Annotated in this window: 49 protein-coding genes, 2 tRNA genes and 1 other RNA gene (1 of these 52 running past the window's edge); 38 read left to right on the top strand and 14 right to left on the bottom strand. The window is 65.2% G+C overall.

What is annotated here, in order from left to right; translation table 11 throughout:
* Positions 1-557: hypothetical protein (locus tag KYC_RS29805; protein WP_238531868.1), on the top strand; the 557-nt coding region annotated here is incomplete at its 5' end.
* A gap of 137 nt (positions 558-694) precedes the next feature.
* Here KYC_RS29805 and KYC_RS01495 read toward each other — a convergent pair.
* Positions 695-769: transfer RNA gene (locus KYC_RS01495), tRNA-Arg, on the bottom strand.
* Between the two features lie 332 nt (positions 770-1,101).
* On the opposite strand from KYC_RS01495, the gene KYC_RS01490 reads away from it, so the two are divergent.
* The 14 genes from KYC_RS01490 to KYC_RS01435 all read left to right on the top strand — a co-directional run bounded on the left by KYC_RS01490 (position 1,102) and on the right by KYC_RS01435 (position 17,883).
* Positions 1,102-2,301 (top strand): MFS transporter, encoded by a 1,200-nt coding sequence (locus tag KYC_RS01490; RefSeq protein ID WP_008158113.1) that lies wholly within the window; start codon positions 1,102-1,104, stop codon positions 2,299-2,301.
* An 18-nt stretch (positions 2,302-2,319) separates the two neighbouring features.
* Positions 2,320-2,478 (top strand): hypothetical protein, encoded by a 159-nt coding sequence (locus KYC_RS29575; RefSeq protein WP_008158111.1) that lies wholly within the window; start codon positions 2,320-2,322, stop codon positions 2,476-2,478.
* A 107-nt stretch (positions 2,479-2,585) separates the two neighbouring features.
* Positions 2,586-3,455: a hypothetical protein gene (locus tag KYC_RS01485; protein ID WP_008158109.1), complete on the top strand. Its 870-nt coding sequence runs from the start codon at positions 2,586-2,588 to the stop codon at positions 3,453-3,455.
* A 12-nt stretch (positions 3,456-3,467) separates the two neighbouring features.
* Positions 3,468-3,953 (top strand): hypothetical protein, encoded by a 486-nt coding sequence (locus KYC_RS01480; protein WP_008158108.1) that lies wholly within the window; start codon positions 3,468-3,470, stop codon positions 3,951-3,953.
* A 77-nt stretch (positions 3,954-4,030) separates the two neighbouring features.
* Complete coding sequence (locus tag KYC_RS01475) at positions 4,031-6,694, top strand: PD-(D/E)XK nuclease family protein (RefSeq protein ID WP_008158105.1); 2,664 nt, start codon at positions 4,031-4,033, stop codon at positions 6,692-6,694.
* Positions 6,695-6,697: 3 nt separating this feature from the next.
* Entirely contained in the window at positions 6,698-10,153 is a 3,456-nt protein-coding gene (locus KYC_RS01470; RefSeq protein WP_043517247.1) for a UvrD-helicase domain-containing protein, read from the top strand.
* Positions 10,154-10,489: 336 nt separating this feature from the next.
* Positions 10,490-10,587: signal recognition particle sRNA small type (gene ffs / locus KYC_RS28530), an RNA gene on the top strand.
* 175 nt (positions 10,588-10,762) lie between these two features.
* Positions 10,763-12,901 carry a DNA polymerase III subunit gamma/tau gene (locus tag KYC_RS01465; RefSeq protein ID WP_008158101.1) on the top strand — a complete coding sequence of 713 codons (2,139 nt, stop codon included), beginning with the start codon at positions 10,763-10,765 and terminating at the stop codon, positions 12,899-12,901.
* A 44-nt stretch (positions 12,902-12,945) separates the two neighbouring features.
* Positions 12,946-13,272, top strand: coding sequence for a YbaB/EbfC family nucleoid-associated protein (locus KYC_RS01460; protein ID WP_008158099.1), 327 nt, complete (start codon positions 12,946-12,948; stop codon positions 13,270-13,272).
* Between the two features lie 22 nt (positions 13,273-13,294).
* On the top strand, positions 13,295-13,903 hold the full coding sequence (recR, locus tag KYC_RS01455) for a recombination mediator RecR (protein ID WP_008158097.1): 609 nt from the start codon (positions 13,295-13,297) through the stop codon (positions 13,901-13,903).
* 68 nt (positions 13,904-13,971) lie between these two features.
* Positions 13,972-15,231: a CaiB/BaiF CoA transferase family protein gene (locus KYC_RS01450; RefSeq protein WP_008158095.1), complete on the top strand. Its 1,260-nt coding sequence runs from the start codon at positions 13,972-13,974 to the stop codon at positions 15,229-15,231.
* 11 nt (positions 15,232-15,242) lie between these two features.
* Positions 15,243-16,283: an ABC transporter substrate-binding protein gene (locus KYC_RS01445; RefSeq protein ID WP_008158093.1), complete on the top strand. Its 1,041-nt coding sequence runs from the start codon at positions 15,243-15,245 to the stop codon at positions 16,281-16,283.
* A complete protein-coding gene (locus KYC_RS01440; protein ID WP_008158092.1) occupies positions 16,276-17,085 on the top strand; it encodes an ABC transporter ATP-binding protein in 810 nt (269 codons plus the stop codon). Before KYC_RS01445 ends, KYC_RS01440 begins: the two co-directional genes overlap by 8 nt.
* Positions 17,086-17,088: 3 nt before the next feature.
* Positions 17,089-17,883, top strand: a complete 795-nt coding sequence (locus KYC_RS01435) for an ABC transporter permease (protein ID WP_008158090.1) — start codon at positions 17,089-17,091, stop codon at positions 17,881-17,883.
* Positions 17,884-17,908: 25 nt separating this feature from the next.
* On the opposite strand, the gene KYC_RS01430 is transcribed toward KYC_RS01435, so the two are convergent.
* The 4 genes from KYC_RS01430 to KYC_RS01415 are packed head-to-tail and all read right to left on the bottom strand — an operon-like array spanning position 17,909 to position 21,726.
* Entirely contained in the window at positions 17,909-18,484 is a 576-nt protein-coding gene (locus tag KYC_RS01430) for a biliverdin-producing heme oxygenase (RefSeq protein ID WP_008158088.1), read from the bottom strand.
* Complete coding sequence (locus tag KYC_RS01425) at positions 18,481-19,143, bottom strand: hypothetical protein (protein WP_008158086.1); 663 nt, start codon at positions 19,141-19,143, stop codon at positions 18,481-18,483. Before KYC_RS01425 ends, KYC_RS01430 begins: the two co-directional genes overlap by 4 nt.
* Positions 19,144-19,154: 11 nt before the next feature.
* Positions 19,155-19,511 (bottom strand): response regulator, encoded by a 357-nt coding sequence (locus KYC_RS01420; protein ID WP_238531871.1) that lies wholly within the window; start codon positions 19,509-19,511, stop codon positions 19,155-19,157.
* 25 nt (positions 19,512-19,536) lie between these two features.
* Positions 19,537-21,726, bottom strand: a complete 2,190-nt coding sequence (locus KYC_RS01415; protein ID WP_043517245.1) for an ATP-binding protein — start codon at positions 21,724-21,726, stop codon at positions 19,537-19,539.
* 100 nt (positions 21,727-21,826) lie between these two features.
* On the opposite strand from KYC_RS01415, the gene KYC_RS01410 reads away from it, so the two are divergent.
* The gene (locus tag KYC_RS01410; protein WP_008158080.1) at positions 21,827-22,354 is read left to right on the top strand and encodes a carboxymuconolactone decarboxylase family protein; all 528 of its coding nucleotides are present in this window, start codon (positions 21,827-21,829) and stop codon (positions 22,352-22,354) included.
* A gap of 43 nt (positions 22,355-22,397) precedes the next feature.
* Here KYC_RS01410 and tal read toward each other — a convergent pair whose 3' ends face one another.
* Positions 22,398-23,351, bottom strand: a complete 954-nt coding sequence (gene tal / locus KYC_RS01405; RefSeq protein ID WP_008158079.1) for a transaldolase — start codon at positions 23,349-23,351, stop codon at positions 22,398-22,400.
* Between the two features lie 237 nt (positions 23,352-23,588).
* Here tal and carA point away from each other — a divergent pair, with 237 nt between their 5' ends.
* The 3 genes from carA (at position 23,589) to KYC_RS01390 (ending at position 28,834) form a co-directional block, all read left to right on the top strand.
* Entirely contained in the window at positions 23,589-24,743 is a 1,155-nt protein-coding gene (gene carA / locus KYC_RS01400) for a glutamine-hydrolyzing carbamoyl-phosphate synthase small subunit (RefSeq protein ID WP_008158076.1), read from the top strand.
* Positions 24,744-24,753: 10 nt separating this feature from the next.
* The gene (gene carB / locus KYC_RS01395; RefSeq protein WP_008158074.1) at positions 24,754-27,993 is read left to right on the top strand and encodes a carbamoyl-phosphate synthase large subunit; all 3,240 of its coding nucleotides are present in this window, start codon (positions 24,754-24,756) and stop codon (positions 27,991-27,993) included.
* A 76-nt stretch (positions 27,994-28,069) separates the two neighbouring features.
* Positions 28,070-28,834 carry an SDR family oxidoreductase gene (locus KYC_RS01390; protein ID WP_008158072.1) on the top strand — a complete coding sequence of 255 codons (765 nt, stop codon included), beginning with the start codon at positions 28,070-28,072 and terminating at the stop codon, positions 28,832-28,834.
* Positions 28,835-28,853: 19 nt separating this feature from the next.
* Here KYC_RS01390 and KYC_RS01385 read toward each other — a convergent pair whose 3' ends face one another.
* The 6 genes from KYC_RS01385 to KYC_RS01360 all read right to left on the bottom strand — a co-directional run bounded on the left by KYC_RS01385 (position 28,854) and on the right by KYC_RS01360 (position 35,205).
* Positions 28,854-29,498 (bottom strand): histidine phosphatase family protein, encoded by a 645-nt coding sequence (locus tag KYC_RS01385; protein WP_008158069.1) that lies wholly within the window; start codon positions 29,496-29,498, stop codon positions 28,854-28,856.
* A 26-nt stretch (positions 29,499-29,524) separates the two neighbouring features.
* The gene (locus KYC_RS01380; protein ID WP_008158067.1) at positions 29,525-30,433 is read right to left on the bottom strand and encodes a LysR family transcriptional regulator; all 909 of its coding nucleotides are present in this window, start codon (positions 30,431-30,433) and stop codon (positions 29,525-29,527) included.
* A 15-nt stretch (positions 30,434-30,448) separates the two neighbouring features.
* Positions 30,449-31,534 carry an ABC transporter ATP-binding protein gene (locus KYC_RS01375; protein WP_008158065.1) on the bottom strand — a complete coding sequence of 362 codons (1,086 nt, stop codon included), beginning with the start codon at positions 31,532-31,534 and terminating at the stop codon, positions 30,449-30,451.
* Positions 31,531-33,243, bottom strand: coding sequence for an ABC transporter permease (locus KYC_RS01370; RefSeq protein WP_008158063.1), 1,713 nt, complete (start codon positions 33,241-33,243; stop codon positions 31,531-31,533). The genes KYC_RS01375 and KYC_RS01370 overlap by 4 nt, the downstream gene beginning before the upstream one ends.
* A gap of 92 nt (positions 33,244-33,335) precedes the next feature.
* Positions 33,336-34,661 carry an ABC transporter substrate-binding protein gene (locus tag KYC_RS01365; RefSeq protein WP_008158062.1) on the bottom strand — a complete coding sequence of 442 codons (1,326 nt, stop codon included), beginning with the start codon at positions 34,659-34,661 and terminating at the stop codon, positions 33,336-33,338.
* A gap of 121 nt (positions 34,662-34,782) precedes the next feature.
* Positions 34,783-35,205 carry a FlxA-like family protein gene (locus tag KYC_RS01360; RefSeq protein ID WP_008158060.1) on the bottom strand — a complete coding sequence of 141 codons (423 nt, stop codon included), beginning with the start codon at positions 35,203-35,205 and terminating at the stop codon, positions 34,783-34,785.
* Positions 35,206-35,356: 151 nt separating this feature from the next.
* On the opposite strand from KYC_RS01360, the gene KYC_RS01355 reads away from it, so the two are divergent.
* Both KYC_RS01355 and greA read left to right on the top strand, forming a co-directional pair.
* The gene (locus tag KYC_RS01355) at positions 35,357-36,667 is read left to right on the top strand and encodes a solute carrier family 23 protein (protein WP_008158058.1); all 1,311 of its coding nucleotides are present in this window, start codon (positions 35,357-35,359) and stop codon (positions 36,665-36,667) included.
* A 309-nt stretch (positions 36,668-36,976) separates the two neighbouring features.
* Positions 36,977-37,453, top strand: coding sequence for a transcription elongation factor GreA (greA, locus tag KYC_RS01350; RefSeq protein ID WP_008158056.1), 477 nt, complete (start codon positions 36,977-36,979; stop codon positions 37,451-37,453).
* A gap of 130 nt (positions 37,454-37,583) precedes the next feature.
* Here greA and KYC_RS01345 read toward each other — a convergent pair whose 3' ends face one another.
* A complete protein-coding gene (locus tag KYC_RS01345; protein WP_043517241.1) occupies positions 37,584-38,186 on the bottom strand; it encodes a YhbY family RNA-binding protein in 603 nt (200 codons plus the stop codon).
* A gap of 18 nt (positions 38,187-38,204) precedes the next feature.
* On the opposite strand from KYC_RS01345, the gene KYC_RS01340 reads away from it, so the two are divergent.
* The 5 genes from KYC_RS01340 to KYC_RS01320 all read left to right on the top strand — a co-directional run bounded on the left by KYC_RS01340 (position 38,205) and on the right by KYC_RS01320 (position 44,171).
* On the top strand, positions 38,205-38,837 hold the full coding sequence (locus KYC_RS01340; protein ID WP_008158052.1) for an RlmE family RNA methyltransferase: 633 nt from the start codon (positions 38,205-38,207) through the stop codon (positions 38,835-38,837).
* Positions 38,838-39,055: 218 nt separating this feature from the next.
* Positions 39,056-40,945 carry an ATP-dependent zinc metalloprotease FtsH gene (gene ftsH, locus KYC_RS01335; protein ID WP_008158051.1) on the top strand — a complete coding sequence of 630 codons (1,890 nt, stop codon included), beginning with the start codon at positions 39,056-39,058 and terminating at the stop codon, positions 40,943-40,945.
* A gap of 18 nt (positions 40,946-40,963) precedes the next feature.
* Positions 40,964-41,809 carry a dihydropteroate synthase gene (gene folP, locus KYC_RS01330; RefSeq protein WP_008158049.1) on the top strand — a complete coding sequence of 282 codons (846 nt, stop codon included), beginning with the start codon at positions 40,964-40,966 and terminating at the stop codon, positions 41,807-41,809.
* Complete coding sequence (gene glmM, locus KYC_RS01325) at positions 41,806-43,149, top strand: phosphoglucosamine mutase (RefSeq protein WP_008158047.1); 1,344 nt, start codon at positions 41,806-41,808, stop codon at positions 43,147-43,149. Before folP ends, glmM begins: the two co-directional genes overlap by 4 nt.
* Before the next feature lie 215 nt (positions 43,150-43,364).
* Entirely contained in the window at positions 43,365-44,171 is an 807-nt protein-coding gene (locus tag KYC_RS01320) for a GNAT family N-acetyltransferase (RefSeq protein WP_008158046.1), read from the top strand.
* 165 nt (positions 44,172-44,336) lie between these two features.
* On the opposite strand, the gene ppx is transcribed toward KYC_RS01320, so the two are convergent.
* Positions 44,337-45,824, bottom strand: coding sequence for an exopolyphosphatase (gene ppx / locus KYC_RS01315; protein WP_008158044.1), 1,488 nt, complete (start codon positions 45,822-45,824; stop codon positions 44,337-44,339).
* Positions 45,825-46,042: 218 nt separating this feature from the next.
* Here ppx and ppk1 point away from each other — a divergent pair, with 218 nt between their 5' ends.
* The 12 genes from ppk1 to KYC_RS28525 all read left to right on the top strand — a co-directional run.
* The gene (gene ppk1 / locus KYC_RS01310) at positions 46,043-48,115 is read left to right on the top strand and encodes a polyphosphate kinase 1 (RefSeq protein ID WP_043517240.1); all 2,073 of its coding nucleotides are present in this window, start codon (positions 46,043-46,045) and stop codon (positions 48,113-48,115) included.
* 355 nt (positions 48,116-48,470) lie between these two features.
* Complete coding sequence (gene pstS / locus KYC_RS01305; protein ID WP_008158040.1) at positions 48,471-49,511, top strand: phosphate ABC transporter substrate-binding protein PstS; 1,041 nt, start codon at positions 48,471-48,473, stop codon at positions 49,509-49,511.
* A 101-nt stretch (positions 49,512-49,612) separates the two neighbouring features.
* On the top strand, positions 49,613-50,629 hold the full coding sequence (gene pstC / locus KYC_RS01300; protein ID WP_008158038.1) for a phosphate ABC transporter permease subunit PstC: 1,017 nt from the start codon (positions 49,613-49,615) through the stop codon (positions 50,627-50,629).
* A gap of 26 nt (positions 50,630-50,655) precedes the next feature.
* Positions 50,656-51,510, top strand: coding sequence for a phosphate ABC transporter permease PstA (gene pstA / locus KYC_RS01295; RefSeq protein ID WP_008158036.1), 855 nt, complete (start codon positions 50,656-50,658; stop codon positions 51,508-51,510).
* 53 nt (positions 51,511-51,563) lie between these two features.
* A complete protein-coding gene (gene pstB / locus KYC_RS01290) occupies positions 51,564-52,340 on the top strand; it encodes a phosphate ABC transporter ATP-binding protein PstB (protein ID WP_008158034.1) in 777 nt (258 codons plus the stop codon).
* A 55-nt stretch (positions 52,341-52,395) separates the two neighbouring features.
* Positions 52,396-52,472: transfer RNA gene (locus KYC_RS01285), tRNA-Pro, on the top strand.
* Positions 52,473-52,892: 420 nt separating this feature from the next.
* A complete protein-coding gene (locus KYC_RS01280) occupies positions 52,893-53,105 on the top strand; it encodes a hypothetical protein (RefSeq protein WP_008158032.1) in 213 nt (70 codons plus the stop codon).
* A gap of 300 nt (positions 53,106-53,405) precedes the next feature.
* Entirely contained in the window at positions 53,406-53,861 is a 456-nt protein-coding gene (locus KYC_RS01275) for a hypothetical protein (protein WP_139026485.1), read from the top strand.
* Positions 53,862-54,408: 547 nt separating this feature from the next.
* The gene (locus tag KYC_RS01270; protein ID WP_008158027.1) at positions 54,409-55,821 is read left to right on the top strand and encodes an amino acid permease; all 1,413 of its coding nucleotides are present in this window, start codon (positions 54,409-54,411) and stop codon (positions 55,819-55,821) included.
* Positions 55,822-55,834: 13 nt separating this feature from the next.
* Positions 55,835-56,281, top strand: a complete 447-nt coding sequence (locus KYC_RS29395) for a hypothetical protein (RefSeq protein WP_139026484.1) — start codon at positions 55,835-55,837, stop codon at positions 56,279-56,281.
* Between the two features lie 11 nt (positions 56,282-56,292).
* The gene (locus KYC_RS01265) at positions 56,293-56,823 is read left to right on the top strand and encodes a fimbrial protein (RefSeq protein WP_008158025.1); all 531 of its coding nucleotides are present in this window, start codon (positions 56,293-56,295) and stop codon (positions 56,821-56,823) included.
* Between the two features lie 203 nt (positions 56,824-57,026).
* Positions 57,027-57,079 carry the 5' portion of a fimbrial protein gene (locus KYC_RS28525; RefSeq protein WP_081477965.1) on the top strand. 490 nt of this gene lie beyond the right edge of the window, so the window shows 53 of its 543 coding nt (coding positions 1-53); it begins with the start codon at positions 57,027-57,029; its stop codon lies beyond the right edge, outside the window.

The raw sequence follows: 57,079 nt of genomic DNA, 5'->3' as shown, positions 1-57,079 counted from the left end.
CACGAGACGGCTTGTCCGCCTTGCCGCCCTTACCGCTCTTGCCGGCTGCGCCGGCCTTCTTGGGCGGGGTGCCTTTAGCGGCCACCTGCTTGCCGCTCTTGGGCGGCGCCGCCTTCTTGCCGGAAGAGGATTTGGGCGGCGCCTTCTTGGCGGAGGGCGCGGCCTGCTTGGCGGAAGCGCTCTTGCCGGAACCGGCCTTGGGCGCCGGGGCTTTCTTTGCTTGTTGCGCCTTGCAGGCCGCCGATTTGGCGTTGGTCTTGCAAGGATCGGAAGTCTTGGCTGCTTGTGCCGCAGGGGGCAGGAGCGCGCATACCGCCAGCGCGGCAGGCGCTATGGCTTTCGCAATTGCACGTTTCCAGGAAAAGGCCATGGTTGAGCAGGCTTGTCGGTCTGTGAACAAATATTTCTTAAGCCGGCGTATTCGTCGGATCAGGAAAAGTCCAGATGAATTATGGGCTTACGCGTCGAATTTAAACAGCAATTTCAAGTTGCGCGCAAGACGATTCGCTATCAAAACCCAAAAATATAAAAGTGACGGATTGACTAGCAGCAATTAGTCACAAGTCGGGGTCCCGAGAAGCTAACCGCACGGCGCGCAAGAGCGTAGCCCGGATTTACCCTCATCTGGCTGAACGTGCTGAATTTGGGGGGAGTTGCTGTGGGGGAGTTGCGGCGGGGGGAGCAGAGGCCGATGTGGCCTCGCCGGGTGGAATCGAACCACCAATTGACCCTTAGGAGGGGCCGGTTATATCCATTTAACTACGGCGAGACAGTTGAAGCCGGGACAAGACCCGCTGGGTGCAACGGCGCTTGAACGCGCCGCCGCTAACAAATAAAGCCTTGATAATGCGGCGAACTTTGCGAGCCAGAGTTTATCACTGCCGGGGGCGGGGTTCGGAGCAGGACGCAAGTCTATCAGCAGCCGGAGCAAGCCCCAAATCGGGGCGTTTCCGGACCCGGGCGTAGAGCCAGAAGCGCTTGCGCCGACGGGGGTATTCCCGGGCCCGCGTGCGGACTTGTATATGATGTCCAGGTCCGGCCGCCGCGCCGGGCCGCCCCGAGGAGGGGGCGCAAACCCAAAAACAACCAGACACGGGTTTCATGTCTAGCCAAACCGATACGATTTCCGCACGCACCATTGCCCTGGGCACTCTGGTCGTGCTGCTTGCCATGGGCGTGCGCGCCACTTTCGGGCTGTTCATGCAGCCGATGGGCCTGGCCCACGGCTGGGGCCGCGAAGTGTTCTCCATGGCCTTCGCCATCCAGAACCTGGTGTGGGGCATCGCCTGCATCTTCATGGGCATACTGGCCGACCGCTACGGCTCGGGGCGCACCATTGCGCTGGGCGCGGTGCTCTACATGCTGGGCCTGATCGGCACGCGGTTCGCTACCGACGAAGCCACGCTGTACCTGACCGCCGGCGTGCTGGTGGGGCTGGGCCAGGCGGGCACCACCTTTCCGGTGATCCTGCCCGTGGTGGCGCGGTCGGTCCCGCCGGCCTACCGCAGCACGGCGATGGGCATCGCCAGCGCGGGCGGCTCGCTGGGCCAGTTCGCCGTCGTGCCCACGGGCCAGTTGCTGATCAGCGGCCTGGATTGGTCCGGCGCGCTGTGGGTGCTGTCCCTCTTCGTGGCCTGCGGCGCGCCGCTGGCGTACTTTCTGCGCGGTCGGCCACAGGCGCACACGGGCCCGCAGCAGTCGCTGGCAACGGCCGTCAAGCAGGCCGTGCGCCATCCCTCGTTTCATTTCCTGTTCTGGAGCTACTTTGTCTGCGGCTTCCATACGGCATTCATCACGCTGCACTTGCCGGCCTATGTCAGCGACGGCGGGCTGACGGCCGGGCAGGGTGCCACCGCGATCGCGCTGATCGGCCTGTTCAATGTCCTGGGTTCGTTCTACGCCGGAAAGCTGGGCGGCACATACAGCAAGAAGCGCCTGCTTGCGATCGTGTATTTCATGCGGGCCTTCGGCATCCTGCTGCTGCTCTTCATGCCCCTGTCGCCGTGGGTGCTGTACGGCTTCGCGGCCTGGATGGGCTTGTTCTGGCTGGGCACCGTGCCGCTGACGCAGGGGCTGATCGGGCAGATCTACGGCCTGCGCTACGCTGCCACCCTGTCGGGCATCGTGTTCCTGGGGCACCAGATCGGCAGCTTCATCGGCGTGTGGCTCGGCGGCTACGCCTATGCCAAGACCGGCAGCTACGATCTGGTCTGGTGGCTGGGCGTCGTGCTGGCCGTCGTCGCGGCGCTGCTGTGTTTGCCGGTGCGAGAGCAGCCGGTTGCGCAACCGGCTGCGGCCTGACTCGGCGAGGAACCGGAAATGTCGCTACCCGCCCCGCCTGCACGGCGCCGCCAGACCGCCTGGCGGCTGTTGGGCGCCGTCGCTCTGGCAGCCGTGCTGGGGCTGGCGTTCTGGGGTTATCTGTCGCCCGAGATGAGCATTCACTGGGAAAATCTTGCCGCGCTGTGCGGGTTTTAGGCGGGATTTCAGACGGCCCCTATATCGCGGCGCGAGCCTCGCAGGTAAACAGTACGAAGCGGATGCCTTTGTCCGCCGTATGTACTTGCGAGGTTTCGATACGCTGTATGGCTAAGCTCATCCGCAATGACCGGTCCACGCTGTCCACCGACATCACTATGGTGGAAGGTAATGTTCTCCTTATAAAAGTCGTGGGACTGGGATTCAATAAGAAGCACCTGATACTGAAATCCAGCGCGCCTGAACTGTTGTCGGTTCATGCGGACAGGCCCGATGACAGGAAGCTGGAGCAATCCGTCAAATTGACGGTCGTGGCCAAGGGCTTGCGCCGGGAAAGAGGGGTCGACGTCATCGCGTATGTCAATGACGGTCGGACCAGCTTGGCCGATACAGGCACGCCCAGGATCCGAGTCAAGATTCTTCCGTATTTGCAGTTGCCAGCCCAGGATTCCGAATTGGGGATATTGACCAGGATGCTGATTCTGGAAGCCGCGGGTCCGGAGCATCCGAAGTACGGGGGCGCCGCCGAAGCGCGCCAATCCATGCAATGGATGATTCGCTTGTTGCGGAACCGCCTGGAGGCGGGACCTCACCATTTTTCGAAAAGCCCGAGCGAGGTCGCGAGGCAGTCGGTTAAGACGATGACGGAAGTGCTCAAGATACCGGGTCAAGTGGAAGCGTTCGCTCAGTATCCCAACCTGCCCGACAAGAAAAAGGCGCTCATCACAAGGACCGTGGACCTTGCCAATGATGCGACGCAGAGCCGCTTCCGGGCATACCGCGAATTGCTGGAAAACGCCATCCTGGTGGCAGGAAGCCCTCCGGTCGCGGACCCTTGCCCGACCAAGCTTTACGGATGGAGAACACAGGGCGCGTCCAGTCCCGGAAGGAATTTCCTGTATTTCCGAAGTCTGGGAGGTCAGGATTTCTATACCTTGACGCCGGAATTCCGGGCCGATGTTCTGAAAATTCGATGATGGGAGGCTGGCATGAAAGCATTGCTCGCCGTTTTCGTTCTTGCGTTTCCCTTGTTTGCCCGCGGGGGCGGCTTGCCGGATGAGCCATTCCGTTCGCCGCCGGACGAACGCTTTCTGGTATCGGCCAGCCCGTATTACCAGCAGCCCGAGCGGGCGATCAAGAATCGCGTCGCATACTTCAAGAAGCAGGATAAGGCCAACCACTTTTGCCTCATCGGATACAAGTGGCGGGACGGCAATACGCAGGTGTGGCTGCACTGGCTGGAAGATGGCAGCCTGGTCCAGTGGGACGGCAGCCTGGACCGGGAAATCCGTGAGGCCAGCCTGATGGATGCCAGCGATGGCGTGCGCCTGGCAGAGATCGCCACTGACGGCGAGGATCCAGGCCTGGGCGGCGCGCGTGTAACCAGCGTCCGCGCTTGGCATCAATTGGCCGACGACTGCGAGCAGCACGGCCAGAAGTACGTCATTGCGCCCTTTGTCCCGGATGGCAAATAGGCGCGCAGGCGCCGCACGCGCGGTCCGGCTCGGGGTATCCTACGGCGGAGTTTCTCCGTCGTTTTTTATGGGCGCCCATGCAGGACGCATCGCTTTCCTATCCCGAACTATCGCTGCCCGACATCGCCGGCATGCCTGCCTCCGACACGCTGGTGCTGACGGTGAACAATCGCCTGTCGCGGCGGCTCACGCTTGAACTGGCCGGGCTGTTGCGCCAGGAGCGCCAGGTCAGTGAACTGCCGCGCATCCTGCCCCTGTCGGCCTGGCTGGCCGAGTCCGCCAACGAACTCGCTTTCGAGACCGACGACGATGTGCCTGCCTACCGGCTGGACAGCTTCGCGACGCAGCTTGTGTGGACGGAAGCGATCCGGGCCGAAGAGGCCGAGCGCGTGCTGCTGGACGCGAGCCAGGCGGCGCGGTTGGCGATGGATGCCGATTTGCTGATGGACGAATGGGCCCTGCAGGTGCCGTCGGGCGCCGACACCGATGAGTACCGCGGATTCGCCAGGTGGCGGGCGCGCTATCGCCAGGTGCTGGCCGGTATCGATGCCGAAGACGCGAACCAGGGCTATGCGCGCGTGCTGCGCGCGCTGGAAGAGGGCCGGCTGGCGACGCCGCGGCAATTGGTGCTGGCGGGCTTTACCGACATATCGCCGCGCTTTCAGCGGCTGCTGCAGGCCTTTGAAGCGCAGGGAACGGACGTGGCGCAATGGCGCGACGCCCAGCGCGTGCAGGCCGAGGCCCGCCGCTACGAGGCGGCCGACCAGGGCGCGGAATGGCGTGCTGCGGCCACGTGGGCTGCGAGCCAGCTGAAGGCGCATCCCGATGGCCGCTACGCCATCGTTTCGCCCCAACTGGAAGCGGAATCTCCGTTTGCGCGCCGCGTGCTGAGCCATGCCTTGGCGGGCCGCGACGGCGAGCCTGCCTTTGCGTTCAACGTCGCCGTCGGACGTCCGCTGGACGAATGGCCCATGGCCCGCGCCGCGCTGGCGTGGCTGCGCGCGCTGGCCGAATGCGCGCCGGACAAGGGATGCGGCGTGGACGTGCTGGGTGCGGCCTTGCTGGCGGGTCATTGCGCCAGCGACGTGCGCGACCGTGCGCGCCTGGCCGCCATCGACGCGCGCTGGCGGCGCCAGGGGCAACTGCATGTCGGCCCGGCGGAACTGCGCAGACTGCTGGCCGACATTCCCGCGCTGGCGCAGGCCTGGAACCAGGCCATGCAAATCTGGACGCAAGGCGGCCGCCAGGCCACCTGCGATGTCTGGATGCTGCGGATGAAGGCCGCGCTGACGGCATTGGGTTTTCCCGGCGAAGCCGCGCTGGACAGCGTGGGCTACCAGGTCATGGGCGCGCTGGGCGATGCGCTGGGCAGTTTTTCGGCGTTGGCGCCCGCTGCCGGCCGCCTGGGCGGCGTGGCCGCCGTGAGCCTGCTGGAAAGCGTGGCGCGCTCATCCTCGTTCCAGCCGCAGCGCGATCCGCTGGCGCGCCTGGACGTGCTGGGCCTGCTGGAAGCGGAAGGGGGCTATTGGGATGGCGTCTGGATGCTGGGCCTGACCGACGACGTGCTGCCCGCATCGCCCAAGCCCAATCCGCTGCTGCCGCTGGCCGTGCTGCGCCAGGCGCGCGCGCCGCGCGCCACGCCCGAACGCGAACGCGAGTGGGCCGAAGGCATGTATGCCGCGCTGTGCCGCTGCGCGCCGCAGCTTATCGTCAGCCATGCCCACATGGACGGCGAGCGCGAGCTGCGCCCGTCGCCGCTGATTGCGGCGCTGGCCCTGTCCGACTGGACGCCGGACCAGGCCCTCGCGCATCGCGCATTGCCCCAGGAATCGCTGGACGACTCGCGGGGACCGCCGTTGGCCGCGGGCAACCGGGGCGGCGGCGGCCTGGACGTGCTGGACACGCAGGCGCGCAATCCCCTGTGGGCCTTCGTGCGTCACCGGCTGGGCGGCCGTGAACTGGCGCCCTACGCCGACGCCGCCACGGTGAACGTGCGTGGGCAGTTCCTGCACAAGGCGCTGGAATTGGCGTGGGGCATGATGCCCGACCAGGAAACGCTGCACGAACTGCTGGCCGACGGGCGGCTGGCCGCGCTGCTGGCACAGGCGGTGGCGCAGGCCGCGGACGAAGAACTCAAGGAATACGCGCCGGCGCTGCGCGCGCTGGAATGCCAGCGCGCGCAGGCCGTGCTGGCGTCCTGGCTCGACCTGGAGGCGCAGCGTCTGCCGTTCGCGGTGGCGCAAGTGGAAAAAAACCATCAATGGCAACGCGGCGCGCTCAGCCTGAAGCTGCGGCTGGACCGCATCGACAGCCTGCCCGACGGCCGCAGCGTCATCGTGGACTACAAGACCGGCGTGGCCGCCGCCAAGCCGGAGCCGGACTGGTCGCGCTCGCGTCCCGTGAACGTGCAACTGCCGTTCTACGCGTCCGTGCTGGCCGACGCTGCCGGCGGCGAAGCCGCAGGCCTGGTGCTGGCGCAGATCCATGCGCGGCAGGTCGCCGCGCAAGGCCTGGCCGACGAAGACCTGGGCATTCCTGGCGTGACGCTGGCCAGCGAAAGCAAGTACTTTGACGGCCTGTCCTGGCCCGAGATCCGCCAGCGCTGGCGCGTCGCGATCGAGGCGCTGGCCGATGAATATGTCGCGGGTTATGCGGCCAATGTCGCCTACCGGCGCGACGACCTGAAATACTGCGATGCACTGCCGTTCCTGCGTTTGCATCTGGACGACGAGGACGCATAAGCCATGGCTGCTCAAGAACGTTTGCCGCAAGACCATGCCGCCCGTGCCGCCGCGCTGGACCCGGCCCGCTCATTCCTGGTTCAGGCTCCCGCCGGATCGGGCAAGACCGAGCTGCTGACCGACCGCATCCTGGCCCTCTTGGCCACCGTTAACCGCCCCGAAGAAATCGTCGCCATCACCTTCACGCGCAAGGCTGCATCCGAAATGCACGCGCGCGTGCTGAGCAAGTTGCGGCGCGGGCTGGACGCGCCGCCCGAGGCCGCCCATGAACGCCGCAGCTGGGACCTGGCCCGCGCGGCGCTGGCGCGCAACGCGGAGCAGGGCTGGCACCTGCTGGACCATCCGGCGCGCCTGGCCATCCGTACCATTGATTCCTTTTGCGCCGGCCTGGTGCGCAGCATGCCCTGGCTGTCGGAGCTGGGCGGCATGCCCGACATCACTGACGACGCCCGCAGTCACTACGAAGCCGCGGCCCGCGCCACGCTGGACCTGGCCGACGACTACGAGGCCGTGCGCATCCTGCTCAAGCACCTGGACGTAGACGTGCAGGCGGCCAAGGACGCCATCGCCGACATGCTGGGCCAGCGCGACCAGTGGCTGCCGCTGCTGCGCCACGGTTCCGACCGCGAGGCCCTTGAGGCCACGCTGGCCGAGGCCATCGGCGAAGACCTGGATGCCCTGAGCGCCGCCATGCCCTACGGCTGGGCCGAGGCGCTCTGCGGTCCGGCACGGCTGGCCGCGGCCAACCTGCAGGACGGCGACGAGGACAACAAGCTCGTGGCGCTGCTGGACTGGACCGAGGAACTGCAGCCCGACGCCGAACTGCTGGACGCCTGGCGCGCGGTGGCGCATCTGCTGCTGACCGGCACGGGGTCGTTGCGCAAGACCGTCAACAAGAACCTGGGGTTCCCGGCCAAGTGCGCCCACAAGGAACCGTTCGTGGCCTGGCTCGAGGGCGCGGACGGACAGGCTGCGTGGGTGCGGCGCCTGCACGCCGTGCGCGACATCCCGGCCCCGCATTTCACGGATGCGCAATGGGAAGTGCTGGGCGCGCAGCTCATGACGCTTGCGCTCGCGGTTGCCCAGCTGCGCCTGCGCTTTGCCGACAAGGGCGAGGTGGACTTCATCGAGATCGCGCAGCGCGCGGCGGCCGCGCTGGGCAGCAGCGATGATCCCGGCGAACTGCTGCTCAAGCTGGACGCCTCCATCCGGCATCTGCTCATCGACGAGTTCCAGGACACCAGCCAGACGCAGCTGGACCTGTTGCGCACGCTGACCTCCGGCTGGCAGTCGGGCGATGGCCGCAGCCTGTTCCTGGTGGGCGACCCCATGCAGTCGATCTACCGCTTCCGCAAGGCCGAAGTGGGCCTGTTCCTGGAAGTGGCCGATATCGGCGTGGGCGAAGTCAAACCCGATTTCCTGAATCTGACGGACAACTTCCGTTCGCAAGCCGGCATCGTGGACTGGGTGAATCAGTCGTTCGTGGACTTGCTGCCCCGGCGCAGCGACGCCGCGGCCGGCGCGATCGCCTACAGCCCGTCCACGGCTTTCCACGACGCCTTGCCCGACCCCGCGGTGCGCTTTCATCCGGCATGGTCGCGCGAAGGCGCGGCGCCCGCCGAAGAGCAGGCCGAAGATATCGCGGTGGACCTGGTGCGGCAGGCGCTGATCGACCACAAGGGCGCGAAGCACCCGGTGGCGGTATTGGTGCGCGCACGCAGCCATCTGGGCAACCTGACCCGCCGGTTGGCGCAGGAAGGCATACGCTGCCGCGCCGTGGATCTGGTGCCGCTTGCCTTGCGTCCGGTGGTGGCCGATCTTGTGCAACTGGTGCGCGCGCTGTCGCACCCGGCAGACCGCCTGGCCTGGCTGTCTGTGTTGCGCGCGCCGTACTGCGGCCTGACGCTGGAATCGCTGCAGCGGCTGTTCGGCGATGATCACATCACGCCCGCGCCTGTCCTGCTGGAGCGGGCCTTGCGCATGGCGCCGCAACCCGCCGATACCGCGCCGGCCGCCAGCGCCGGCCCGCAGGGATCGCTGTTCGACGCGCCCGCGCCGGAACCCGAATCGCCCTCGGCGCAAGCGCTGCTCGGCGCCGATGAATACGCACGGCTGCGCCAGGTGGCGGCGATCCTGCTGGACAAACGCAACGCGTCGGGCGCGATGCCGTTCGCGGCCTGGGTCGAGTCGCTCTGGCGCCGTCTTGGCGGACCGGGCCTGTACGCCGGCCTGTCGGTCGCCAACGACGCGGAAAGCCTGTTCCAGCTGGTCGAGCGCCTGGCGCCGCACGGCAACATCGACGTGGCCGCGCTGGATTCGGGCATCGCCCGCCTGTTCGCCGCGCCGGACGCCGCGGACGAAGCCGAAGGCGCGGTCGAGATCATGACCATGCACAAGTCCAAGGGCCTGCAATTCGAAACGGTGATCCTGTACGGCCTGCACCGGGCGCCTCGCGGCGACCAGGCGCCGCTGGTGCGCTTCGAGCAAAGCGGGGGGCGCGTGCTATTCGGCCCCGTCAAGCCGCGCGCCGAAACCGAGGCCGACCCGGTCTCGCGCTATCTGGGCGCCCGCGAGGCGCGCCGCGCCTCCTACGAAATCGACCGCCTGCTCTACGTAGCCGCCACGCGCGCCCGCAAGCGTCTGCACCTGGTGGGCCACGTGACCATCGACGAGACCACCGGCCAAGCCAAGACCCCGTCCGCAGCCAGCCTGCTGGGCCGCCTGTGGCCCTGCCTGTCCGCCCCTCAGCCCCCGTCACCGCAGGGCGAAGCCGCCCCGCAGTCCGAGGACGCGCCGGAGTGGCAAGGCGAACCCCTGCGCCGTGTGGATAGCGCCGGCCTTGCGCAATTGCAGCGCCAGGCCGACGTCACGGTCAGCCCTGGCTTCGCAACGGCGACGCGGGGCGCCTGGGGCGAAGCGGCCGAACATCCCGCCTGGCAACTGGAAGCCGGCTACGACGCCGCCATCGGCACGCTGGCGCATGCGTGGCTGGAGCGCATCGGGCGAGACGGCGTGCAGGCATGGCCCGCGGACACGCTGGCCCAACGCCTGCCCGCAATGCGCCGCCAACTGACGCGCGCGGGCATCCCGGCAAGCCAGGCCGACGCCGCATCCGAAGCCGTCCTGGAAACGCTGCAGGCAACCCTCGCCGACGACCGCGGCCTCTGGCTGCTATCCCAATCCGGCGCACGCCGCGAATGGCCCCTCATCGACGCGGCAGGAAAGGTCTCGGTCATCGACCTGGCGCTCAGCACCGAAGACGGCTGGCTAATCGTCGACTACAAAACCGGCCGCCCCCACCCCGGCGAATCCCCCACCGCCTTCGCCACCCGCATGCGCCAACGCCACGGCGAACAACTTCAACGCTACTGCACCCAGGTAACCTCCCTAGACGGCCGCCACGCCCGCGCCGCCCTATACTTCCCCCGCGCAAAAGCATGGATAGACCTGACCCCATGAAAAAAAAGGCGTAGTCCAAAGCGCGGCAAAGCGAAGCGAGCCGAAGGGGCCAGCGAAGCGAAGCCCCATCGCAAAACTCGGCCAGCCGCCACACATAGCGAGGCAAAGCGAAGCGAGCCGAAGGGGCCAGCGAAGCGAGACCCCACCAAAAAAGCACCGACCGCGGCAACTCCAAGAGCGGCAAAGCGAAGCGAGCCGAAGGGGCCAGCGAAGCGAAGCCCCCACCCCTCCCCCTCGGGGGGAGGGCCGGGGAGGGGGCCCACATATTGCCCCTCGGGGCCCGCCAGCCGAGAGGCTAGCGAGCAAGCGCAGCGCAGCTCTGCTAGAATCTCGGCTGGCGGGCCCCTTCGCATGGTTCGACGGTGAACCTGGTCAGGTCGGGAACGAAGCAGCCATAGTCGTTTAGGGTCAGTGCCGGAGTAAGGCTCGCCAACCGGATTCTTCAAGCAGGTAGCGTTTGCTACACGGCTTCCAGGGGGACGGGGTTATTTTCCAAGGATTCAATCCACGGGAATAAGCCCGTCCCCTTTGCATTTCACCCGCAGCGTGATCGGATCAGATAATCGGATCAAACAATCGGGTTCAACAATCAGGCTCTACAATCCAGCCATGACTTATCTGGTATTGGCCCGCAAGTGGCGGCCGCGATCGTTCGATACCCTGGTGGGACAGGATCACGTGGTGCGCGCGCTCACGCATGCGCTCGACACGCAACGCCTGCATCACGCCTGGCTGTTCACCGGAACCCGGGGCGTCGGCAAGACCACGCTCTCGCGGATCCTGGCCAAGTCGCTCAATTGCGAAACCGGCATCACCTCCAAGCCCTGTGGCGTCTGCCGCGCGTGCACCGAGATTGATTCCGGACGCTTTGTCGACTACCTCGAGCTGGACGCGGCGTCGAACCGCGGCGTCGAGGAAATGACCCAGCTCCTCGAGCAGGCCGTCTACGCGCCGGGCGCGGGACGCTTCAAGGTCTACATGATCGACGAAGTCCACATGCTCACCGGGCATGCGTTCAACGCCATGCTCAAGACGCTGGAAGAGCCGCCGCCGCACGTCAAGTTCATCCTGGCCACCACCGATCCCCAGAAGATCCCGGTGACGGTCCTGTCGCGCTGCCTGCAGTTCAACCTGAAGCAGATGCCCGCCGACTCCATCGTCGGCCACCTGCAGGCCGTGCTGGGGCAGGAAGACGTCGGGTTTGAAGTCCCGGCCTTGCGCCTCATCGGGCAGGCGGCTTCCGGCTCGATGCGCGACGCCCTGTCGCTGACCGATCAAGCCATCGCCTACAGCGCGGGCAACCTGACCGAGGACGCCGTGCGCGGCATGCTCGGCACCATTGATCAGCGCCATCTCGTCCGCCTGCTGGACGCGCTGTCGTCCGGCGACGCCAAGGGCGTACTGGCGGTGGCCGATGAGCTAGCGATCCGCGGGCTGTCCTATGCCGGCGCGCTGGCCGACCTGGCTGTGCTGCTGTCGCGCGTGGCCATCGAGCAGCGCGTGACCGGCGTCACCGCGGCCGAAGACCCGCTGGCAGGCGACATCGCCCGCCTTGCGCAGGTCCTGCACCCGGACGCGGTGCAATTGTTCTACTCCGTCGCCGTGCACAGCCGCGGCGAACTGACCCTGGCGCCCGACGAATACGCAGGCTTCATCATGGCCTGCCTGCGCATGCTGGCGCTCAATGGCGACGCCGGTCCGCAGACCGCGCTGGAAGCGCCGGCGGCGCCCGCCCGCCAGACGGCGGAACCGGCGGCGGCAGTCGCCGCGCCGGTCGCCGTCGCATCGGCCGCCCCTGCGCCGACCGTCGCCGCACCGGCCCCGGCGCCTGCCGAACCCACGCCCGCGGAATCCGCACCTGCGGCATCCGAAAGCCCCGCACCCGCCGCACCGGTTGTGGCGGAGCAAGCGGCCGAACCCGTTGAACCCCCGCCAGCACAGGCCGCTACGACGCCGCAGCAGGAGCCCGCGGCCGCTCCCGCGCCGCAAGCCGCCGGCGACGGCGGCGTGCCGCCCTGGGAAGACCTGCCGCCCGACGCCAACGACGCGGCCGTCAACCCGGCATCCGGCAAGGCGCAAGGCTCGGCCGCGCTGGCGGTGACGCCGCCCGCGGCGGCGGCCGTGGCGCCCGCCCTGGCGCCGGACGACGGGGACGGCCCGCCCGCCTGGGTCGACGAAGAAATTCCCTACGAGGCCGAAGGCGGCTTCGTGCCGGAAAGCGGCTTCACGTCGGATCCCGACGACGATTTCGAAACCCTGGCCACCACGCCGTCGGCGGCGCCCCAGCCGGCTCCGGCCCGGCGCGAAGGCCCGGCGCCCGCGCGCAAGCGTTCGTCGCGCGCCCGTCTGGCCGACATGACCTCGGTCTTGTGGCCTGAGCTGGCCGCGCGCCTGCCGGTGACCGGCCTGGCCGCGGAACTGGCGCGCCAGAGCGAATGGGCCGGCGTGCAGGGCGATGCGATCATCCTGCGCGTGGCGGTCAAGACGCTGGCCGAAAGCGAAAGCCGCGTGCGCCTGCAAACCGTGTTGTGCGAACATTTCGGGCAGGGCATCCGCCTGGATGTACAGGTCGGCATCACCGGAGACGCCACGGCGCATGCCGTGGCGCAGGCCGAAAGCGCGGCGCGCCAGTTGGCGGCCGAAAACGCGGTGGCCGTCGATCCCTTTGTGCAGGCTCTCGTGGCGGACTTTGGAGGCCAGGTCGTGCCCGGCTCCATCCGCCACGTCGATTCCCCCGCCGCCGCCTGAGGCGCCGGCGATCCCTTATTTCCCTCGTTCAAGGAAGCTCCATCATGATGAAAGGACAACTGGCCGGCCTGATGCGCCAGGCGCAGCAGATGCAGGAAAACATGAAGAAGGCGCAAGACGCGCTGGCCGAAATCCAGGTCGAAGGCGCCTCCGGCGGCGGCCTGGTCAAGGTCACCATGTCCTGCCGCCACGACGTCAAGCGCGTTGTGATCGACCCGTCGCTGCTGGGCGACGACAAGGACATGCTCGAAGACCTGGTGGCCGCGGCGTTCAACGACGCGCTGCGCAAGGCCGAAGCCACCTCCCAGGAAAAGATGGCGTCCGTGACCGCCGGCATGCCGCTGCCCCCGGGCATGAAGCTGCCGTTCTGATCTTTATTTGCAGCAGCCTGCGATGGATCCCTTACTGCCCGAACCCGAGCCGCTGGTCTCGCTGATCGAGGCCCTGCGGCGGCTGCCCGGCGTGGGCGTGCGCTCGGCCCGGCGCATGGCCTACCACCTGCTGCAGCATGATCCGCAAGGCGCGGACATGCTCGGGCGGGCGCTCGAGAGCGCCGTGCGGGAACTGAAGCATTGCGCGCGCTGCAACAGCTTCTCCGAAGACGAAGTCTGCGCCACCTGTTCCAATCCCAAGCGGGATCCCTCGCTGCTGTGCATTGTGGAAACGCCGGCCGACCAGAACATGATCGAGTCCAGCCACGGTTACCGTGGCCTGTACTACGTGCTGATGGGCCGCGTGGCGCCGCTGGAAGGCATCGGCCCGCGCGAGCTGGACTTCGACCGCGTGATCAAGCGCGCGACCGATGGCGTGGTGCAGGAGGTCATCCTGGCCACCAATTTCACCGCGGAAGGCGAAACCACCGCCCACTTCCTGGGCGAGGCGCTGGGCGAGCGCGGTCTGCGGGTCACGCGCCTGGCGCGCGGCGTGCCGGCCGGCAGCGAACTGGAATACGTAGACGCGGGCACCATCGCCTGGGCCCTGATGGAGCGCAAGACCACCTGACGCTCGCGGCCCCATAACGTCCTGCCGGCAACGTATCGGCAAGGCAAAAAATGTGAGGAAGACAAGCCATGTCAGCGCTGACCGGACTGAAGGTCCTGGAACTCGGCACGCTTATCGCCGGCCCGTTCGCCGCGCGCATCTTCGGCGAATTCGGCGCCGACGTCATCAAGGTGGAAACGCCGCACGGGCCTGACGGCACGGGCGGCGGCGACCCCATCCGCAGTTGGCGCCACCTGCACGAGGGCAACTCCCTGTGGTGGACGGTGCAGGCGCGCAACAAGCAATCCATCGCACTGAATCTGAAGGATCCGCGGGCGCAGGAGATCGCCCGCAAGCTGGCGCTGGACGCCGACGTCGTGGTGGAAAACTACCGCCCCGGGGTCCTTGAGAAATGGGGCTTGGGCTACGAGCAGCTGCGCGCCATCAATCCCGCGCTCATCATGGTGCGCCTGTCCGGCTATGGTCAGACCGGCCCCATGAAGGACCAGCCGGGCTTTGGCGCCATCGGCGAGTCCATGGGCGGCCTGCGCTATGTGTCGGGCCATCCCGACCGGCCGCCGTTGCGGGTAGGCATTTCGATCGGCGATTCCATTGCGGCGCTGCACGGCGTGATCGGCGCGATGATGGCGCTGCGCCACCGCGACGCCACGGGCGGCCGCTGGAACGGCGAGTCCGGTGAAGCGTGCCGGGCGGGGCAGGGCCAGATGGTAGACGTGGCGCTCTACGAAGCCGTGTTCAACATGATGGAAAGCCTGGTCCCGGAATATGATGTGGCCGGCGTGGTGCGCGAACGCACCGGCGGCGCGCTGCCCGGCATCGTGCCGTCCAATACCTACACTACGAACGACGGGCAGAACATCGTCATCGCAGGCAATGGCGACGCGATCTTCCACCGCCTGATGCGGGCCATCGGCCGCGACGACCTGGCCGAAGACCCGGACCTGGTGCGCAACGACGGCCGCGCCCGGCGGGTGGCCGAGATCGACGGCGCCATCCAGCAATGGTGCGACGGGCGCGGCATTGAGGCCGCACTGGACGCGCTCAAGCGCGCCGACGTGCCCGTGGGCAAGATCTACAGCGTGGCCGACATGTTCAGCGATCCGCAGTTCCTGGCGCGCCGCATGATCGAGCAGCATCGGCTGGCGGACGGCAGTCCGGTCAAGCTGCCCGCTGTCGTTCCCAAACTGTCGGAGACCCCAGGCCAGACGCGCTGGGTGGGCCCGAAATTAGGGGAACATACCGAGGAAGTCCTGAAATCGCTGGGGTATGATTCCTCGGCTATCGACGAGCTGGCGAAGACCGGCGCTATCGGCAAGCCTTACAACTAGGAGACAAACCAATGTCAGTCACCCGCCGTGAACTGCTCAAGATGGCCGGCGCCGCCGGCGTCATGGGCATGGCCCCCGCCATCGTGCGCGCACAGAAGCTCGAAAAGTCCAAGGTCCAGATCGCAGTCGGCGGCAAGCCGCTGATCTACTACCTCCCGCTGACCATCGCGGAAGTGCGCGGCTACTTCAAGGACGAAGGGCTGGATGTCAGCATCGCCGACTTCGCGGGCGGCTCCAAGGCCTTGCAGGCCGTGGTTGGCGGCAGCGCCGACGTCGTGTCGGGCGCCTTCGAACACACGCTGTCCATGCACTCCAAGGGCCAGGCCTATCGCGCCTTCGTGCTGCAGGGCCGCGCGCCGATGATCGGCGTGGGCGTGTCCAAGAAGAACCTGCCCGGCTACAAGGGCCCGGTTGACCTGAAGGGCAAGAAGATCGGCGTGACCGCGCCCGGCTCGTCCACCAACATGGTGGTCAGCTTCTTCCTGGCCAAGCACGGCCTGAAGGCGTCCGACGTTTCCTTCATCGGCGTGGGCGCGGGTGCGGGCGCGGTGACCGCGTTGCGCAGCGGCCAGATCGACGCCATCTCCAATACCGACCCCGTGGTCTCGATGCTGGAGATGCCCGGCGAAATCCAGATCATCGTCGACACGCGCACGCTCAAGGACACGAAGGACATCTTTGGCGGCAACATGCCGGCCGGCTGCCTGTACGCGCCGCAGACGTTCATCGACGCCAATCCGAACACCGCGCAGGCGTTGACCAACGCGATAGTCCGCGCCGACAAGTGGATCCAGAAGGCCGGCCCGGAAGAGATCGCCAAGGTGGTGCCCGAGACCTATCTGCTGGGCGATCCGGCCGTGTACAAGGCCGCGCTCGCCAAGAGCATGGAAGGCCTGTCGCCCGACGGCATGATTCCGGAAGACGGCGCCGCGACCGCGCTCAAGGCGCTGGCCGCCTACCAGGCTGACTTCAACAGCGCCAAGGTAGATCCGTCCAAGGTCTGGACCAATGAGTTTGCCCGCCGCGCCAACGAGAAGTATGCCAATGGCTGAGGCTGCGCTGTCGCTGGAAAACATAAGTTGCACCTTTGTCTCGCGTGACGACCGTTCGCAGCGCTACACCGCCGTCAGCGACACGACCCTGGCCATCGCGCCAGGGGAGTTCGTGTCGGTGGTGGGCCCGACCGGTTGCGGCAAGTCCACGCTGCTCAACGTCAGCGCGGGCCTGCTCGCGCCGTCCTCGGGCCAGGTGAAGGTATTCGGCAAGCCCCTGGCCGGCATCAACGAACGCGCGGGCTACATGTTCCAGGGCGAGGCGCTGCTGCCCTGGCGCAACGCGCTCGACAACGTGGTCGCCGGCCTGGAGTTCGCCGGCGTGCCCCGCGCCGAAGCGCTGGACCGGGGCCGTGAATGGATGCGCCGCGTCGGGCTGGGGGGCTTCGAGGGGCGCTATCCGCACCAGATGTCCGGCGGCATGCGTAAGCGCGCCATGCTGGCCCAGACCCTGATCCGCGACCCCGACATCATCCTGATGGATGAACCCTTCTCGGCGCTGGACATCCAGACGCGCCAGCTCATGGAAAACGAGGTCCTGGACCTGTGGATGGCCAAGCGCAAGGCCGTCCTCTTCATCACGCACGACCTGGACGAAGCCATCGCCATGAGCGATCGCGTGATCGTGCTGTCGGCCGGCCCGGGCACCCATCCCATCGGAGAGTTCACCATCGACCTGCCGCGTCCGCGCGACGTGGCGGAAGTGCGTATCGACCCGCGCTTCGTCGAACTGCACGCGGCCATCTGGGGCGTGCTGCGCGAAGAAGTGCTCAAGGGCTATGCCCAACAGAAGCGAGTCTGATTCATGGCCAAGCTGATCAAACCCGGTTCCTCCAGCCTGCGCTTCTGGCAATTGCTGCTGCTTGTCGTCATCCTGGCCGTCTGGCATTTCGCGTCGCGCGATCCCAAGGTGGCCTTTTTCTTCGGCGAACCGCTGAAGGTGTGGGGCCGCATCTGGGCCTGGTTCGTCACCAATGCCGACATCTACGGGCATCTTGCCGTCACGCTGACGGAAACCGTGCTGGCGTTCTTTATCGGCACCATCGCCGGCCTGGGCTTCGGCCTGTGGCTGGGGCTGTCGCCGCGCGCCAGCGCGATCCTGGACCCCTACATCAAGGCGGCCAACTCGATGCCGCGCGTCATCCTGGCGCCCATCTTCGGCATGTGGTTCGGCCTGGGCATCTGGTCCAAGGTGGCGCTGGCGGTGACGCTGGTGTTCTTCATCGTGTTCTTCAACGTCTATCAGGGCGTGCGTGAAGTCAGTCCGACGCTGCTGGACAACGCCCGCATGCTGGGCGCGCGCAAGCGCCAGCTGCTGCGCCACGTCTACCTGCCGTCGGCCACCAGCTGGGTATTCTCCAGCCTGCACACATCCGTAGGCCTGGCCTTCGTGGGTGCGGTCGTGGGCGAGTACCTGGGTTCTGCAAGCGGGGTGGGCTACCTGATCCTGCAGGCCGAGGGCACGTTCGATGTGAACACCGTGTTCGCGGGCATCATCGTGCTGACGGCCTTCGCGCTGATTCTGGACACGATCGTCGGCGTGGGTGAAAAACGCCTGATGAAGTGGCAGCCCCGTTCGGGCGAGACCGAAAAGCTCTAACCGGCCGCCAGCGGCAAAGCGGGCGTCAGGTCCGCAGCGCCTGCTGGCTGCGCAGCCAGGCGGTCAGACTGTCGAAGGCGTCGCAGGCGCCTTGCAGGGCCTGGGGTTCGCGGCCCTGGGCGCCGGCTTCACTGTCCAGATGCAGCAGGAATTCCTTCCATAGCGGTCCCACCTGTTCGCCGTAGCCGCGCAGGTAGCGCAGCGGCAGGGCGGGTGCGACGTCCTCCAGGCGCTTGGCCAGAAAGCGTCCCCCCAACTGCGAACCCTCGACCACATAAGCCACACCCAGCGCATAGGCGTCGGGCGCGTCCAGCGCGGGCGTGTCGCGGCAGCGCGGCGCGTCGGCGCCGGCTTCGGCTTCGGCCAGGTCCTGGCGCAGCCAGGCGCTTTTGCCGCCGCGTTCCTGCGCCCGCAGGCTGGCGGGCCAGTCCAGTTGCCAGAGCCGTCTTTCCAGCGGCTCCAGCCACCCCAGCAGGGCGCACAGGTAGTTCAGGTAACGGTCGCGGTCGACGTGGCCTTCGGCCAGCGCCAGCCCGCGGTCCAGCGTTTCGTGACGTTCTCGCGTGCCGTCGCGCAGCACCTGGTGCACCGGAGAAATCATGGGAGCAGCTCGCCTGTGGTTAGATGCGTGGGCAGGTAAAGCGACCAGCAGCGGTCCTGGCGTTCCATGCGCCAGCCCGCGGCGGCCGCTAGCAGTTCAACTTCCCGCGGGGTAATGACCGGCGGCTGTGCGGCGCTATCCGCGGCGTACTGGGGAAGGCGGGCGCGCCAGACGCCCGGCTCGGAAGCGTCCAGTTCCAGTTCCGCGTCCGCCGCCAGTTCGGAAATCAGGCTCAGCAGCCAGGCCAGCGCCAGATAGCGCGAGCTGAAGCGCGGCAACTCGGCGGGGGCGATTTGCTCGGGCCAGCGGATGGTGCGCCGGGACAGCAGCAGTTGCGAAAACACCAGCTTGCGGCATTCCTGCAGCAGATCTGCGGCGGCCGCGACGGCGCCGTCGTCGCTCAGCCACTGCTCCAGTCCGCGCACGGTGCCCACGCCTTCCTCCAGCATGGCCGATACGTCGTCCGACAGCCGCTGGCAGCGCTGCTGCAAGGCGTCCGCCGGCGCGCCTTCGGGCGCCTGGCGCAGCATCGCGGCGGCCAGCGAGGCGTTGGACAACGGCCCCAGGACATCATGGCGCAGGACGGGAAACACCTGGCCCAGGATCTTGAACTGCACGCCCTTGACGGCCAGGGTGTTTGGTAAATCGGGAAACATCATCGGCGTGGCGGTCAGGCGGCCTGGCGCAGGATGGCCACGAGCGCGTCGGGATCCGCGGGCTTTTCGATCCAGCCGGTGAACAGGTTGGCGGAGCCGTCGCGCCGGTCCTGCCGCGCCAGTCCGCTCAATGCGTAGATGCGGGGAGGGTTCGGGTGGTCGAGCAGGCGTTTCGCCAACTGGTAGCCGTCCATGTCGGGCAGCAGGATATCCAGCAGTACGGCATCCGGCGCGAATTCGGTCGCCAGTTCAAGGGCTTCAGCGGCATTGGCGGCGCAGCGCGTTTCAAGGTTGGAAAGCGCCAGGAATTCGGCCAGCAGTTCCGATCCCATTTCGTTGTCGTCAACCAGCAGAACCCGCAACGGGCGCACTTCGTCCAAGTTATATCTCCCAGCTTCAAGAGGATTGAGTTTCATGCATGGCGCGCGGCAGCGTCACCGTGAAAATGACCAGGCCATCGCGGCATTCGACCGAGATCCGGCCGCCGTGGTCGCGCACGACCTGTTCCGCGATGTACAGACCCAGCCCCAGCCCGCTCCGGTTGCGCGAGTGGCCAACCGATTCGGGCTTGAAAGGCGAAAACAGATGCGCGAGCAGGTCCGGGGCTATTGGCTCTCCGTGGTTGGTAACGGTAAGCTCGATGACGTCGCCGGCCTGCTCGGCCTTCACCAGGATAGGCTGGCGCGGGGCGCCGTGCTGGCGCGCGTTGCTCATCAGGTTGGTGACCACCTGCGCGATGCGGTCGGTGTCGGCCATGAGCGTCAGGCCGGCAGGCACCTCGGGTTCGATGCGCAGCCCCGGATAGGCCTGGCGCTTTTCTTCGATCAGGCTGGCCAGCAGCGCGGAAAGGTCGCACAAGCGCTTTTCGATGCCCAGTCCCAGGCCGCCCTGCAGGCGCGACAGGTCCAGCACCTGGGAGATCAGGCGCTGCATCCGGCCGCTGGAATAGCGGATGCGCTCGCCCATGCGCGCGCCGGAATCGGTGCGGGACAGCAGGGTGGCCGCCATGGAGATGGATTGCAGCGGATCGCGCAGGTCGTGGCCCAGCATTGCCAGCAATGCGGTGCGGGCGCGGTCGACGTCGGCGGTGCGGCTGGTGGCGATGTGGGACAGTTCGTCGCGCAGATTGTCGGCGGCGTCGAGTTCGGCCGGCAGCCAGGGCGAGCAGATGCCTCGCACGACTTCCCGCCAGGCCTCGAACGAGCCGCGCGGCGTCAGCCGCGGGCCCAGGCTGCCCACCGCGTATTGCTTTTCCGGTTTGCCACCCCAGACGACCGTTTCGATCTGCTCCTTGCGCAGCCAGATCAGCCAGCCATTGTTCATGGGGTCGAACTTGCAGGCGAGCAGGCCGGCGTAGGGCACCAGGTCTGTCTGCAATCCGGGGTAGTCGTGCGCGATGTCGGTCGTGTGAACCAGGCGCTGCCCGCTCTGGTCCAGCGCGCACAGGATGCCGGCCAGCTCGCCGCGCGGCGCGATTCCGCCGAACACGGTCACGCTGTTGCCCCACAGGCAAAGCGCGGCGTCGCTGGGAATTAGCGACGCCGGGGTAGGGTCGCCGCCCGAAAGCGCCTGGTGCACGTTTTCGAAGGCGGACGCGCGCTCGGCCAGCTGGCTTACCAGCGCGGCGCTCTGGCGGGCCTGCTCGGCGCGCTCGCTGCTTTCCAGGTTGGTCAGCGCCGCGGACACCACCTGGGCCAGCGCCTCGCAGGCCAGGCGGACGGGGTAGGGGATGGGCCGCGGCGTATGGTGATGGCAGGCGATCATGCCCCACAGCCTGCCGCCGATCACCAGCGACAGGCTCATGGATGCGCGCACGCCCATGTTCGCCATGTATTCAAGGTGGATGGGCGACACGCTGCGCAAGACGCAGAAGCTCATGTCCAGCGGGCGCGGCTCCGGCGACGGGGCACCCAGCACGCGCACCGGCTGATAGGCCGCGTCGGCGATCTGGCGCAGCGTGTTAACCGTGTAGAGCCGGCGGGCCTGCGCGGGAATGTCGCCTGCGGGGTAGCGGCGGCCCACCCAGTCGTCCAGGTCGCCACGGCGCTGTTCGGCCACGATCTCGCCGCTGTCGTCCGGGTGGAAGCGGTAGGCCATCACCCGGTCGAAGCCGGTGGCCCGCTGCACTTCCCGCACCATGCTGTCCAGCAGGCCCTGGATATCGCGCTGCCGGCGAACCCGTTCGATGCTGCGATAGATGGCTTCGGGAGCGGCGATGCCCGCGCCTTCGGCCCGCAGTTCCAGTTCCACGATGGTAAGGCCGTCCGTATTGCGATGGCCGACGACGTCGTAGGCGTCGGAGCCCAGCGCCAAGGTGACGGGATCGAAAATGGGGTCGGGGTTTCCCAGCCAGGCGGAAAGGCATTGCGCCAGTTCGGCGGGTAGCGAACCGGGCGGGCAGGGCTGGTCCAGCGTCAGGCAGGCGTCCAGCGTCTGCGCCGCGTTTTCGCTGGCATAGCGCAATGTTCCATCCCCGTCGAACGCAAGCAGCACTCCGAGCGGCTGAATGGCGCCCGGGATGTGGATGGGTTCGCTGTCGCAGTTCGCGAGAGTGAATGGGGGGTAGGATTGGGTCGGCGCATTCATTCGTGTGGGGTACCGTAGACGCGCGGCTGTCCTGTCATTATGTCAAATATATTGTGAGAATGTGTGCATTTGCTGCCCCATCCACCCTTCTGGAGTTCCCATGGCCCGGTTGCCCTACGCTGATCTGACTCATCCCGAAGCACGCCCCCTGGTCGACCGCATCGTCGCCGAACGCGGCAGCGTGCTGCACCTGTACCAGATGCTGCTCCACAGCCCCGCCGTGGCGGGGGGCTGGCTCAATTACCTGACATCCATCCGCCAGCTGAGCACCCTGCCGGGCGACCTGCGGGAACTGGTGATCATGCGCGTGGCCGCGATCAACGGCGCGCCCTATGAAGCCGACCAGCACGCCCCGATCGCATTGAAAGAGGGCGTGTCGCAGGCGCAGCTGGATGCGCTGGACGCCTGGGAAAATTCGGCCCTGTTCAGCGAGCGTGAAAAGGCGGTGCTGGCCTATACGGACGCCATGACGCGTCACGTCCAGGTGCCCGAGGCGGTGTTTCAGGCGGCCAGGACGGCGATGGGATCGGAAAAGCTGCTGGTGGAACTGACCGCGACGGTCGCGGCCTACAACATGGTGTCGCGGTTCCTGGAAGCCCTGCAGGTGCACTCCCACGATCACCGGTAACCGCGGCATGCGCGCCGGGCGCGCGCATGCCGGCGGTACGGACTTAGCCGCGCTGGGCGTCGATCAGGGCGTCCAGCTTGATGGCGTCGGCCACGAACAGGCGGATGCCTTCCGACAGTTTTTCGGTGGCCATCGCGTCCTCGTTCAGCAGGGTGCGGAACGTGACCTCGCCGGCGCCGATACGCGCGATGTCGCCCCCGGTATCGGTGGCGCGCAACTGGGCCGGCGCGTCGCCCTCGGTGGCGGCCAGCTTGTTCAGCAGGTCCGGGCTGATCGTCAGCAGATCGCAGCCGGACAGGGCCAGTATCTGGCCGACATTGCGGAAGCTGGCGCCCATGATCTCGGTGGAAATCCCGAAGTGCTTGTAATAGCGGTAGATGCCGGTCACGGACTGCACGCCGGGGTCGCGGGCGCCCGCATTGTCCGCCTCTACCCACGAGGCGCCGGCCGATTTCTTGTACCAGTCGTAGATGCGGCCGACAAAGGGCGAGATCAGCTGCACATGCGCGTCGGCGCAGGCCACGGCCTGCGGCAGCGAGAACAGCAGGGTCAGGTTGCAGCGGATGCCTTCGGACTGCAGGGCGCGGGCGGCCTGGATGCCTTCCCAGGTGGACGCGATCTTGATCAGCACGCGCTCGCGCGGGATGCCGGCGGCCTCGTACAGGGCGATCAGGCCGCGGGCGCGCTCGATGGTCGCGCGGGTGTCGAACGACAGGCGGGCGTCCACCTCGGTGGACACGCGGCCAGGCACGATGTCCAGGATGGCGCGGCCGAAGGCGACCAGCAGGCGGTCCATGAGCTCGGGGGTGGACGCGCCGCGGTGCTCGCGGGCGGTCTTTTCCAGCAGCGGGCGGTAGGCGTCCTGCTGCACGGCCTTAAGAATAAGGGACGGGTTAGTGGTGGCGTCCGTGGGACGCAACGCCTTCATTGCTTCGAAATCGCCGGTGTCGGCGACGACGGTGGTGTGGTCACGCAGGGCGTCAAGTTGGCTGGACATGGACGTATACGGCTCGCAGCTTGCTAGGGTTGAAGGTGCCCCTAGCGTATCACCGACGCCGCCGCGCCGCCGTCCGCCGCAAGACCGAGCCGGGGTCGGCGCAACGACCCGGCAATGACGCGGCGCGACCGGCGAAAACACCGGTTTCGGCCTTATTTGGCGCGGTTCGCCGGGAAATACGGCCGGTCAAGGTATAATCCGAAGGTTTGATTATCGATTCTAAAACCGGGGTTTACTGTGCTGCCGCAACTCTTTCCCGAGGGGATCAACCGCTTCCCTCCTGCAATTCTGGCTCTGGCGGACGGTACCATTTTTCGAGGCGTGTCGATCGGTGCGCCTGGCCATACCGTTGCCGAAGTGGTGTTCAACACCGCGATGACCGGGTACCAGGAAATTCTCACCGATCCCAGCTATAGCGGTCAGATCGTCACGCTGACCTATCCGCACATTGGCAACACCGGCGTCAACGCCGAAGACGTGGAAGCCAATCGCGTCTATGCCGCCGGCCTGGTGGTCCGCGACTGTCCCGCCCGCGTGTCGAACTTCCGTTCCACGCAATCCCTGCCCGAGTACCTGTCCGAGCAGGGCATCGTCGCCATTTCCGGCATCGACACCCGCAAGCTCACGCGCATCCTGCGCGAAAAGGGCGCCCAGGGCGCATGCATCTTCGTGGGTTCCGACGCCGAGCGCGCCGTTGAACTGGCCCGCGGCTTTCCCGGCATGGCCGGCCAGGATCTGGCCAAGGTCGTGTCCATCAAGGAAAGCACCGGCTGGACCGAAGGCACCTGGCAGCTCGGCGAAGGCTTTACGTCGCCCGAGCAGTCCAAATTCCACGTGGTCGCCTACGACTACGGCGTGAAGAGCAACATCCTGCGCCTCCTGGCCGACCGCGGCTGCCGCATCACGCTGGTGCCGGCCCAGACCACCGCCGAAGACGTCTTCAAGCTCAATCCCGACGGCGTGTTCCTGTCCAACGGCCCCGGCGACCCCGAGCCCTGCGACTACGCCATCGAGGCCACGCGCGCCTTGCTGGACAAGAAGCTGCCGGTGTTCGGCATCTGCCTGGGCCACCAGATCATGGGCCTGGCGGTGGGCGGCAAGACCGTCAAGATGAAGACGGGCCATCACGGCGCCAACCATCCCGTGCAGGACCTCCAGTCCAAGCGCGTGTTCATCACCAGCCAGAACCACGGATTCGCGGTCGACGCCGCCAGCCTGCCTGCCAACACGCGCGTGACGCACGTCTCGCTGTTCGACGGCACGCTGCAGGGCTTCGAGCTCACCGACCGCCCGGCCTTCTGCTTCCAGGGCCACCCTGAAGCCAGCCCGGGTCCGCACGACATCCTGGAGCTGTTCGACAAGTTCATCAGCCTGATGTCCGGCCAAAAGTAAAGATTGCATCATGCCCAAGCGTACAGACCTAAAAAGCATTCTCATCATCGGCGCCGGCCCCATCATCATCGGGCAGGCCTGCGAATTCGACTATTCCGGCGCGCAGGCGTGCAAGGCGCTCAAGGCCGAGGGCTATCGCACCATCCTGGTGAACAGCAACCCGGCCACGATCATGACGGACCCGGAAACGGCCGACGTCACCTACATCGAGCCCATCACCTGGCAAGCCGTCGAAAAGATCATCGAACGCGAAAAGCCCGATGCGCTGCTGCCCACCATGGGCGGCCAGACCGCGCTGAATTGCGCACTGGACCTGGCCCATCACGGCGTGCTCAAGAAGCACAACGTTGAACTGATCGGCGCCAACGAGCACGCCATCGAAAAGGCCGAAGACCGTCAGAAGTTCAAGCAGGCCATGACCGACATCGGCCTGGAATCGGCCAAGTCGGGCGTCGCCCACAGCATGGACGAAGCCTGGGAAGTGCAGCGCCGCATCGCGGCTGAAGTCGGCACCTCGGGCTTCCCCGCCGTGATCCGCCCCAGCTTCACCATGGGCGGTTCGGGCGGCGGCATCGCCTACAACGCCGAAGAATTCGAAACCATCTGCCGCCGCGGCCTGGAAGCCTCGCCCACCAGCGAACTCCTGATCGAAGAGTCGCTGCTGGGCTGGAAGGAATTCGAAATGGAAGTGGTCCGCGACAAGGCGGACAACTGCATCATCGTGTGCTCCATCGAAAACCTGGACCCGATGGGCGTGCACACGGGCGACTCCATCACCGTGGCGCCGGCGCAAACGCTGACCGACAAGGAATACCAGATCATGCGTAATGCGTCGATCGCGGTGTTGCGCGAAATCGGCGTGGATACGGGCGGCTCGAACGTGCAGTTCGCCGTCAATCCCAAGAACGGCCGCATGATCGTCATCGAGATGAACCCGCGCGTGTCGCGTTCGTCGGCGCTGGCGTCCAAGGCCACCGGCTTCCCCATCGCCAAGGTCGCCGCGCGCCTGGCCGTGGGCTACACGCTGGACGAGCTCAAGAACGAAATCACCGGCGGCGCTACGCCCGCCTCGTTCGAACCCTCGATCGACTACGTCGTCACCAAGGTGCCGCGTTTCGCATTCGAAAAATTCCCCACCGCCGACGCGCGCCTGACCACCCAGATGAAGTCCGTCGGTGAAGTCATGGCCATCGGCCGCACCTTCCAGGAATCCTTCCAGAAGGCGCTGCGCGGCCTGGAAGTCGGCGTCGACGGCCTGAACCAGAAGACCACCGACCGCGAAAAGCTGCAGGTCGAGCTGGGCGAGCCCGGCCCGGAACGCATCTGGTACGTGGGCGACGCCTTCGCGCAAGGCTTCTCGCTGGACGAAGTGCACAACATTACGCACATCGACCCGTGGTTCCTGTCGCAGATCAAGGAAATCGTCGACATCGAACTCGCGCTGGAACAAAAGACGCTGGCCGACCTGGACTACGCCACGCTGTGGGAACTCAAGCGCCGCGGTTTCTCCGACCGCCGCCTGGCCTTCCTGCTGGATTCCTCGGAATCCGAAGTGCGCAAGCTGCGTCACCAGCTGAACGTGCGTCCGGTCTACAAGCGCGTCGACACCTGCGCCGCCGAATTCGCCACCCGCACCGCCTACATGTACTCCACGTACGAGGAAGAGTGCGAAGCCGCGCCCACCGACCGCAAGAAGATCGTGGTGCTGGGCGGCGGTCCGAACCGCATCGGCCAGGGCATTGAATTCGACTACTGCTGCGTGCATGCCGCGCTGGCGCTGCGCGATGACGGGTACGAGACCATCATGGTCAACTGCAACCCGGAAACCGTGTCCACCGACTACGACACGTCCGACCGCCTGTACTTCGAGCCGCTGACGCTCGAAGACGTGCTGGAAATCGTGCACAAGGAAAATCCGGTCGGCATGATCGTCCAGTACGGCGGCCAGACGCCACTGAAGCTGGCGCGCGCCCTGGAGGCAAACGGCGTGCCCATCATCGGCACCAGCCCCGAATCCATCGACGTCGCCGAAGACCGCGAGCGCTTCCAGAAGCTGCTCAACAAGCTCGGCCTGCGCCAGCCGCCCAACCGCACCGCGCGCACCGAAGGCGAGGCCCTGGCCCACGCCGCCGAGATCGGCTATCCGCTGGTCGTGCGCCCCAGCTACGTGCTGGGCGGCCGCGCCATGGAAATCGTGCACGAGCAGCAAGACCTCGAGCGCTACATGCGCGAGGCCGTGAAGGTCAGCAATGACTCGCCCGTGCTGCTGGACCGCTTCCTGAACAACGCCACCGAAGTCGACGTGGACTGCCTGGCCGACGGCGAAACCGTCTTCATCGGCGGTGTCATGGAACACATCGAGCAGGCCGGCGTGCACTCGGGCGACTCGGCTTGCAGCCTGCCGCCGTACTCGCTGTCGGCGGAAGTCATCGCCGAGATCAAGCGCCAGACCACGATGATGGCCAAGGCCCTGAACGTCAGCGGCCTGATGAACGTGCAGTTCGCCATCCAGGGCGGCGACGTCTACGTGCTGGAAGTGAACCCGCGCGCATCGCGCACGGTGCCCTACGTGTCCAAGGCCACCGGCCTGCAACTGGCCAAGATCGCCGCGCGCGCCATGGCCGGCCAGACCCTGGCCGCGCAAGGCATCACGAAGGAAGTCGTGCCGCCTTACTTCTCGGTCAAGGAAGCCGTGTTCCCGTTCGTGAAGTTCCCGGGCGTGGACACCATCCTGGGTCCGGAAATGAAGTCGACCGGCGAAGTGATGGGCGTGGGCATGAGCTTCGGTGAAGCCTTCGTCAAGTCGCAGCTCGCCGCCAGCGTGCGCCTGCCGGAATCCGGCACGGTGTTCATCAGCGTGAAGAACCAGGACAAGCCCCGCGCCGTCGAAGTGGCGCGCGGCCTGCACACGTTGGGCTTCAAGCTGGTCGCCACGCGCGGCACGGCTGCCGAGATCGAAGCCGCCGGCATTCCGGTGCAAGTGGTGAACAAGGTCAACGAAGGCCGCCCGCACATCGTCGACATGGTCAAGAACGGCGAGATCTCGCTGGTCATCAACACCGTCGAAGAGCGCCGCAACGCCATCGCCGACTCGCGCACCATCCGCACCCAGGCGCTGGCCGCCCGCGTGACCTTCTTCACGACCATCGCCGGCGCCCGCGCCGCGGTTGAAGGCATGCAGTATCTGCGCCAGGGGCTGGGCCTGCAGGTCTACCCGCTGCAAGAGCTTCACGCCTCCCTGCAGAAGTAAGCCGGCAGTACACAATTAGGGCACGCGAAAGCGTGCCCTAATTTTTTGCAACGCGACAACAGGCGGGTCAGCACACATGGACAGAGTCTTCATCACCGGCGCCAGCAGCGGCCTGGGCCGCGCCCTGGCGCAGCAGTACGCGGCGCGGGGCGCCACGCTGGGCCTGCTGGGCCGCCGCGAGGACGCGCTGCGCGAATTGGCCGGCAGCCTGCCAGGCGCGCACCGCTGTTACGCCGTGGATGTGCGGGACCGCCCGGCGCTGCATGCGGCGGCGCAGGACTTCATCGCGTTCTGCCAGGGGCGCGTGGATGTGGTCGTCGCCAGTGCCGGCATCAGCGCGGGCACACTGACCGACCATGGCGAGGACTACGACGTCTTCAAGGCCATCGTCGACACCAATCTGCTGGCCACGGTCGCCACGTTCGAGCCGTTCATCGCTTCCATGCGCGCCGCAGGTTCGGGGCGTCTGGTGGGCATCGCCAGCGTGGCCGGCGTGCGGGGATTGCCGGGGGCGGGTGCCTACAGCGCGTCCAAGTCGGCGGTGGTGACCTACTGCGAGAGCCTGCGGCTGGAACTGGCCGCGCAAGGCATCCAGGTCGTGACGATTGCGCCCGGCTACATCAAGACCGCCATGACGGCCCATAACCCGTATTCGATGCCGTTCCTGATGGAAGCGGACGCATTCGCCAAGCGCGCGCAGGCGGCGATCAGCCGGGGCGCGAGCTACACGGTGATCCCGTGGCAGATGGGCGTGGTGGCCAAGCTGATGCGGCTGCTGCCCAATGCGGTCTACGACAGGCTGGCTCGCAACGCCCCGCGCAAACCGCGCAAGGCGGTCTGAGACGCGGCGCCACATCTTTTCAAGGCACGACGTCGTCCCCGACCTCCGCGGTCACATGGCCCACGTCGCCCCAATCCAGCACTACCCATTTGCGCCCCTGCACACCGACGCGGTTGATGCTGACATTGAGCAGCGCCGCGTCGCGCGGCGCGTTCAGCGGGACGCCCGATGCATGGCGCCAGATGATGTCCAGCACGCCGCCGTGCGTGAACATCAGGATGCGCTCGCCTTCATGGCGGCTGGCGATGTCGTCCACCGTCGAGATGACGCGGGACTGGAACTGGCCCAGGGCTTCGCCGCCGTCCAGCGGCCGCAGCGGATCGCGGCTCTTCCAGGCGGCCGCGGCCTCGGGCGCCTGCACGTCGATGCGGTCGTGGTCCAGGCCTTCCAGCACGCCGAAGCCGCGCTCGCGGATGCCGGGTTCTACGCGCACGCGCAGGCCCAGTTGCTCGGACACCGGCACGGCGGTGGCGTGCGCACGTTGCAGGTCGCTGCTGTAGATGGCGTGGATGGGCGTATGCCGGGCCTCTTCGCGCATGCGGGCGGCCAGCAGGCTGGCCTGGTTGACGCCGAACTCGTTCAGGGGGATGTCTTGCCAGCCTTGCAGGCGCCGCTGGCGGTTCCAGTCGGTTTCGCCGTGGCGGATGAACCAGATTTCAGTCATTACGGTTTTAAAGCGGGGATTGAGGCTTAGGCCTGGGCCGGCGCGATGGTCGTGCGCGGCTTCCAGATAGCTTGAATGATCGAGCTTAACGCGACCAGCGCGGGCTCGCTAGCGCGTTCGTACGGCAGGATGAACCCCAGCATGGCGTCGACCCGCGCCTGGCCCCAGACGATGAAGTCATTGGACGCCGCGCCCGCCAGGGCGGTTTCCTCCCGAAGCAGGGCGCAGCCGGCCCCGGCGCGGACCAGCGCTTCCAGATTGGCCTGGTCGTCATTCTGCATCACCACACGCGGGGAAAGCCCGTGCCGTTCGAACATGTCGCGCAAGAGCAGATGCGTATGGCTGCCGGACGGGCCGTCCAGCCATGGCAGTTGCGCCACTTCGCGCCAGCCGCCGCGCTTGAGCACCGCCGCGTGTTCGCCGGGCATGGCGATGCGGTAGCGCACGCTGCGCAGCGGCAGCCACAGCACACCGCGCGGCGCGTTGGCGGCGATGGTCAGCGCGGCCGGCAGGCGGCCCGTGCTGACCTGCTCGGCCAGCGCCGCGGCGGGCTGGGTCTGGGTCTTGAGCTCCACCAGGGGCAGGCGCTGGGTGACGGCGGACGCCAGTTCCCCCAGCCTGAGGAAATCGGGTTTCTCGCTGGGCACGCCCAGCTCCACCACGCCGTGCAGGCTGCCCTGAAGCTGCTGCGCTTCCGACTTGAACTGCGCGCCCAGCACCAGCAGCGACTCCGCCGTGGGCAGCAGCACTTCGCCCGCCTTGGCCAGGGCCAGGCGGCCGCCACTGCGATCGAACAGCGCCACGCCCAGGCTTTGCTCCAGCGCCTTGATCTGCGCCGTCACGGCAGGCTGGGTCAGCGACAGCGCTTCGGCCGCCTTCGTCAGATTGCCCAGCCGGGCAACCGTGACGAAAGCGCGGATCTGGTAGATTTCCATGGCCGCCAGTGTAGGTCAGGCCGCCAGCAGCCGCACCTGCGTGGGTTCCAGTCCCACCGACACGGGCGCGCCCACCGGGAACGGCGACAACCCAGCCAGATGCGACTGGTCCGCCGTCAGACGCTGTTCCCCCACCTGCACCTGGTAGCGGGTGAACTCTCCCAGGAATTCGCTGCTTTCCACGATGCCCGGCAGCCACACGTAGCGCGCATCGCCCAGGCCGTCCGCCATCTCGATCTGCACGGTGTGGGGGCGAAAGCTCGCGGCCAGACGCGTGGCGGCGGGGGCCTCGCCCGCCAGCGGCAGATGCAGATCGCCCACGCCCTCAACCGCCAGCACCACGCTGCTGCTGGTGCGTTCGCGCACGTTGCCTTCCAGCACGTTCATCGTGCCCACGAAGTTGGCGACGAAGCGGTTCACGGGATAGTCGAACAGCGTGCTGGGCGCGCCGATCTGCTGGACCACGCCGTGGTCCAGCACCGCCATCCGGTCGGCCGTGGTCATGGCCTCTTCCTGGTCATGCGTGACGAAAATCGTGGTGATGCCCAGGCGGCGCTGCAGGCTCAGCAGGTCTTGGCGCATCTGCACGCGCAGCTTCTTGTCCAGGTTGGACAGCGGTTCGTCCAGCAACAGCACCTGCGGCTCGATGACGATGGTGCGTGCCAGCGCAACGCGCTGCTGCTGGCCGCCCGAAAGCTGGTTGGGACGCCGCTTGGCGTACTGGGACAGTCCCACCAGGTCCAGCGCGGCTTCCACCCTGGTCCGGATCTCGGTCCGCGGCAGCTTGCGCTCGACCAGCCCGAAGGCCACGTTGTCCCACACGGTCATGTGCGGCCACAGCGCGTAGTTCTGGAACACCATGCCGATGTTGCGGTTCCAGGGCGGGGTGCCGCTGATGTCCTTGCCGTCCACCAGTAGTTGGCCCGCGTTATGCCGGTTGAAGCCGGCGATCAGCCGCAGCAGGGTGGACTTGCCCGATCCGGACGGTCCGAGCAGGGCGAAGAATTCGCCGGGCTCGATGCTGATGCTGACGTCCTTGAGGACCTCGGTCTTGCCGTAGGACAGCTGGATGTTGCGGCATTCGACGCTGACTTTCTTCATGCGGATTCCCCTTCATTGCGTGCGGGCCGCTGGCGATTTGACGCGCGCTCCACAAGCAGGTGCGATACATACGTGCCGATGGCCACGGCGACCACGGCCAGGACGCCGAGCGCCGCGCCGGGCCCCCGGCCCGCGGCGCTCTGCATATACAGATAGATGCCGTAGCTCATGGGCGCCTGGCTGTCCTTGGTGACCAGCATGATGGTGGCCGACAGCTCCACGGCGGCCGTCACGAAGCTGGTCACGAAGCCCGCCAGCATGCCGCCGGCCATCAGCGGCACGACCACCCGGCGTATCGTGCTCAGGCGCGTGGCGCCGAGCGACTGCGCCGCTTCCTCGAGCGAGACGTGGATCTGCTGCAGCGCCGCTACGCAGGAGCGCAACGCATAGGGCAGGCGGCGCACCGAATACGCCAGCATGATGATGATCCAGGACGACGTCAGCAGGGTGCCGGTGCCTGGCAGCTCAATGCCGCGGAACGTGCGCAGAAAGCCGATGGCCAGCACGATGCCCGGTATCGCCAGGGCGGCGGACGCCATGAAGTCTAGCCATTGCCGCGCGGGCAACCGGGTGCGCAGCATCAGGTAGGCGATGGCGGTGCCCAGGATCACGTCGATGCCGGCAGCCAGGCCGCAATAGAGCAGGGTGTTGGCGATCATGCCCTGCGACTCGGAGAACACGGCCGCATAGTGCGCCAGCGTGTACCCGTCCGGCAGCGGCGCGTAGCTCCAGACGCTGGCCAGCGACAGCAACAGCACGCCGATGTGCGGCGACAGCACCAGCAGCAGCACCAGGATGATCCAGCCGTAGGCCAGCACGCTCTCCAGCGGCCCCAGCTTGCGCTTCTGGATCGAGTTGCCGCCCTTTTGCAGGGTGGAGTAGTCGCGTCCCTTGAGCACCCGCGCGGACAGCCACAGCGCCAGGATCGAGAACCCGACCATGATGACGCTGATGACATAGCCCAGCGGGTCCTCCAGGCCTACCTGCGTGATGCGCAGATAGGCCTGCGGCGCCAGCATGTTGGTCGTGCCCAGCACCAGCGGCGTGCCCAGGTCGTCGAACACCTTCACGAACACCAGCGAGGCGCCGGCCACATAGCCGGGCAGGGCCAGCGGAAAGATCACGCGGCGGAACAGGCGGAATCCGCGCGAGCCCAGGTTGAAGGCGGCTTCCTCCATGGCGCCGTCGATATTGCGCAGCGCCACCACCAGATTCATCAGAATGAACGGAAAGTAGTGGATCGCCTCCACGAAAATCACGCCGTTCAGCCCTTCCATAAAGGGGATCGTGAAGCCGAGCCAGTCGTTGAGCAGCAGGTTGACGCTGCCTGAACGGCCGAAGATCAGCTGCATGGCCACCGCGCCCACGAAGGGCGGCATGATCAGTGGCAGCACGCCCAGGGTCTGGATCAGAAGCGCGCCTCGGAAGTCGAAGCGCACCGTGAAGTACGCCAGCGGCACCGCGATCAGCGACGCCAGCAGCGCCGACCAGCCCGCCACGTACAGGCTGTTGAAGAACGCTTCCCGCATCAGCGGCTGGTTGAAGAACGCGCCGAAGTGGCCCGTCGTGAAACTGCCGTCGGCATTCACAAACGCGCTGTGGAACACCGTGCCCACGGGCACGGCCAAAAAGAGCATCAAAAAGCCGAAAACCAGCAGCGCCACCAATACGGGGCCGGCGGGCAGGCGTGAATGGCCCGAATAATTCATCGAGATTCCCGAAATCGTTGCCAGGGGACAGCCGCCGGCCGCGGCGCGCAGGCTTTCAGGGCCCGCGCGCCGCGGTCAGCGTGGCCGGCAGGTCAGAGCGCGGCGGCTTGCCTTGCCAGCTTGACGGCTTCTTCGTAGTTGGCGCGGGCGCTGCCGTTCCACTCGCCTTCCAGCTTGGTGATTTGCTGGTTCACGGCGGCGTCCTTTTTGTTGCCGGCGAAGATCGCCAGGAAGGCGGGGTCAGCCGCCTTCTTGCTGTCGATCAGCGGCGCCCAGGTCAGCTTGCGCGCCTGATCCAGCAGTTCCGCGGCCTTGCCGCTCTTGGCTTTGTCGCCCAGCTTGGCCTCGGCGTCGTAGATCGCCTTGGTGGCCGCCTGCAACTCCTTCAGCCGGAACGTGACGGTCTGGTCGTACAGCGACTGCACGACGTAATAGCGCGACTGGGACAGGTCGGCATCGAAATGGACCTTGCTGCGCTTGGCGATCTCGGCCGGATCGGGATAGCCCGGCGGGATCTTGCCGGCCAGCGCGGAGTAGGGCAGCACCGGCAGGCGCGAGATCTTCGGCTCCAGCAGCAGTTCCTGGCCCGCCTGGCTCAGCGTGAAGGCGATGAACTTCTTGCCTTCCTCGGTGTTCTTGGCGCCTTCGATCAGCGCGATGTTGGCCGGGACGATGGCGGTCTCGGACGGGTAGACGAACTCGACCGGGAACTTGGAGTACTTGCTGGACAGCCCGAAGAAGTCGATGACCGGGCCGGCGCCGAACTGGCCGTTGTTCACGCCGTCGGGCACGCCGAACGACCGCTCGGTGACGGCGCTGCTGTTGCCCGACATGCGCAGCAACGTGCGCCAGCCTTCATCCCAGCCCTCGCCCTGCAGGATGGTTTCCACGGTCAGGTGCATCGTGCCCGAGCGCGACGGCGACGTGATGCCGACGTGGCCGAACCAGGCCGGCGACAGCAGGTCCTTCCATTCGACAGGCGCGGGGATCTTGTGGGCCGCGATGTAGCGCGTGTTGTAGATGATGCCGTAGCCCGCCAGCGCCTGGCCCAGGTACATGCCGCCGGGATCATTGATGGGGTAGCTGCCGATCTTGTCCGGCACGTCCTTGTTCGCAATATCGGCGGACTTGGCCAGCAGCTTGTCGCGGCCCAGCACCTCGAAGGCGTCCGGCGCGCTGGCCCAGAACACCTCCGGCCGCTGGCCCGCGGGGGTCTCGCGCACGAACGCAATGCCGGATACGGTGTTCTTGTTCAGGATTTCCAGCGTGATGCCGGGGTTGGCCTTCTCGAACGCCGTCTTGTAGGCCTGGGTCAGGTCCTTGGGAAACGATGTGATTACCGTGACGGTGCCGGCCAGGGCCGGCGCCGCGCAGACGGCCAGCAGCGCCCCTGCAAGGGCTGTGCGCATTGCATGCATGGTTTGTCTCCGTGGTTTTTGGATTTGTCAGGAGACATTACCGGCGGGTCCGGCGGGCGTCCAATCAGAAATTTTGATGCGCGCCATCATCCGGGGCGCCTCGAATCGAGGCGCCCGCGCTTCAAGCGGTGGCCGAGACGCCGCCGCCCTGCGCCGCGCGCGCCTGCTGCGCCATGACCTGCGCGATCTGGCCCTGGATCTGCACCGCCTGGGCATTCAGCGCCATCACCTGCTGCGCTTTCATCTCGGCCGACATGCCGCTCGCCTTGACCTTGGCGATCTGATCCATGATCCGCTTGAGCTGCTTTTGCAGTTCCTTGATCTGGCGGGTGTATTCGTCGTCGTTGTCGGTTTCTTCGGTGGCCTGCGAGGTGGACACTTTCATGCCGGCGGGATTGTTGACGCGGACCTTGCCTTCCGCCGTCACCGAAACCGCATCCTGGCCCGAGGCGTTCTTGGCTTCCTTGTTGGCCTGGATCTTTTCGGCCCACATGTCGGCAAGGCTGCCGATGCGGGAGGTGCCGCTTATGGAATTGATTGCCATGATTGCTCCTGCTGCCTGGAGGATTTCGGGGTTTCCACTAATACGGCAAGCGCAGGGCGAAACTTAAACATTGCCGCCTGTTCATGGCCCCCTTTACACTGGCGCCCGCTCGCAGTCTGAATCCATTATTCGAATCTCCTCCGGGGAATCCATGTCCAACTCCTACTTTCCGCGCTGGCGCCTGGCGGACGACGCCGAGCCTGGCGTCATCATCGCGCCCGATGAACGGCTGTCCTGGCCCAAGAACGTGGCAATGGGCGCCCAGCACGTGGTCGCGATGTTCGGCTCGACGGTCCTGGCGCCGCTGCTCATGGGCTTTGACCCGAACGTCGCCATCCTGATGTCGGGTATCGGCACCCTGATCTTCTTCCTGTTCGTCGGCGGCCGGGTGCCCAGCTACCTGGGTTCCAGCTTCGCCTTCATCGGTGGGGTGATCGCGGTTACCGGCTACGCCGGCGCCGGGCCCAATGCCAATATCGGCGTGGCGCTGGGCGCCATCATCGCCTGCGGCCTGGCTTACACGCTGATCGGCGTGATCGTCTGGATCGTCAACGCGCGCGCCGGGGGCGGGGCCAACTGGATCGACACGCTCATGCCGCCGGTCGTTACCGGCGCCGTGGTGGCCGTGATCGGGCTGAACCTCGCGCCCATCGCCGCCAAGGGCGCCATGGGTTCGTCCGGTTTCGACAGCGTGATGGCGATCGTCACCATCGTGTGCGTGGGCGGTATCGCCGTCTATACGCGCGGCATGGTGCAGCGCCTGCTGATCCTGGTCGGCTTGATCCTGGCCTGCGTGGTGTACGCGGTCTTGGCCAACGGACTGGGCCTGGGCAAGCCCATCGACTTCACTGCGGTGTCGGCCGCCGCGTGGATCGGCCTGCCGCATTTCGCCGCGCCGGTCTTCAAGGCGGAGGCCATGGGCCTGATCGTGCCGGTCGCCATCATCCTGGTCGCCGAGAACCTGGGCCACGTGAAGGCCGTCAGCGCCATGACCGGCCAGGACCTGGACCGCTACCTGGGCCGCGCCTTCGTCGGCGACGGCGTCGCGACCATGGTGTCGGGCGCCGTGGGCGGAACCGGCGTCACGACCTACGCCGAGAACATCGGCGTCATGGCGGTCACCCGCATCTACTCGACGCTGGTCTTCGTCATCGCCGCCCTGATTGCCATTGTCCTGGGCTTCTCCCCCAAGTTTGGCGCCCTGATCCAGACCATCCCCGCGCCGGTCCTGGGCGGCATGTCCGTGGTGGTGTTCGGCCTGATCGCCATCGCGGGCGCGCGCATCTGGGTGGTCAACCAGGTGGACTTCAGCGACAACCGCAACCTGATCGTGGCGGCCGTGACGCTGGTGCTGGGCGCCGGCGACTTCACCGTCAAGCTGGGCAACTTCACGCTGGGCGGCATCGGCACCGCCACGTTCGGCGCCATCATCCTGTACGCCCTGCTGCGCCGCAGGAAATAACGGCTGGACCCTTCCGGGATGCGCTGCGCGTCACGCGCATCCCGGAATGGGCGAAATCCCCGTTTCTAGCGGGTTACAGCGGCGAAATGCGCCGAAAAGGCCGTTTTCTCCGATGGCTTGCAATTCCCGCGGACTTTGACCACAATATGACTTTGATTGCCCCGGTTCCGACCCGAGCCGGGGTTTTGTTTTGGTCGTCCGCGCCGCTTGCCCTCTGATTCAAGCATTGAACGGCAAGCGCGCCCGTCTTGCGACCTTCACCGAGAACGCTCCTTCGGGGCGTTTTTCTACTTTTGTTTGGGAAACGACATGTCTGCCATTCCTTTGACCGTGCGCGGGGCCGAGCGCTTGCAAGAAGAGCTCCAGCGGCTGAAAACCGTGGAACGTCCTGCCGTGATTAACGCCATCGCTGAGGCTCGCGCGCAGGGTGATCTGTCGGAAAACGCCGAATACGATGCTGCTCGCGAGCGCCAGGGCTTTATCGAGGGCCGGATTGCCGAGCTTGAAGGCACGCTTTCCAATGCCCACATCATCGACCCGTCCTCCCTCGAGGCCGAAGGGCGCGCCGTGTTTGGCGCCACCGTCGACATCGAAGACCTGGATTCGGGCGATCGCGTGACCTACCAAATCGTCGGCGACGTTGAAGCCGATATCAAGTCGAACCTGATTTCCGTGTCCAGCCCCGTGGCTCGCGCGCTGATCGGCAAAAGTGAAGGCGATGTCGTCGAGGTCATGGCCCCGGCTGGCGTTCGCGAATATGAAGTCCTGGGCGTGCGTTACATCTGACGCAATCGCCTTTAGCAGTAAAAAAGTCAAAACACCGTAGTCCGAACCCAGCGTTCGTCGGAATTCCGCGGTAAATTGCGGGTCGCTATGGTGGACCGGGCGCGTAAAGCGCCCGTTTTTGTGCCTGGTCTTACCTTTTGGTTGCCTTGCGGCTGGTGCCGCTGCGAGCCCCGGCCCGCAGGCTGAGGGCGCTGCCGGCGCGGCGGGGAATGCCATGGCCGCCCGAGGCTGCGCGCTTGCTGGTGGGACGCATCGGCTTGCCGTTCTTATTGAGCTCGTCCTGGGGCACGTAGCGCTTCTTGGCCGGCTTGGGCTCTTCGGCCTCACTGCGGCGCGGGCGCTTGGCCACGGATTTGCCTTCGGCGGCCAGCTTCTTGGGCGTGTAGGGCTCGGAAGCGCGGCGCTTTGCCGGACGCTCGGGCTCCATGGCGGCCACGGCGGCGGGCTTGATGTTGCCGGCCAGGGGGCGGAAAAGAATCAGGGTCTTGCCCAGATGGTGCACGGGAGCGCAGGATAGCGTGTCGCAGATGGTCGACAGCATTGCGTCGCGGGCTTCGCGGTCGTCGCCGCCGGCGCGCACCTTGATGAGGCCGTGCGAAGACAGCGCCAGGTCGATTTCCTTGAGCACGGCTTCGGTCAGGCCGTTGTCGCCGATCAGGACGACAGGGCGCAGAGGGTGAGCGGCGGACCGAAGGTCGCTGCGCTCACGAGAGGTAAGTTCTAATATAGGCATGCGTGGAATTGTACGGTAATGGCCAAGAATAAATTCTCCAAAGACTGGATTCACCAGCACATCAATGATCCCTATGTGAAGCTGGCGCAACAGAAGGGCTATCGCGCCCGCGCCGCTTTCAAGCTGATCGAGATCCTGGACACCGAAAAGCTGATGCGCCGGGGCGACCTGGTCATTGACCTGGGCTCGGCGCCCGGAAGCTGGTCGCAGGTCGCCCGCGAGCGCCTGGCGGGGCCGGGCGGTATCGTGGACGGCCGCATCATTGCGCTGGACCTGCTCCCCATGGAGCCGGTGGCCGGGGTCGAATTCATCCAGGGCGACTTCCGCGAAGATGAAGTTTTGAAACAATTGGAAGAAATGGTCGGATCTCGCGCCGTGGACCTTGTTATTTCCGACATGGCCCCCAACTTGTCAGGCGTGGGTATTGCCGATGCCGCGCGCATCCAGCATGTCTGCGAATTGGCAATGGAATTTTCCTGCGCCCACCTCAAGCCCAACGGGGCGCTGATCGTCAAGGCATTCCACGGCACTGGCTTTTCGCAGATCGTCGAATCCTTCAAGCGGCGCTTCAAGCGGGTGGTCGAACGCAAGCCGAAGGCATCCAGGGATAAATCCTCTGAAACCTTTCTGGTGGCGCGCGATCTGAAGTAACCCCCCGTCCAGGGCATGTCGCCCTGGGCCCGGAAAAAAACCACCGGCCTGCCGAGACAACGACCAGAAAACTCAAGAATCAAATGTAATTAAATGGGCCCCCGGACTGCCAGGACGCAACTCGGTCCGACAGGGTAGAATGGGCTATTGACATACTTGTGACTGTGCCATACGCGGGTGCGCAGTCGCCGGTCGGAATCGAAAGCAGGAGATCGACCTTGAATAATTCATTTTCCAAAGTCGCTGTCTGGATGGTGATAGCCCTTGTGCTGTTCACCGTCTTCAAGCAGTTCGACGGACGTGCTCAGACCCAGGACGGCGTGACCTACACGCAGTTCATGGACGATGCCAAGGCGGGACGTATCCGCAAGGTCGACGTTCAAGGCGACGTGCTGTACGTCACCCCTGACGCAGGCCGCGCCTACACGCTGACCTCTCCTGGCGACCTCTGGATGGTCTCCGACCTGCTCAAGTACGGCGTGCAGGTTTCGGGCAAGCCGCGCGAAGAGCAGTCGCTGCTCATGAGCATCTTCGTGTCGTGGTTCCCCATGCTGCTGCTGATCGGCGTGTGGGTGTTCTTCATGCGCCAGATGCAGGGCGGCGGCAGGGGCGGCGCCTTCAGTTTCGGCAAATCCCGCGCCCGGATGCTCGACGAGAACACCAACCAGATCACTTTCGCCGACGTCGCGGGCTGCGATGAAGCCAAGGAAGACGTCCAGGAGCTGGTCGATTTCCTGCGCGATCCCAGCAAGTTCCAGAAGCTGGGCGGCCGCATTCCGCGCGGCGTGCTGATGGTCGGTTCGCCCGGCACCGGCAAGACGCTGCTGGCCAAGGCCATCGCCGGCGAAGCCAAGGTTCCCTTCTTCAGCATCTCGGGTTCGGACTTCGTTGAAATGTTCGTCGGTGTGGGCGCTGCCCGCGTCCGCGACATGTTCGAAAACGCCAAGAAGCACGCTCCCTGCATCATCTTCATCGACGAAATCGACGCAGTCGGCCGCCAGCGCGGCGCCGGCCTGGGCGGCGGCAACGACGAACGCGAGCAGACGCTGAACCAGATGCTGGTGGAAATGGACGGCTTCGAGTCCGGCCAGGGTGTGATCGTCATCGCCGCGACCAACCGTCCCGACGTGCTCGATCCGGCGCTGCTGCGTCCGGGCCGCTTCGACCGCCAGGTCGTGGTGCCGCTGCCCGATATCCGCGGCCGCGAGCAGATCCTGAAGGTCCACATGCGCAAGGTTCCGCTGTCGCCCAACGTCGACGCGACCGTCCTGGCGCGCGGCTGCCCCGGCTTCTCGGGCGCCGACCTGGCCAACCTGGTCAACGAAGCCGCGCTGTTCGCCGCGCGCCGCAATGGCCGCACGGTGGATATGTCCGACTTCGAAAAGGCCAAGGACAAGATCATCATGGGCGCCGAGCGCCGCTCCATCGTCATGCCCGAAGAGGAACGCAAGAACACCGCGTACCATGAATCCGGCCACGCGATCGTTGCGCGCCTGCTGCCCAAGACCGACCCGGTCCACAAGGTCACGATCATCCCGCGCGGCCGTGCGCTGGGCGTGACGATGCAGTTGCCCGAAACCGACCGCTACAGCATGGACAAGGGCCGTCTGCTGTCCACGATCGCCGTGCTGTTCGGCGGCCGCATCGCCGAAGAGCTGTTCATGGACCAGATGACGACTGGCGCGTCGAATGACTTTGAACGCGCCACCGCCATCGCCCGCGACATCGTCACGCGCTACGGCATGACCGACGAACTGGGTCCCATGGTCTACGCCGAAAACGAAGGCGAAGTCTTCCTGGGCCGCAGCGTCACCAAGACGACCCACATGTCCGAAGCCACCATGCAGAAGGTGGACACCGAGATCCGCCGCATCATCGACGAGCAGTACGGCGTTGCGCGCAAGATCCTGGAAGACAACCGCGACAAGGTCGAAGTGATGACTGCCGCGCTGCTCGAATGGGAAACCATCGACTCCGACCAGATCAACGACATCATCGAGGGCCGCCCCCCGCGTCCCCCCAAGACGCCGCAAGGCCCGTCGGATACGTCCGACACGCCGCCGACCACTGGCCTGGCTGCAGGCGGCAATACGGCAGCTGCGGTCTGAGGTTGCCAGTTCTGGTTTATGGCAATTAACTTTCATTGCGGGCGCTTCGAGTTGGATCTCGAGCGCCCGCTTGTCATGGGCATCGTCAACGTCACGCCGGATTCCTTTTCCGACGGCGGCCAGCACGACGATACCGATTCCGCGGTGGCGCATGCGCGTCAATTGATCGAAGAAGGCGCCCAGATCCTGGACCTGGGCGGCGAATCCACGCGGCCCGGGGCCGATCCCGTCTCCGTCGCGGACGAACTGGCCCGGCTGCTGCCGGTGGTGGAAGCGCTGCGGGACTGCGGCGTACCGCTGTCCATCGACACCTTCAAGCCGGAAGTCATGCGCGCCACGCTGGACGCCGGCGCGGACATGATCAACGACATATATGGCTTCAGGCAGCCGGGTGCGATCGAGGCGGTGTCTCAGTCGCGCTGCGGCCTGTGCGTGATGCATATGAAGGGCGAGCCTCGCACCATGCAGGCCGCCCCGCCCGAGTACACCGACCTGATCGGTGAAATCGGCCTGTTTCTGGGGGCGCGCGCGCAAAAGCTGCGCGCGGCCTGGATAGATCCTCGCCGCATCGTGCTTGACCCAGGCTTTGGCTTTGGCAAGACTGGCGACCAGAACTTTCAACTGCTGCGCCGGCTGTCCAGCCTGCGCAGCACCGGTTATCCATTGCTGATCGGCCTGTCGCGCAAAACCATGATCGGCCAGGCCACCGGCCGGCCCGTGGGCGACCGGCTGCCCGGCAGCATTGCCGCTGCCCTTGCCTGCGTAGCGCGTGGCGCCTCCATCGTGCGCGTGCACGATGTTGCCGCCACGGTGGATGCGCTTAAGGTATGGCATGCGGCTGAACAAGGAGCAATCAGTTCATGATTCGACGCAAATATTTCGGCACCGACGGCGTCCGCGGTGAAGTGGGCGGTCCGGTGATCAATGCCGAGTTCGCCCTGCGCCTGGGTTACGCGGCTGGCCGCGTGCTGGCGCGCGAGCACGCCGTGCGCGGCGGCAGCCGCCCGCAGGTGGTTATCGGCAAGGACACCCGGATCTCGGGCTATATGCTGGAATCTGCGCTGGAAGCGGGCCTGTCCGCCGCCGGCATCGACGTGTTGCTGGCCGGTCCGATCCCGACTCCCGCCGTGGCCTACCTGACCCGCGCACTGCGCCTGGTGGCCGGCATTGTGATCAGCGCGTCGCACAACCCCTACCAGGACAACGGCATCAAGTTCTTCTCGGCGCAGGGCATGAAGCTGGCCGACGAGATCGAGGCCGACATCGAGGCCGCGCTGGACGAGCCCCTGGGTTGCGTCAGCTCGGAAGGGCTGGGCAGGGCGCGCCGCATGGGCGACGCCCAGGGCCGCTACATCGAATTCTGCAAGAGCACGTTCCCGAACGACCTGGACCTGAACGGCATGAAGATCGTGGTGGACGCCGCCCACGGCGCCGCCTACAACATCGCCCCGCACGTGTTCCGCGAACTGGGCGCCGACGTCCACGCGATCGGCGTGCACCCGGACGGCTTCAATATCAACAAGGGCGTGGGCGCACTGCATCCCGAACTGCTGGCCAAGGAAGTGAAGGCCCGCGGCGCGCAGCTGGGCATTGCGCTGGACGGCGATGCCGACCGCCTGCAGATGGTGGACGGCGAAGGCCGCATCTACAACGGCGACGAACTCATGTACGCCATCGTGCGCGAGCGCATGCAGCGTGGCAAGGTCGAAGGGGTGGTGGGCACGCTCATGACCAACTTCGGCTTCGAACGCGAAATGAAGCGCCTGGGCGTGGGCTTCGACCGCGCTAACGTGGGCGACCGCTACGTGCTGGAGCAGATGCAGTCCCGCGGCTGGCTGTACGGCGGCGAGAGCTCGGGCCATCTGCTGTGCCTGGACTGCCATTCCACCGGCGATGGCATCGTTGCCGCGTTGCAGGTCCTGACGGCGCTGCGCCGCAATGCCGCGTCGCTGGCCGACTGGGTGCGCGACCTGCGCATGTATCCGCAGAAGATGATCAACGTGCCGCTGACCCCAGGTCAGGACTGGAAGACGCACGCCGGCCTGACGGCGGCCCGCAAGGCCGTTGAAGCCGACCTGGACGGCAGGGGCCGGATTCTTATCCGGGCATCGGGCACCGAGCCCAAGCTGCGTCTCATGGTGGAAGCCGAAGATGAAGCCCTGGCAACAGTTTCCGCGGAAAAGCTTGCAGCAAGCCTAGGGTAAACCCTGAATTCGTTTTAATATAAAGGCCACGCGTCGACAAACGATGCGTGGCCTTTGTACATCTGGGTCCTGCATTCATTTGTCATATTTTGTCGTGATTCACCAAAAGTGGATTGGTTGGCCCCGAACTAAACTTCATAGTCACGTAACATATTGGTCAAGTCATTGACATACAGGGCGTCCACACTGGCTGGACTCTCTAGGAGCTTCGCGCAATGCTGGAACTAGCACGCATCAATCCGACCCGTAATGCCGCTGAACCCTGGACGGGCACTGCCCCGAAGGTCCTGGCGGTCGGCCTGGCGCGCACGGCAGAGGAAATCGAGCAGATACAACGTCTGCGCTACGACGTCTTCACCGAGGACATGGGCGCGGTATTTCCCGATGCCCACGATGGCATCGAACAGGATCGCTTCGACCCCTATTGCGAACACCTCATGGTTCGCGAGCTCGACACCGACCGCGTGGTCGGCACCTACCGCATCCTGACGCCGGAAAAGGCGCGCGAGGCGGGCGGCTACTACTCGCAATCCGAATTCGACCTGTCCGGCCTGGGCGCCATCCGCGACGAAATCGTTGAAGTCGGCCGCTCCTGCACACACGCCGACTACCGCGGCGGCGCGGTCATCATGCTGCTGTGGTCGGGCCTGGCCGAATACCTGCGCCGCGGCGGATATGAGTACGTCCTGGGCTGCGCCAGCGTCAGCCTGCGCGACGACGGCGTGACCGCCGCCGAAGTGTGGCGCACCGTCGCCAAGCACATGCCGCAGGGCGACGATCCCCGGGTCGTGCCGCTGCACCGCTATCCGGTTGAAAAGCTCAACAGCACGCTGCCGGCACGGGTTCCGCCGCTGATCAAGGGCTATCTGAAGCTGGGCGCCAAGGTCTGTGGCGAACCCGCATGGGACCCGGATTTCAATGCTGCCGACTTTCCGGTGCTGCTGAAGATGGGGCGCATGGACGAGCGCTACCGCCGCCATTTCGGCCTGGACCAGCCGGCCGTGGCCAACAGCCAGCGCTGACTGCCATGCGCCGCCTGCTCCGCCGGATGACCATCAGATTGATACGGCGGGCGACCCGGCCGCTGCGCATGGAGCTCCGCCAACTGGAGCGCGAAACCGACCTGTCGCCGTTCTAGGCGCCAGGCCGGCGGCCAGGAAGGGCGGCGTCGCCGCCCTCTGGCTCTGTCAGAACTCCAGCAGTTCGAACGAAAACCCCACCTTGTTCCATTCGGCTTCTTCCGCGCGCAGCGTGAAGTCGCTGAGCGGGTGCTGCGCCAGCCATTTGCGGTCGACGCGCACCACGATGGAGTTGTCGCGCACCGATGCCGTCAGCGGCAGCGGTTCGATCTCGCCGCGGCGGCGGAACAGCAGCGCCGCCAGGCGCAGGCTGAGTATGGCCTTCCATTGCGGGCGGCTGCGCACCAGCGGCTCGAGCTTGCTCAGTTTGCCTTGGTGCCCCAGCGCCAGCAGCGCCAGCAGTTGCTGGTCTGCGCGCGAGAAACCCGGCATGTCCGCGTTTTCCAGCACGTACGCGGTGTGCTTGTGATACGCGTTGTGCGCGATGGACAGGCCCACTTCGTGCAGGTCCGCCGCCCAGCCCAGGGCGGGGCGCAATTCGGCGCGCTCCTGGCCTTCCGGGAACATGGAGTCGAACAGGCTCAGCGCGGCGTGGCGCACGCGGCGCGCCTGGTTGGCGTCGACGTGGTAGCGCTTCATGAACTGGCGCACCGATTCATCGCGCTTGTCGTGCTCGTCGTCGCGGCCCAGCAGGTCGTACAGCACACCCAGCCGCAGGGCGCCGTCGCCCGTGTGCATGACGTCGATGCCCAGTTCGTCGAAGAGCGCGCTCATGATGGCCAGGCCGCCGGGCAGCACGTCGGCGCGCTCGATCTTGATGCCGGGCAATTCGGACGGGATGACCCGGCCCGAACGCACGATCCGGTCTTTCAGCTTGGTCAGTCCGACGCGCGTGATGCCGCGGTCGGAATACCCGCCTTCGGTCAGGATGGCGAACAGCGCCTTGGCAGTGCCCGAGGAGCCGTAGGCTTCTTTCCAGCCCATCTTGCGGTATTGCTTGGCGATGACTTCGATTTCGCGGCGGGCGGCCAGTTCGGCCTGCTTCATCTGGTGGGCATCGACGACGCCGTCCGAGAAGAACTGGCGGCTGTAGCTGACGCACCCCATGTATAGCGATGACATCAGGCCGGGCTCGTGGCCCTTGCCGATGATGACCTCGGTGGACCCGCCGCCGATGTCGATGACCAGCCGCTTGTTGGGGGAGGGGGGCAGGGTGTGCACCACGCCCGAGAAAATCAGCCGGGCTTCTTCGCGGCCGGCGATGACTTCGATGGGAAAGCCCAGCGCCGCCTCCGCCCGGGGCAGGAAGTCGCGGGTGTTGCGCGCGACGCGGAATGTGTTGGTGGCGACTGCCCGGACCCGGTTGGGGTGGAAACTGCGCAGGCGCTCGCCGAATCGTTCCAGTACGGCGATGGCGCGGTCGATGGCGTCGTCGCCAAGCCGTTTTTCTGCGTCCAGGCCGGCGGCGAGCCGGACGGTTTCCTTGAGGCGGTCGATCTGGTAGATCTGGGGCGTACCGTCCTGTTGAACGATGCGCCCGATGGAGAGGCGAAAGCTGTTGGACCCGAGGTCCACCGCGGCCAGAAGTTGATCCATGCGGCTCGTAATATTGGCTGTGAGGTGGAACGATTATAGAGACCCCATGTGACAACGCCTTCCGCTACGGGTTTTTGCTTACGGAACAGGCGCTTGGAAGCGCCGATAGCATGCTCCATGTGTCCCGTATTTGACGTACCCTAGTGAATGGACGCTGTCATAGAACCGTCACTATTTTGCAGTAAAACTTCACGCTCTCCTTTCGTATGGAATTCGGTATGCCCACACGCCCGCCTGGCGAGCCTCTGCTCATGAATCGCGAATTGTCGCTGCTCAAATTCAACGAACGCGTGCTGGCGATGGCGGAAAATCCGAAGACACCGCTCCTGGAAAGGCTGCGCTACGTTTGCATCGTCAGTTCCAATCTGGACGAGTTCTTCGAGATCCGGATTTCCAGTTTGAAAGAGCAGCAGCGCCAGTCTCCCAATCTGGTCGGATCCGACGGCATGACGCCGGACCAGGCGTTCGATTGCGTGCAGCAGGCGGTGCATGAACTGGTGGGGCGCCAGTACAACTTGCTCAATGACGAGATCCTGCCGGCCATGCATGCCGAGGGCATCTCGCTGCATCACGCGTCCGAATGGAATCCGCAGCAGCAGGAGTGGGCGCGCGACGTGTTCCACCGCGATGTCATGCCGCTCCTGACCCCGATCGGGCTGGATCCGGCACACCCGTTCCCGCGGGTCTACAACAAGAGCCTGAATTTCATCGTGTCGCTGTCCGGCGCCGACGCCTTTGGCCGCCAGGCGTCGATCGCCATCGTCCAGGCGCCGCGCGCCTTGCCGCGCCTGATCAAGATGCCGCAGGAACTCTCCGGCCAGCCGGACGGCTACATCCTGCTTACGTCACTGCTGCGGGCCTTCGTGGGCGAACTGTTCCCGGGCCTGGAAATGCTGGGCTGCTACCAGTGGCGGGTCACGCGCAACAGCGACCTGTTCGTGGACGAGGAAGAAGTCACCAACCTGCGCCATGCGCTGCAGGGCGAGCTTTCCCAGCGTAATTTCGGCGCGGCCGTCCGCCTTGAAATCGACAAGCTGACCCCGCCCGAACTCGAAACCTTCCTGCAGCGGGAATTCTCCCTCAAGCCCGACGACACCTACCGGGTGCCCGGGCCGGTCAACCTGTCGCGCCTGATGCAGCTGTGCAACACGGCCCGGCCGGACCTGCTGTTTCCCGACTACCGCGCGCCGGTGCCGGCGCCGTTCGACCGCGTGGGCGACAAGCCCGCCGAGCTGTTCGAGGCTGTCGCCGAGCGCGACTGCCTGCTGCATCATCCCTATCAGTCGTTCCAGCCCGTCATCGACTTCCTGACTGCGGCCGCCCTGGATCCCGACGTGATGGCCATCAAGCAGACCATCTACCGCACGGGCGAAGATTCCGAGCTGATGAAGATCCTGCTGGCGGCGGCGCGCGCCGGCAAGGAAGTGACGGTAGTGGTGGAGCTGATGGCGCGCTTTGACGAGCAGACCAACATCAACTGGGCCTCCAAGCTTGAAGAGGTGGGGGCGCATGTCGTTTATGGCGTGGTGGCGCACAAGACGCACGCCAAGATGGCCGTGGTGCTGCGCCGGGAAAAGGGGCGCCTGCGCCGCTACGCCCACCTGGGCACCGGCAACTATCACCCACGCACGGCGCGCCTGTACACCGATTTCGGGCTGCTGACCGCCGATCCGAAGCTGTGCGAGGACATGGACAAGGTGTTCGCGCAGTTGACCGGGCTGGGCGCCCGCCGGGCCCTCAAGTCGCTGATGCAGTCCCCCTTTACCCTGCACGAGGGCATGGTGTCGCTGATCCGCGCCGAGGCGCGCGCGGCCAAGGCGGGCAAGCGCTCGCGCATCATGGCCAAGATGAATTCGCTGCTGGAAGAGCAGATCATCGAGGAACTCTACAAGGCCAGCCAGGCGGGCGTGAAGATCGACCTGATCGTGCGCGGCGTCTGCGCGCTGCGCGCCGGCGTCCCCGGACTGTCCGAAAACATCCGCGTGCGCTCCATCGTCGGCCGCTTCCTGGAGCACTCCCGCGTCTTCTATTTCTATGCGGAAGGCGAGGAGACCGTGTACCTGTCGTCCGCCGACTGGATGGACCGCAATTTCTTCCGCCGCGTCGAAATCGCCTTCCCCATCTACGACAAGACGCTCAAAAAGCGCGTCATCGACGAGGCCTTCACCTACGCCCTGCGCGACAACCAGCTTGCCTGGCAGCAACAGCCGGACGGCGACTACGCCCGCGTCAAGAGCCGCCGCGAGCCCTTCAACCTGCATCAGTTCCTGATGCAGAAGCTGGGCGTGTAACGCCCAGGCAGAGGCTAGATCCGCCCCCAAATATTCGCCTCCTGCAACGGAGGCGAATCGCATTCAGGGCGAGAATAATCGCGCCAAAATTATCCGTCCCCGCTAACCCGCCACCGGCAAACGACAGCCTTCGAGGCACTCCCTCCCAAGCCAGACCGCGCGGATCCGGCTCCGCCGGTCCGTCACCGGCGCCCCCCTGGGGGTGAAGCGCGCAGCACTTCGGGGGGGATATGCCCTAGGAATATGACTGTCACTATCCTGTCACGTTGGGCTTCTAAGATGCGAGGGTCGCTGAAAGACAGGCAGTAACCAAAGCCTGCCAAAGACTCCTCTAACGAGCACAGAAGGAACCCAGATGTTCAAACGTGTCTTCAAGCAAGTTTCCCTGGGCGTCGCGCTGAGCGCCGCCGTGTTTGCCGTCCAGGCCGCCGATGTTACCGGCGCCGGTGCGTCGTTCCCGTACCCGATCTACGCCAAGTGGGCGTCCGACTACAAGGCCGCGACCAACAGCGCGGTGAACTACCAGTCCATCGGTTCGGGCGGCGGCCAGCAGCAGATCATCGCCAAGACGGTCGACTTCGGCGCCTCGGATGACCCGATGAAGGCAGCCGACCTGGAAAAGCACGGCCTCCTGCAGTTCCCCGCCGTGATCGGCGGCACCGTGGCCGTGGTGAATATCGACGGCGTCGAGCCGGGCAAGCTGAAGCTGTCGGGCAAGGTCCTGGCCGACATCTTCCTGGGCAAGATCAAGAAGTGGGACGACGCCGCCATCAAGGCGCTGAACCCCGACGTCAAGCTGCCGGCCGCCGACATCATCGTCGTGCACCGCTCGGACGGCTCGGGCACCACCTTCGGCTGGACGAACTACCTGTCCAAGGTGTCGCCTGACTGGAAGTCGCAAGTCGGTGAAGGCAAGGCCGTCAAGTGGCCCACCGGCCAGGGCGGCAAGGGCAACGAAGGCGTCGCCGCCTACGTCGGCCAGCTGAAGAACTCGATCGGCTACGTCGAATACGCCTACGCCAAGCAGAACAAGCTGGCCTGGACGCAACTGCAGAACAAGGACGGCAAGTTCGTCCAGCCCGAGCAGAAGGCATTCGCCGCCGCGGCAGCCAACGCCGACTGGAAGAGCGCGCCGGGCATGGGCGTGGTCCTGACCGACGAGCCGGGCGCCGATTCGTGGCCCGTCACCGCCGCCACCTTCATCCTGATCCACAAGTCGCAAGACAAGCCGGTTCAGGGCAAGGCGGTCCTGGACTTCTTCGACTGGACGTTCAAGAACGGCGCCAAGTCGGCTGAAGCCATGGACTACGTGCCGCTGCCGGAAGCTGTGACCAAGGAAATCCGCGCCGCTTGGGGCGAAGTGAAGTCCGCAGACGGCAAGGCTGTCTGGAAGTAAAGCGGGATCGTGCGGCCCCCGACGCCCAGTGGCGGACGGGGCCGCCGCCTGCATCATGACCTACCTGTTGTTCCCCCAGGTTTCCTAAGGAAAGTCCATCCATGAGCGCGGTAATGGATAATAGTGTGCCGCTTCCGCCCAGCGTGGCGGATTCCGTGACTACCGGCACGCCTTCGCCTATGAAGCAAAACAAAAACGCGCTGATGGATGCGCTGTTCAAGAATCTGACCCGCACGTTCGCCTTCCTGGTGTTCATACTGCTGGCGGCAATCCTTGTCTCCCTGATCTACGGCAGCCGCGAATCGCTGGCCAAATATGGCCTGTCGTTCCTGTGGCTCAACGATTGGGATCCCGTCAATTCCAATTACGGCGCCGTGGTGCCGATCATCGGCACGCTGCTGACTTCGGCTATCGCCCTGATCATCGCCGTCCCGGTGTCCTTCGGGATCGCCATCTTCCTGACCGAACTGTCGCCGACCTGGCTGCGCCGCCCGCTGGGCACCGCCGTCGAAATGCTGGCGGCCATTCCGTCCATCATCTACGGCATGTGGGGCCTGTTCGTCTTCGTGCCGGTGTTCCAGCAGTACGTGCAGCCCTTCCTGATCGCCACGCTGGGCAGCGTGCCCATCATTGGCGGACTGTTCGCGGGGCCGCCATTCGGCATCGGCATCTTCACCGCCGGCCTGATCCTGTCGATCATGATCATCCCGTTCATCGCGGCCGTGATGCGCGACGTGTTCGAGCTGGTGCCCGCGATGCTGAAGGAATCGGCTTACGGCCTCGGCAGCACCACCTGGGAAGTGATGTGGCGCGTGGTGCTGCCCTTTACCAAGTCGGGCGTCATCGGCGGCATCATGCTCGGCCTGGGCCGCGCCCTGGGCGAGACCATGGCCGTGACTTTCGTGATCGGCAACGCGTTCAAGTGGTCCGGCTCGCTGTTTTCCCCGGGCAACTCGATCGCCTCGGCGCTCGCCAACGAATTCAATGAGGCAGGCGGCATACAGAAGGCCGCGCTGCTGGAGCTGGGTCTGATCCTGTTCCTCATCACGACGATTGTGCTGGCCCTGGCCAAGGCGCTGCTGGTTCGCCTGTCCGCGGGTGAAGGCAAGAAAACCTGACGCGCCCGGAGCACAAGGAAAAGACCATGGCTGAATCCGTACTCAACATGCAGAACGGCATCTATCGCCGGCGCCGCGCGGTCAACCGCGTCATGCTCGCCATTTCGATGGGAACGCTGGCGTTCGGCCTGTTCTGGCTGTTCTGGATCATTCTGACGCTGCTGATGAAGGGTGCGCCGGCGCTGTCGTACACGCTCTTCACCGAAATCACGCCGCCGCCGGGACAGGGCGGGGGCCTGATCAACGCCATCGTCGGCAGTGTGATGATGGCGGGCGTGGGCACGCTTATCGGCACGCCGGTCGGCATCCTGGCCGGCACCTACCTGGCCGAATACGGCCACCGCGGCTGGCTGGCGCCGGCTACGCGCTTCCTGAACGACGTGCTGCTCTCGGCGCCGTCCATCATCATCGGTCTGTTCATCTACGCCGTGTACGTGGCGCAGGTCGGGCATTACTCCGGCTGGGCCGGCGCGGTCGCGCTGTCCATCCTGGTGATTCCGGTGGTGGTGCGCACCACCGACAACATGCTGATGCTGGTGCCCAACAGCCTGCGCGAGGCCGCGGCCGCGCTGGGCTGCCCGAAATGGCGCATGATCACCCTGGTGTGCTATCGCGCCGCCAAGTCCGGCATCATCACCGGCGTGCTGCTGGCGATCGCCCGGATTTCTGGCGAAACCGCGCCGCTGCTGTTCACAGCGCTGTCCAACCAGTTCATGTCCTGGAACATGAACGCGCCGATGGCCAACCTGCCGGTCGTCATCTACCAATACGCCGCCAGCCCCTTCAAGGACTGGAACAACCTGGCCTGGGCCGGCGCCACGCTGATTACGTTGCTGGTGCTGGGCATCAACATCATTGCCCGCAACATGTTCCGCAAGTAAAGAAAAGATCGCTTTGCCGGCGCGCTGGTCGCGCCGGAGCCAAGGGAAACCCAATGGAAAACACCGCTACCGCCGTCAAGAACAAGATCGAGGTCAAGAACCTGAACTTCTACTACGGCAAGTTCCACGCGATCCGCAACGTGAACATGTCGATCCAGGAGAAGAAGGTCACCGCCTTCATCGGCCCGTCGGGCTGCGGCAAGTCGACGCTGCTGCGCACGTTCAACCGCATGTTCGAGCTGTACCCCGGCCAGCGCGCCGAGGGCGAAATCATCCTGGACGGCGAGAACCTGCTGACGGCCAAGACCGACATCTCCCTGATCCGCGCCAAGATCGGCATGGTCTTCCAGAAGCCCACGCCGTTCCCCATGAGCATCTACGACAACATCGCCTTCGGCGTGCGCCTGTTCGAGCGCCTGTCCAAAGGCGAGATGGACGAGCGCGTGGAATGGGCCCTGAGCAAGGCGGCGCTGTGGAACGAAGTGAAGGACAAGCTGCACCAGAACGGCAACAGCCTGTCCGGCGGCCAGCAACAGCGCCTGTGCATCGCCCGCGGCGTCGCGATCAAGCCGGAAGTGCTGCTGCTGGATGAACCGTGCTCGGCGCTGGACCCGATTTCCACGGCCAAGATCGAAGAGCTGATCGCCGAACTGAAGAACGACTACACCGTCGTCATCGTGACGCACAACATGCAACAGGCGGCGCGCTGCTCGGACTTCACGGCGTACATGTATCTGGGTGAACTGATGGAATTCGGCCAGACCGACCAGATCTTCGTGAAGCCCTCGCGCAAGGAAACGGAAGACTACATCACGGGCCGCTTCGGCTGATCCCTAAACAATCTTTCGCGGCTTTCGCCCGGATTCTGGTATAGTTCCCACCCTTCGGGGCGTAGCGCAGCCTGGTAGCGCATCTGCTTTGGGAGCAGAGGGTCGTGAGTTCGAATCCCACCGCCCCGACCAATAAGTCAAAGGCCGTTAGTGATACTGATCACTAACGGCCTTTTCAATTTGTGCGCAATGCGGGGCGGATGAGCGGCTGTTGGAGCGGAGTATTAGGAAGAACGTTGAGTGCTTGAAGAGCTATTTGCAGACGCAGGAAGTGCATCGCGAATGCTTGCCAGAAGCGCGCCGCCCTGGCCAATCCATCCAAAGGCCGTTAGTGACCATGTTCACTAACGGCCTTTGTGTTTTTTGGAGCTGCCGGTGGCGGGCTCCGTGGATTTCGTACTAATCACGGGGAGCAGGTGGGCCCTTCTTCGAACTTCATTGATAGTCAGCCATTTGTCAGAACGGCTTTACAAAACACTATATGGTTTGGCTTCTGCATGAGACGCGCCATGCGTGTGGATCATGGGTGCGCAACGATGAACGGAGAAAGTGATGGAGCTTCTTGGCGTGCAATGGTCTTTACGTACGGCCTCCGAGTTTTGGTCTGTGCTTGCAATCAACCTAGTTGTTGCGGTCATTATTTTCGGGGGGCATCAGATACTCAGAAAAATTCAGGGCAAGAACTGGACGAGACAGCTCAATCCCATCGTTTTCACGCTGCTGCTTACCGTGTCGATTGTCGTCGGGGATTGGGTGGATGAATGAATTTTTTGTTAAAGGAAGAATAACGAGAGAACTGACGTTACGAGCCTGTGAGGAGGTGGGGGCGGTAACGGTCCAATAGGCGCCGGCAGCGGCGCGGTGACGGTTGCAGCGACCTATATGGGCACGGCCATCGGCAGCGGCACAGGTTCGGGGCTGTCCAACAAACCTGGTGGACAGAGCTTTATCGGTATCTGATTCTGTGCAGGAGCAATGATGGGAAAACGGTCGGTACTGTCAAAGTTGTGGCTTAGTTTTATCTTCGCATTGGGCCTTTGCGGCAGCTCATTTGCAGACGAATTCTTGACCCAGCAACAGTTGTCTAGCCCCGAGGCTGTTGCCAAATGGCTTCAGGACAATCCGGAAGGGAGAGACAGAAAAGTTGCCGAATTTTTCTTTCAAGAGGGCACGAGATACAAGCAGCGCAAATACTGGTCCGCCGCTGCTAAGTCGTTTGGTGAAAGTGCCATTCGCTATCCTGGCCCGCATGTCTTGGATGAATATGTCACGTCTAACTTAAAGATGTTGGGGGAAATTCGGGGGCAGCGTGGGGGCACACAGCTTGGGGTCAATGGCGACATGAACAACGCGATGGGACAGTATCAATCCGCACTGGCTGCAGACGAGATACTTCACTCCCTGTCGCCGGAAGAAGCAACGCGGGTTAGGAAGAACATCGAGTGCTTGAAGCGCTATTTGCATACGCAGGAAGTGCATCGCGACTGCCAGCCGATGAAGTTCTATGGGCTAACGCCTTGACCTGATACGGCAATCGCGCCGCCCTGGCCAATCCATCCAAAGGCCGTTAGTGACCATGTTCACTAACGGCCTTTGTGTTTTTGGCGTTTTCGGCAACGGGCTGGAGATCAGCCTTCAACGCATCGTTCGTCCCGCTCTCGGTCGGCCCGGCGCTCTGGATCACTGATCCATCCTCGGGGCTTCACCGTCCTCAGTTCTCAGCGCGTCCCCATTTGCCGCACGCGCACTCAATAAATATTTCAAATATGTCGGTCGCGGCTTGCCTTGCCTTACCGTGCGCAGCGCTGGCCTGGAGCAATTGTCCCGATGCTGCCGATCACAAATATGCATGTTCCGAAAGAGCAAACATCGGGATCTCTCGCTTGATGTTTCCCGCTTCTATTTGAACGTTGTTTGGTAAGCGCTATTCGTAATCTTTCTACATACGCGCGGTGTCCGGACATCTACAGTTGCGCCACGGTGAGATCGTGGCCGTCTGCGGAAATTCGATGAAACACGTGATCTTCAGCATTGAAGATCACGCCGGCCTCCAGAGTCCAAAGAAGCGATGAGTATCAGCAGCATTATCCTCCGAGAGGCGGGCCTGCCAGCCGTCCTAAGCGGTGGCCAGATGTCCATGGTCGCGTTCGGTACTGTCATCAGTTATGGCCTGGTATCGGGCAGCGCATTTCCGCTGTTTGCCGCTGGTCTCGCAGCGGTTCCGGCGTATTTGGCCGGGGCGCTAGTGGCGCTAGCGCTGATGGCCTGCTTGAGTCTCCTTGCCGCAAGATATCCCACTCCCGGCGCATTCGGTTCCTATGCAGAATCCCATCTGGGCCCCGCTGCGGGGTTCATGGTGCGCGCCGCATACTTCATTTCATTCGTCCTGATTATCGGGACGGAAGTATCTCTGCTTGCGCCGGTGGTCCGGGCCTGGGCGCCGCAGATCAATGCCGGTCTGATGCTGGCGACGGCGCTCGCAGGCATTGCCGCGGTAAACGTGCTCGGAGCACGATCCTTCGCGCGCTGCGAAGTCGCGCTTTCCGCTGCCAAGATTCTCGCTCTTGTTGCGCTTGTTGGCCTGGCTTTCCACTACGCCGTGTCCGGTGCCCAGATGCCGGCGCGCGCACCGGTTGATCTCTCCTTAGTGATTCAGAACGTGCCGTTCTCAGGCGTCTGGCAGGCATTCCTGCTTGCTGTGCTGGGCTTCGTCGGCATCGAGTCGCTGGCCATCGTGGCAGCCGAAACGAAGGCCACGGCCCAGGCGCTGCGGCGCGGCATGCGCCTTGCCTCGTTGGCAGTCGTGGGTCTGGCGCTTGCAGCGGTCACGGCGTCGGCGGCATTGGTCCACAGCGGCAAGGTATCCCTGTTTCAGCCCCCCTTTGCCACGCTGTTGGAACTGGCCGGCATGCCGTGGCCCAACACCCTGTTCCGGGTGCTGGTGGTGGTCACCGTGTTGTCTGTCTTGAACAGCCAGATGTATTGCGCGTCGCGAATGTTGTTCAGCCTGGCGCGCGCGGGGCAGGCGCCTGGCGTGCTTGGCCGATCCTCCGCCAGCGGTCCTGCGCGGGCCGTTATTGCGACGGCGGGCCTTTCATTAACGGTATTCCTGGTCAACGCGTGGTCCGCCGACGGGTTCCACACCATCGCGACCGCGGTCGCGACGACCGGTCTGCTGGGCGTGTGGTTCGCGATCTTCCTGACCTGCCTGCGCTACTGGCGCGGCCGTTACGTCCCGGCGGCGGACGGTTCCAAACCCAGGCGCTTGGGGGCCCTCACGGCGGGATGTTGCGCGGTCCTCATCGCTGCAATCGCAATGTCCACGATGGCCGTCGACGCATTTTCGTCCACGCTGCGCATCGGACTTCCTTTCCTGTTGCTTCTTTGGCTGGGCTACGTGGTGTTGACCCGGGCTCTCCAGTGGAAGCGGTCCCAACCCAGCGCGCCGGGCTCGCAGACCGCCTGTGCGCCTGTCAACTGACAAGGTGAATCGCATGAGCAAGCTGGGCATATGGGTCGACTACGAACGGAAGATCGTGTGCAACGAACTGCGCCGTCTCGACCTCATTTCCGTCCAAGACTGGGTGTACGACGCGACCCATTGCGCAAAGAAATTCTCCCCGACGAGTCATCTTGGTTATCGCGTCTGGGCTATCCCTTGTCTGCGGTTGATGCGCAAGCATCCGCCGCTGGCAAAAAGGCTTGCTGTGGTCGTTCGGTGGATGGTCGCCGACCTGAAGTACGAACTGGGCGTCAGCAAGCAGCCGCACCTTTTGGGACGCATCGTGCGCCGATGGGTGTTTTGGCCGGGAAACCGGCTGTTGGGCTGCCTTGCGCGTGTGGCGCGTATCCAGGCCGGAGCATCCACCTGTCGAATCCGCAAGCAAGCATCCGACGGAACTTCATCCGCCACTTCAGTTTTTTCCTTTCAACACAATTAGGTTTAAAAGCCATGAAAAAGCTCGTTCTCAACACCCTGATCGCCTCTACCCTGGTGGCCGTTGCCGGCATTGCATCCGCAGATACGGGCAACATTTCGTTCCAAGGCGAGATCACCACGTCGCCTTGCTCGATCGGCGGCGGCCAGCAAGGCTCCGATATGGTCGTCAGCATGGGCAGCATTTCCACCAACTACTTTGCGGCCGTCGGCGACAAGGGGCCGCAAAGCCCGTTCTCCATCGCGCTGCTTAATTGCGACACCGAGATAATGCATACCGCCGCGATCTCCTTCCGCGCCGGGGCTGGCAGTGTCGTCAATACCCGCCTGCTTGGCCTGGAAAACGGAAGCGGCGCGCAAGGCGTTGCCGTGGGCCTGGTCGACGAGCGCGGCAATGAGGTGGTCGTTGGTGGCGCCGGCGTCAGCTACACGTTGGCGGAAGGCACCAACATCATCAACTTCAAGGCGTTCTACGAATCCACGGCGGCGACGGTCACCGCTGGTCCGGCCAATGCCCGTGCGGTGTTCGAAGTTACCTATTCGTAATCTGCGCTAGTTGATGAGCAGCGGGCCGGAAGCGTCCGGCCCGCTGCACTGAACTCTATTCGCAATAACAAAAACATCGGCTCAATGCCCTGGCGGGATTTCCGCTGAACGCGAAGAGGCGGTCGCTGTCCTGGCGCTTTCTGTCAGGAATGTTTGCACTTATATGGCGCCTGCCGAGCTACGCAGGGGCGCTGGATGACTACATGAATATCAACATTGCAAATGCAAGTGTCGCGGCAGTGCTTCTGTCCGCGGC

The sequence above is a fragment of the Achromobacter arsenitoxydans SY8 genome, assembly GCF_000236785.1.
In the GTDB taxonomy this organism is placed as follows: Bacteria; Pseudomonadota; Gammaproteobacteria; order Burkholderiales; family Burkholderiaceae_B; genus Achromobacter; species Achromobacter arsenitoxydans.
This window is presented reverse-complemented; position numbering and strand designations above follow the sequence as displayed.

What these genes read in the sequence shown, in the direction of transcription:
- KYC_RS01490 (WP_008158113.1), top strand. Translation starts at nt 1,102, where the DNA reads ATGTCTAGCCAAACCGATACGATTTCCGCACGCACCATTGCCCTGGGC.
- KYC_RS29575 (WP_008158111.1), top strand. Translation starts at nt 2,320, where the DNA reads ATGTCGCTACCCGCCCCGCCTGCACGGCGCCGCCAGACCGCCTGGCGG.
- KYC_RS01485 (WP_008158109.1), top strand. Translation starts at nt 2,586, where the DNA reads ATGGCTAAGCTCATCCGCAATGACCGGTCCACGCTGTCCACCGACATC.
- KYC_RS01480 (WP_008158108.1), top strand. Translation starts at nt 3,468, where the DNA reads ATGAAAGCATTGCTCGCCGTTTTCGTTCTTGCGTTTCCCTTGTTTGCC.
- KYC_RS01475 (WP_008158105.1), top strand. Translation starts at nt 4,031, where the DNA reads ATGCAGGACGCATCGCTTTCCTATCCCGAACTATCGCTGCCCGACATC.
- KYC_RS01470 (WP_043517247.1), top strand. Translation starts at nt 6,698, where the DNA reads ATGGCTGCTCAAGAACGTTTGCCGCAAGACCATGCCGCCCGTGCCGCC.
- KYC_RS01465 (WP_008158101.1), top strand. Translation starts at nt 10,763, where the DNA reads ATGACTTATCTGGTATTGGCCCGCAAGTGGCGGCCGCGATCGTTCGAT.
- KYC_RS01460 (WP_008158099.1), top strand. Translation starts at nt 12,946, where the DNA reads ATGATGAAAGGACAACTGGCCGGCCTGATGCGCCAGGCGCAGCAGATG.
- recR (WP_008158097.1), top strand. Translation starts at nt 13,295, where the DNA reads ATGGATCCCTTACTGCCCGAACCCGAGCCGCTGGTCTCGCTGATCGAG.
- KYC_RS01450 (WP_008158095.1), top strand. Translation starts at nt 13,972, where the DNA reads ATGTCAGCGCTGACCGGACTGAAGGTCCTGGAACTCGGCACGCTTATC.
- KYC_RS01445 (WP_008158093.1), top strand. Translation starts at nt 15,243, where the DNA reads ATGTCAGTCACCCGCCGTGAACTGCTCAAGATGGCCGGCGCCGCCGGC.
- KYC_RS01440 (WP_008158092.1), top strand. Translation starts at nt 16,276, where the DNA reads ATGGCTGAGGCTGCGCTGTCGCTGGAAAACATAAGTTGCACCTTTGTC.
- KYC_RS01435 (WP_008158090.1), top strand. Translation starts at nt 17,089, where the DNA reads ATGGCCAAGCTGATCAAACCCGGTTCCTCCAGCCTGCGCTTCTGGCAA.
- KYC_RS01430 (WP_008158088.1), bottom strand. Translation starts at nt 18,484, where the DNA reads ATGATTTCTCCGGTGCACCAGGTGCTGCGCGACGGCACGCGAGAACGT.
- KYC_RS01425 (WP_008158086.1), bottom strand. Translation starts at nt 19,143, where the DNA reads ATGATGTTTCCCGATTTACCAAACACCCTGGCCGTCAAGGGCGTGCAG.
- KYC_RS01415 (WP_043517245.1), bottom strand. Translation starts at nt 21,726, where the DNA reads ATGAATGCGCCGACCCAATCCTACCCCCCATTCACTCTCGCGAACTGC.
- KYC_RS01410 (WP_008158080.1), top strand. Translation starts at nt 21,827, where the DNA reads ATGGCCCGGTTGCCCTACGCTGATCTGACTCATCCCGAAGCACGCCCC.
- tal (WP_008158079.1), bottom strand. Translation starts at nt 23,351, where the DNA reads ATGTCCAGCCAACTTGACGCCCTGCGTGACCACACCACCGTCGTCGCC.
- carB (WP_008158074.1), top strand. Translation starts at nt 24,754, where the DNA reads ATGCCCAAGCGTACAGACCTAAAAAGCATTCTCATCATCGGCGCCGGC.
- KYC_RS01390 (WP_008158072.1), top strand. Translation starts at nt 28,070, where the DNA reads ATGGACAGAGTCTTCATCACCGGCGCCAGCAGCGGCCTGGGCCGCGCC.
- KYC_RS01385 (WP_008158069.1), bottom strand. Translation starts at nt 29,498, where the DNA reads ATGACTGAAATCTGGTTCATCCGCCACGGCGAAACCGACTGGAACCGC.
- KYC_RS01380 (WP_008158067.1), bottom strand. Translation starts at nt 30,433, where the DNA reads ATGGAAATCTACCAGATCCGCGCTTTCGTCACGGTTGCCCGGCTGGGC.
- KYC_RS01375 (WP_008158065.1), bottom strand. Translation starts at nt 31,534, where the DNA reads ATGAAGAAAGTCAGCGTCGAATGCCGCAACATCCAGCTGTCCTACGGC.
- KYC_RS01370 (WP_008158063.1), bottom strand. Translation starts at nt 33,243, where the DNA reads ATGAATTATTCGGGCCATTCACGCCTGCCCGCCGGCCCCGTATTGGTG.
- KYC_RS01365 (WP_008158062.1), bottom strand. Translation starts at nt 34,661, where the DNA reads ATGCATGCAATGCGCACAGCCCTTGCAGGGGCGCTGCTGGCCGTCTGC.
- KYC_RS01360 (WP_008158060.1), bottom strand. Translation starts at nt 35,205, where the DNA reads ATGGCAATCAATTCCATAAGCGGCACCTCCCGCATCGGCAGCCTTGCC.
- KYC_RS01355 (WP_008158058.1), top strand. Translation starts at nt 35,357, where the DNA reads ATGTCCAACTCCTACTTTCCGCGCTGGCGCCTGGCGGACGACGCCGAG.
- greA (WP_008158056.1), top strand. Translation starts at nt 36,977, where the DNA reads ATGTCTGCCATTCCTTTGACCGTGCGCGGGGCCGAGCGCTTGCAAGAA.
- KYC_RS01345 (WP_043517241.1), bottom strand. Translation starts at nt 38,186, where the DNA reads ATGCCTATATTAGAACTTACCTCTCGTGAGCGCAGCGACCTTCGGTCC.
- KYC_RS01340 (WP_008158052.1), top strand. Translation starts at nt 38,205, where the DNA reads ATGGCCAAGAATAAATTCTCCAAAGACTGGATTCACCAGCACATCAAT.
- folP (WP_008158049.1), top strand. Translation starts at nt 40,964, where the DNA reads ATGGCAATTAACTTTCATTGCGGGCGCTTCGAGTTGGATCTCGAGCGC.
- glmM (WP_008158047.1), top strand. Translation starts at nt 41,806, where the DNA reads ATGATTCGACGCAAATATTTCGGCACCGACGGCGTCCGCGGTGAAGTG.
- KYC_RS01320 (WP_008158046.1), top strand. Translation starts at nt 43,365, where the DNA reads ATGCTGGAACTAGCACGCATCAATCCGACCCGTAATGCCGCTGAACCC.
- ppx (WP_008158044.1), bottom strand. Translation starts at nt 45,824, where the DNA reads ATGGATCAACTTCTGGCCGCGGTGGACCTCGGGTCCAACAGCTTTCGC.
- ppk1 (WP_043517240.1), top strand. Translation starts at nt 46,043, where the DNA reads ATGCCCACACGCCCGCCTGGCGAGCCTCTGCTCATGAATCGCGAATTG.
- pstS (WP_008158040.1), top strand. Translation starts at nt 48,471, where the DNA reads ATGTTCAAACGTGTCTTCAAGCAAGTTTCCCTGGGCGTCGCGCTGAGC.
- pstC (WP_008158038.1), top strand. Translation starts at nt 49,613, where the DNA reads ATGAGCGCGGTAATGGATAATAGTGTGCCGCTTCCGCCCAGCGTGGCG.
- pstA (WP_008158036.1), top strand. Translation starts at nt 50,656, where the DNA reads ATGGCTGAATCCGTACTCAACATGCAGAACGGCATCTATCGCCGGCGC.
- pstB (WP_008158034.1), top strand. Translation starts at nt 51,564, where the DNA reads ATGGAAAACACCGCTACCGCCGTCAAGAACAAGATCGAGGTCAAGAAC.
- KYC_RS01280 (WP_008158032.1), top strand. Translation starts at nt 52,893, where the DNA reads ATGGAGCTTCTTGGCGTGCAATGGTCTTTACGTACGGCCTCCGAGTTT.
- KYC_RS01270 (WP_008158027.1), top strand. Translation starts at nt 54,409, where the DNA reads ATGAGTATCAGCAGCATTATCCTCCGAGAGGCGGGCCTGCCAGCCGTC.
- KYC_RS29395 (WP_139026484.1), top strand. Translation starts at nt 55,835, where the DNA reads ATGAGCAAGCTGGGCATATGGGTCGACTACGAACGGAAGATCGTGTGC.
- KYC_RS01265 (WP_008158025.1), top strand. Translation starts at nt 56,293, where the DNA reads ATGAAAAAGCTCGTTCTCAACACCCTGATCGCCTCTACCCTGGTGGCC.